This window comes from Halococcus agarilyticus (genome assembly GCF_000334895.1).
Lineage (GTDB): Archaea > Halobacteriota > Halobacteria > Halobacteriales > Halococcaceae > Halococcus > Halococcus agarilyticus.
Genome location: NZ_BAFM01000016.1, coordinates 1 through 55,910 on the forward strand (window position 1 = coordinate 1; position 55,910 = coordinate 55,910).

At 66.8% G+C, this 55,910-nt stretch carries 56 protein-coding genes, 2 tRNA genes and 1 pseudogene (1 of these 59 running past the window's edge); 33 read left to right on the forward strand and 26 right to left on the reverse strand.

Going from position 1 to position 55,910, the window contains the following annotated elements:
• Positions 1 to 598 precede the first annotated feature (598 nt).
• The 7 genes from hisC (at position 599) to TX76_RS12910 (ending at position 6,777) form a co-directional block, all read left to right on the forward strand.
• Entirely contained in the window at positions 599 to 1,690 is a 1,092-nt protein-coding gene (hisC, locus tag TX76_RS12880) for a histidinol-phosphate transaminase (RefSeq protein WP_049902912.1), read from the forward strand.
• Positions 1,687 to 2,241: an adenylate kinase family protein gene (locus TX76_RS12885; RefSeq protein ID WP_049902913.1), complete on the forward strand. Its 555-nt coding sequence runs from the start codon at positions 1,687 to 1,689 to the stop codon at positions 2,239 to 2,241. Before hisC ends, TX76_RS12885 begins: the two co-directional genes overlap by 4 nt.
• A 19-nt stretch (positions 2,242 to 2,260) precedes the next feature.
• Complete coding sequence (locus TX76_RS12890) at positions 2,261 to 2,878, forward strand: CDP-alcohol phosphatidyltransferase family protein (RefSeq protein ID WP_049902914.1); 618 nt, start codon at positions 2,261 to 2,263, stop codon at positions 2,876 to 2,878.
• A gap of 46 nt (positions 2,879 to 2,924) precedes the next feature.
• Positions 2,925 to 3,461, forward strand: coding sequence for a multiprotein bridging factor aMBF1 (locus tag TX76_RS12895; RefSeq protein ID WP_049902915.1), 537 nt, complete (start codon positions 2,925 to 2,927; stop codon positions 3,459 to 3,461).
• Positions 3,462 to 3,549: 88 nt separating this feature from the next.
• Positions 3,550 to 4,197 carry a triose-phosphate isomerase gene (gene tpiA / locus TX76_RS12900; RefSeq protein ID WP_049902916.1) on the forward strand — a complete coding sequence of 216 codons (648 nt, stop codon included), beginning with the start codon at positions 3,550 to 3,552 and terminating at the stop codon, positions 4,195 to 4,197.
• An 83-nt stretch (positions 4,198 to 4,280) separates the two neighbouring features.
• Entirely contained in the window at positions 4,281 to 5,996 is a 1,716-nt protein-coding gene (locus tag TX76_RS12905) for an acyl-CoA synthetase (protein ID WP_049902917.1), read from the forward strand.
• 55 nt (positions 5,997 to 6,051) lie between these two features.
• Positions 6,052 to 6,777: a ribosome assembly factor SBDS gene (locus TX76_RS12910; protein WP_049902918.1), complete on the forward strand. Its 726-nt coding sequence runs from the start codon at positions 6,052 to 6,054 to the stop codon at positions 6,775 to 6,777.
• Positions 6,778 to 6,859: 82 nt separating this feature from the next.
• Here the strand turns inward: TX76_RS12910 and TX76_RS12915 are convergent, their stop codons facing one another.
• Entirely contained in the window at positions 6,860 to 7,285 is a 426-nt protein-coding gene (locus TX76_RS12915; protein WP_049902919.1) for a hypothetical protein, read from the reverse strand.
• Positions 7,286 to 7,497: 212 nt separating this feature from the next.
• Here TX76_RS12915 and hflX point away from each other — a divergent pair, with 212 nt between their 5' ends.
• The 8 genes from hflX to TX76_RS12950 all read left to right on the forward strand — a co-directional run bounded on the left by hflX (position 7,498) and on the right by TX76_RS12950 (position 16,841).
• Entirely contained in the window at positions 7,498 to 8,787 is a 1,290-nt protein-coding gene (hflX, locus tag TX76_RS12920) for a GTPase HflX (protein ID WP_049902920.1), read from the forward strand.
• A 108-nt stretch (positions 8,788 to 8,895) separates the two neighbouring features.
• Positions 8,896 to 9,066, forward strand: a complete 171-nt coding sequence (locus TX76_RS17645; RefSeq protein WP_154019073.1) for a hypothetical protein — start codon at positions 8,896 to 8,898, stop codon at positions 9,064 to 9,066.
• A 123-nt stretch (positions 9,067 to 9,189) separates the two neighbouring features.
• Positions 9,190 to 11,253 carry a hydantoinase/oxoprolinase family protein gene (locus TX76_RS12925; protein WP_049902922.1) on the forward strand — a complete coding sequence of 688 codons (2,064 nt, stop codon included), beginning with the start codon at positions 9,190 to 9,192 and terminating at the stop codon, positions 11,251 to 11,253.
• Positions 11,250 to 13,106 (forward strand): hydantoinase B/oxoprolinase family protein, encoded by a 1,857-nt coding sequence (locus tag TX76_RS12930; RefSeq protein WP_049902923.1) that lies wholly within the window; start codon positions 11,250 to 11,252, stop codon positions 13,104 to 13,106. Before TX76_RS12925 ends, TX76_RS12930 begins: the two co-directional genes overlap by 4 nt.
• A 38-nt stretch (positions 13,107 to 13,144) precedes the next feature.
• Entirely contained in the window at positions 13,145 to 13,801 is a 657-nt protein-coding gene (locus TX76_RS12935; RefSeq protein ID WP_049902924.1) for an isochorismatase family protein, read from the forward strand.
• On the forward strand, positions 13,798 to 15,015 hold the full coding sequence (locus TX76_RS12940; protein ID WP_049902925.1) for a CaiB/BaiF CoA transferase family protein: 1,218 nt from the start codon (positions 13,798 to 13,800) through the stop codon (positions 15,013 to 15,015). Before TX76_RS12935 ends, TX76_RS12940 begins: the two co-directional genes overlap by 4 nt.
• A complete protein-coding gene (locus TX76_RS12945) occupies positions 15,016 to 16,107 on the forward strand; it encodes a LeuA family protein (RefSeq protein ID WP_049902926.1) in 1,092 nt (363 codons plus the stop codon).
• A 74-nt stretch (positions 16,108 to 16,181) separates the two neighbouring features.
• Positions 16,182 to 16,841 carry a helix-turn-helix domain-containing protein gene (locus TX76_RS12950; RefSeq protein WP_049902927.1) on the forward strand — a complete coding sequence of 220 codons (660 nt, stop codon included), beginning with the start codon at positions 16,182 to 16,184 and terminating at the stop codon, positions 16,839 to 16,841.
• A gap of 207 nt (positions 16,842 to 17,048) precedes the next feature.
• Here TX76_RS12950 and TX76_RS12955 read toward each other — a convergent pair.
• From TX76_RS12955 to TX76_RS12965, 3 genes are all read right to left on the reverse strand, one after another.
• Positions 17,049 to 17,122: transfer RNA gene (locus tag TX76_RS12955), tRNA-Thr, on the reverse strand.
• Between the two features lie 11 nt (positions 17,123 to 17,133).
• On the reverse strand, positions 17,134 to 17,679 hold the full coding sequence (locus TX76_RS12960; RefSeq protein WP_049902928.1) for a GNAT family N-acetyltransferase: 546 nt from the start codon (positions 17,677 to 17,679) through the stop codon (positions 17,134 to 17,136).
• Positions 17,679 to 18,866, reverse strand: coding sequence for a phosphoglycerate kinase (locus TX76_RS12965; protein WP_049902929.1), 1,188 nt, complete (start codon positions 18,864 to 18,866; stop codon positions 17,679 to 17,681). The genes TX76_RS12960 and TX76_RS12965 overlap by 1 nt, the downstream gene beginning before the upstream one ends.
• 188 nt (positions 18,867 to 19,054) lie before the next feature.
• Here TX76_RS12965 and TX76_RS12970 point away from each other — a divergent pair, with 188 nt between their 5' ends.
• The 4 genes from TX76_RS12970 (at position 19,055) to TX76_RS12985 (ending at position 23,499) form a co-directional block, all read left to right on the forward strand.
• Positions 19,055 to 20,158, forward strand: a complete 1,104-nt coding sequence (locus TX76_RS12970; protein ID WP_049902930.1) for a branched-chain amino acid ABC transporter permease — start codon at positions 19,055 to 19,057, stop codon at positions 20,156 to 20,158.
• 115 nt (positions 20,159 to 20,273) lie between these two features.
• Complete coding sequence (locus tag TX76_RS12975; RefSeq protein ID WP_049902931.1) at positions 20,274 to 21,677, forward strand: branched-chain amino acid ABC transporter permease; 1,404 nt, start codon at positions 20,274 to 20,276, stop codon at positions 21,675 to 21,677.
• A complete protein-coding gene (locus TX76_RS12980) occupies positions 21,674 to 22,576 on the forward strand; it encodes an ABC transporter ATP-binding protein (protein ID WP_049902932.1) in 903 nt (300 codons plus the stop codon). Before TX76_RS12975 ends, TX76_RS12980 begins: the two co-directional genes overlap by 4 nt.
• Positions 22,573 to 23,499 carry an ABC transporter ATP-binding protein gene (locus TX76_RS12985; RefSeq protein WP_049902933.1) on the forward strand — a complete coding sequence of 309 codons (927 nt, stop codon included), beginning with the start codon at positions 22,573 to 22,575 and terminating at the stop codon, positions 23,497 to 23,499. The genes TX76_RS12980 and TX76_RS12985 overlap by 4 nt, the downstream gene beginning before the upstream one ends.
• Positions 23,500 to 23,535: 36 nt before the next feature.
• Here TX76_RS12985 and TX76_RS12990 read toward each other — a convergent pair whose 3' ends face one another.
• From TX76_RS12990 to TX76_RS13030, 9 genes are all read right to left on the reverse strand, one after another.
• Positions 23,536 to 25,044, reverse strand: coding sequence for an ABC transporter substrate-binding protein (locus tag TX76_RS12990; protein WP_049902934.1), 1,509 nt, complete (start codon positions 25,042 to 25,044; stop codon positions 23,536 to 23,538).
• Between the two features lie 78 nt (positions 25,045 to 25,122).
• Positions 25,123 to 25,659, reverse strand: a complete 537-nt coding sequence (locus TX76_RS12995) for a CBS domain-containing protein (protein ID WP_049902935.1) — start codon at positions 25,657 to 25,659, stop codon at positions 25,123 to 25,125.
• 85 nt (positions 25,660 to 25,744) lie between these two features.
• Positions 25,745 to 26,506 (reverse strand): GTP cyclohydrolase III, encoded by a 762-nt coding sequence (locus TX76_RS13000; RefSeq protein ID WP_049902936.1) that lies wholly within the window; start codon positions 26,504 to 26,506, stop codon positions 25,745 to 25,747.
• A gap of 136 nt (positions 26,507 to 26,642) precedes the next feature.
• Positions 26,643 to 27,446, reverse strand: coding sequence for a hypothetical protein (locus TX76_RS13005; protein ID WP_049902937.1), 804 nt, complete (start codon positions 27,444 to 27,446; stop codon positions 26,643 to 26,645).
• A 27-nt stretch (positions 27,447 to 27,473) separates the two neighbouring features.
• Positions 27,474 to 28,382: a methyltransferase gene (locus TX76_RS13010; RefSeq protein WP_049902938.1), complete on the reverse strand. Its 909-nt coding sequence runs from the start codon at positions 28,380 to 28,382 to the stop codon at positions 27,474 to 27,476.
• On the reverse strand, positions 28,369 to 29,508 hold the full coding sequence (locus TX76_RS13015) for a glycosyltransferase family 4 protein (RefSeq protein ID WP_049902939.1): 1,140 nt from the start codon (positions 29,506 to 29,508) through the stop codon (positions 28,369 to 28,371). The genes TX76_RS13010 and TX76_RS13015 overlap by 14 nt, the downstream gene beginning before the upstream one ends.
• A gap of 19 nt (positions 29,509 to 29,527) precedes the next feature.
• Positions 29,528 to 29,905 (reverse strand): 6-pyruvoyl trahydropterin synthase family protein, encoded by a 378-nt coding sequence (locus TX76_RS13020; protein WP_049902940.1) that lies wholly within the window; start codon positions 29,903 to 29,905, stop codon positions 29,528 to 29,530.
• Between the two features lie 395 nt (positions 29,906 to 30,300).
• Positions 30,301 to 31,311 carry a zinc-dependent alcohol dehydrogenase gene (locus TX76_RS13025; RefSeq protein ID WP_049902941.1) on the reverse strand — a complete coding sequence of 337 codons (1,011 nt, stop codon included), beginning with the start codon at positions 31,309 to 31,311 and terminating at the stop codon, positions 30,301 to 30,303.
• Positions 31,312 to 31,538: 227 nt separating this feature from the next.
• A complete protein-coding gene (locus TX76_RS13030) occupies positions 31,539 to 32,639 on the reverse strand; it encodes an NAD-dependent epimerase/dehydratase family protein (protein WP_049902942.1) in 1,101 nt (366 codons plus the stop codon).
• Between the two features lie 161 nt (positions 32,640 to 32,800).
• Here TX76_RS13030 and TX76_RS13035 point away from each other — a divergent pair, with 161 nt between their 5' ends.
• Genes TX76_RS13035 through TX76_RS13050 form a run of 4 tightly spaced genes read left to right on the forward strand, consistent with a single transcriptional unit; the run spans position 32,801 to position 35,713 of the window.
• Positions 32,801 to 33,721, forward strand: a complete 921-nt coding sequence (locus TX76_RS13035) for a UbiA prenyltransferase family protein (protein WP_049902945.1) — start codon at positions 32,801 to 32,803, stop codon at positions 33,719 to 33,721.
• Positions 33,718 to 34,374: a PHP domain-containing protein gene (locus TX76_RS13040; RefSeq protein ID WP_049902947.1), complete on the forward strand. Its 657-nt coding sequence runs from the start codon at positions 33,718 to 33,720 to the stop codon at positions 34,372 to 34,374. The genes TX76_RS13035 and TX76_RS13040 overlap by 4 nt, the downstream gene beginning before the upstream one ends.
• Complete coding sequence (locus TX76_RS13045) at positions 34,374 to 35,408, forward strand: lysylphosphatidylglycerol synthase transmembrane domain-containing protein (RefSeq protein ID WP_049902948.1); 1,035 nt, start codon at positions 34,374 to 34,376, stop codon at positions 35,406 to 35,408. The genes TX76_RS13040 and TX76_RS13045 overlap by 1 nt, the downstream gene beginning before the upstream one ends.
• A 56-nt stretch (positions 35,409 to 35,464) precedes the next feature.
• Entirely contained in the window at positions 35,465 to 35,713 is a 249-nt protein-coding gene (locus TX76_RS13050) for a hypothetical protein (RefSeq protein WP_049902949.1), read from the forward strand.
• Here TX76_RS13050 and TX76_RS13055 read toward each other — a convergent pair.
• From TX76_RS13055 to TX76_RS13080, 7 genes are all read right to left on the reverse strand, one after another.
• Positions 35,701 to 37,092, reverse strand: a complete 1,392-nt coding sequence (locus TX76_RS13055) for a hypothetical protein (protein ID WP_049902950.1) — start codon at positions 37,090 to 37,092, stop codon at positions 35,701 to 35,703. The two genes, TX76_RS13050 and TX76_RS13055, sit on opposite strands and share 13 nt — an antisense overlap.
• 111 nt (positions 37,093 to 37,203) lie before the next feature.
• A complete protein-coding gene (locus tag TX76_RS13060; RefSeq protein WP_049902951.1) occupies positions 37,204 to 37,527 on the reverse strand; it encodes a DUF5785 family protein in 324 nt (107 codons plus the stop codon).
• A 91-nt stretch (positions 37,528 to 37,618) separates the two neighbouring features.
• The gene (locus TX76_RS13065; protein WP_049902953.1) at positions 37,619 to 38,893 is read right to left on the reverse strand and encodes a glycosyltransferase; all 1,275 of its coding nucleotides are present in this window, start codon (positions 38,891 to 38,893) and stop codon (positions 37,619 to 37,621) included.
• Between the two features lie 149 nt (positions 38,894 to 39,042).
• Complete coding sequence (locus TX76_RS13070; protein ID WP_049902954.1) at positions 39,043 to 39,348, reverse strand: hypothetical protein; 306 nt, start codon at positions 39,346 to 39,348, stop codon at positions 39,043 to 39,045.
• A gap of 224 nt (positions 39,349 to 39,572) precedes the next feature.
• A tRNA-Ser gene (locus tag TX76_RS13075) sits at positions 39,573 to 39,655 on the reverse strand.
• A 133-nt stretch (positions 39,656 to 39,788) separates the two neighbouring features.
• Positions 39,789 to 40,670, reverse strand: a complete 882-nt coding sequence (locus tag TX76_RS17650; RefSeq protein WP_154019074.1) for a DUF6414 family protein — start codon at positions 40,668 to 40,670, stop codon at positions 39,789 to 39,791.
• 40 nt (positions 40,671 to 40,710) lie between these two features.
• Positions 40,711 to 41,508 carry a hypothetical protein gene (locus TX76_RS13080; RefSeq protein ID WP_049902955.1) on the reverse strand — a complete coding sequence of 266 codons (798 nt, stop codon included), beginning with the start codon at positions 41,506 to 41,508 and terminating at the stop codon, positions 40,711 to 40,713.
• Positions 41,509 to 41,687: 179 nt separating this feature from the next.
• Between TX76_RS13080 and TX76_RS13085 the strand changes: the two genes are divergently transcribed.
• The 3 genes from TX76_RS13085 (at position 41,688) to TX76_RS13095 (ending at position 42,691) form a co-directional block, all read left to right on the forward strand.
• On the forward strand, positions 41,688 to 42,152 hold the full coding sequence (locus tag TX76_RS13085; protein ID WP_049903006.1) for a DUF7344 domain-containing protein: 465 nt from the start codon (positions 41,688 to 41,690) through the stop codon (positions 42,150 to 42,152).
• A gap of 21 nt (positions 42,153 to 42,173) precedes the next feature.
• A complete protein-coding gene (locus tag TX76_RS13090; RefSeq protein WP_049902956.1) occupies positions 42,174 to 42,371 on the forward strand; it encodes a hypothetical protein in 198 nt (65 codons plus the stop codon).
• Between the two features lie 125 nt (positions 42,372 to 42,496).
• A complete protein-coding gene (locus TX76_RS13095) occupies positions 42,497 to 42,691 on the forward strand; it encodes a DUF7127 family protein (RefSeq protein WP_394295440.1) in 195 nt (64 codons plus the stop codon).
• A 460-nt stretch (positions 42,692 to 43,151) separates the two neighbouring features.
• On the opposite strand, the gene aroC is transcribed toward TX76_RS13095, so the two are convergent.
• The 4 genes from aroC to TX76_RS17175 form a co-directional block, all read right to left on the reverse strand.
• The gene (gene aroC / locus TX76_RS13100; protein WP_049902958.1) at positions 43,152 to 44,342 is read right to left on the reverse strand and encodes a chorismate synthase; all 1,191 of its coding nucleotides are present in this window, start codon (positions 44,340 to 44,342) and stop codon (positions 43,152 to 43,154) included.
• Positions 44,343 to 44,791: 449 nt separating this feature from the next.
• Positions 44,792 to 46,057: an alkaline phosphatase family protein gene (locus tag TX76_RS13105; RefSeq protein ID WP_049902960.1), complete on the reverse strand. Its 1,266-nt coding sequence runs from the start codon at positions 46,055 to 46,057 to the stop codon at positions 44,792 to 44,794.
• A 71-nt stretch (positions 46,058 to 46,128) separates the two neighbouring features.
• The gene (gene aroA, locus TX76_RS13110; protein ID WP_049902961.1) at positions 46,129 to 47,421 is read right to left on the reverse strand and encodes a 3-phosphoshikimate 1-carboxyvinyltransferase; all 1,293 of its coding nucleotides are present in this window, start codon (positions 47,419 to 47,421) and stop codon (positions 46,129 to 46,131) included.
• Positions 47,422 to 47,593: 172 nt separating this feature from the next.
• Positions 47,594 to 48,307 (reverse strand): DUF2321 domain-containing protein, encoded by a 714-nt coding sequence (locus TX76_RS17175; RefSeq protein ID WP_079890835.1) that lies wholly within the window; start codon positions 48,305 to 48,307, stop codon positions 47,594 to 47,596.
• A gap of 281 nt (positions 48,308 to 48,588) precedes the next feature.
• On the opposite strand from TX76_RS17175, the gene TX76_RS13115 reads away from it, so the two are divergent.
• From TX76_RS13115 to TX76_RS13130, 4 genes are read left to right on the forward strand one after another with little or no spacing between them, the layout of a single operon-like run.
• Positions 48,589 to 49,752, forward strand: a complete 1,164-nt coding sequence (locus TX76_RS13115) for a M24 family metallopeptidase (RefSeq protein WP_049902963.1) — start codon at positions 48,589 to 48,591, stop codon at positions 49,750 to 49,752.
• A 57-nt stretch (positions 49,753 to 49,809) separates the two neighbouring features.
• The gene (locus tag TX76_RS13120; RefSeq protein ID WP_049902964.1) at positions 49,810 to 50,619 is read left to right on the forward strand and encodes a hypothetical protein; all 810 of its coding nucleotides are present in this window, start codon (positions 49,810 to 49,812) and stop codon (positions 50,617 to 50,619) included.
• Between the two features lie 42 nt (positions 50,620 to 50,661).
• A complete protein-coding gene (locus tag TX76_RS13125; protein ID WP_049902965.1) occupies positions 50,662 to 51,468 on the forward strand; it encodes a prephenate dehydrogenase/arogenate dehydrogenase family protein in 807 nt (268 codons plus the stop codon).
• Entirely contained in the window at positions 51,465 to 52,940 is a 1,476-nt protein-coding gene (locus tag TX76_RS13130; protein ID WP_049902966.1) for a small ribosomal subunit Rsm22 family protein, read from the forward strand. Before TX76_RS13125 ends, TX76_RS13130 begins: the two co-directional genes overlap by 4 nt.
• Before the next feature lie 42 nt (positions 52,941 to 52,982).
• Here TX76_RS13130 and TX76_RS17655 read toward each other — a convergent pair whose 3' ends face one another.
• A complete protein-coding gene (locus TX76_RS17655) occupies positions 52,983 to 53,150 on the reverse strand; it encodes a hypothetical protein (protein WP_154019075.1) in 168 nt (55 codons plus the stop codon).
• Between the two features lie 164 nt (positions 53,151 to 53,314).
• Here TX76_RS17655 and TX76_RS13135 point away from each other — a divergent pair, with 164 nt between their 5' ends.
• Together TX76_RS13135 and surE are read left to right on the forward strand one after the other, a co-directional pair.
• A complete protein-coding gene (locus tag TX76_RS13135) occupies positions 53,315 to 54,238 on the forward strand; it encodes a nucleoside hydrolase (protein WP_049902968.1) in 924 nt (307 codons plus the stop codon).
• Between the two features lie 74 nt (positions 54,239 to 54,312).
• A complete protein-coding gene (surE, locus tag TX76_RS13140) occupies positions 54,313 to 55,095 on the forward strand; it encodes a 5'/3'-nucleotidase SurE (protein WP_049902970.1) in 783 nt (260 codons plus the stop codon).
• 46 nt (positions 55,096 to 55,141) lie between these two features.
• Here the strand turns inward: surE and TX76_RS13145 are convergent, their stop codons facing one another.
• The gene (locus TX76_RS13145) at positions 55,142 to 55,624 is read right to left on the reverse strand and encodes a hypothetical protein (RefSeq protein WP_154019076.1); all 483 of its coding nucleotides are present in this window, start codon (positions 55,622 to 55,624) and stop codon (positions 55,142 to 55,144) included.
• Between the two features lie 191 nt (positions 55,625 to 55,815).
• Here TX76_RS13145 and TX76_RS18360 point away from each other — a divergent pair.
• A pseudogene (locus tag TX76_RS18360) lies at positions 55,816 to 55,910 on the forward strand (hypothetical protein); its annotated part runs 148 nt beyond the window's last position; the annotation flags it as partial.

Consider the following 55,910-nt stretch of genomic DNA (forward strand, 5'->3'; position numbering starts at 1 on the left):
CCGCAGTTCCAACCTGGCCAAGACCTGCCGACAACCCCAGACCACTGATGCTTGCCGCCCCCACCGTCCGGAGATAATTCCGTCTCGTTGCACTATTGAATCGTTCTGAATTGGAATTTGTGTTACTCGAATCTCCCATCAATAAATGACACCTGAATTACATATGAATGGTCCAACACGAAATGCAATAAGCTTTGTGTAATACCGTTCACAATGGTTTTGTAGGTGTCTGAAGTATCGTTGTGAGTGCAGGTTGATATTATATTGAGGAGTCGGTCATGGGAGCCTAAGAGGCAAGCGAACACACGCATGCGCCCCCTTGAAAACGATAAGGGGCAGTATCTCGTTAGGCAAGCAGTCCCCCACCTGCAGGCGTCAGCGAGAGTGATTCACCGAGAGTCGACGACCAGGCGAGTTTCGTCGGTACCAATGTGCAATCGGTCGTCATCGATCCACGATCCGGCGTGTTGGTGGAGCCACGAGAGTCGAGACCGTCAGTCGATCGGTGGCTGAACTCGTCACGACCGTCTTCCTCGACGGCGATCTCGCCTCGCGACCGTGTGAGCACGCTTAAGCCCCGGCGTCCGTTCGTTCCGGTATGCAGACACGGGATCTCTCCGCGCACGCCGTCTACCGGGCCGGCGAGGGGGCAGAGGAGGTCGCGCGCGAACTCGGACTCGATCCCGACGACCTCGTGAAGCTCTCCTCGAACGAGAACCCCCACGGCCCGAGCCCGAAGGCGATCGAGGCGATCCGTGAGGCCGCGAGCGAGGTCCACGTCTACCCCAAATCCGCCCACACCGACCTCGTCGCGGCGATCGCCGCGGAGTGGGAACTCGATCCGGCTCAGACCTGGCTCGCGAACGGCGGCGACGGCGCGCTCGATTACCTCTCGCGCGCGCTGCTCGATCCCGGGGACCGGGTGCTCGTTCCCGAACCGGGGTTCGCCTACTACGGGATGAGCGCACGCTATCACCACGGCAAGGTGGGCACCTACTCGCTCCGGGCCGAGGACGGCTTCGCGCAGGACGCCGATCGGGTGCTCGATGCCTACGACGGCGAGCGGATCGTCTACCTCACCAGCCCGCACAACCCGACCGGAACGGTCGTGGACCTCGCGGACGTCGAACGGATCGCCGACGGCACGGACGGGGACACGCTCGTGGTCGTCGACGAGGCCTACGGCGAGTTCGCCGAAACGCCGAGCGCCGTCCGGCTAATCGAGGGCCGCGACGGGTGGGACGCTCGCGAGGACGTCGCGGTACTCCGCACGTTCTCGAAGGCCCACGGCCTCGCGGGGCTCCGGCTGGGCTACGCGATCGTTCCCGAGCCGTGGGCCGACGCCTACGCACGGGTGAACACGCCGTTCGCGGCGAACACGGTCGCCTGTCGGGCCGGTCTCGCCGCGCTCGACGATCGCGACCACGTCGAGCGCACGGTCGAGTCGGCGGTGTGGGCGCGCGAGTACCTCGACAGCGAACTCGATGCAAGGACCCACGAGAGCTCGGGCAACTTCGTGCTCGCCGACGTCGGCGACGCGACCGCGGTCGCCGAGGCGACCCAGCGCCGTGGCGTGATCGTTCGGGACTGTACGAGCTTCGGGCTTCCCGACTGTATCCGGCTCTCGTGTGGCACCCGGGAGGAAACCGAGCGGGCAGTCGAGGTGTTGAACGAGGTGCTCGTGGGGTGAGGGTCGCCGTCACCGGAACGCCGGGCACCGGCAAGACGACCGCGACCGATCGACTCACCGAGAACCGCGAAAACGCCGACACGATCGACGCAGCCGATGGCCTCGACGTCGTCCACCTGAACGAGGTCATCCGCGAGGAGGGGCTGTCGACCGGGACCGATACGGAGCGCGACAGCCTCGTGGCGGATCTCGATGCGGTCGACGCGTGGCTCGACGAACGGACGACGAACGCACGGGTCACGCTCGTCGAATCCCACCTCGCCCACCGGCTCGATGCCGATCGCGTGATCGTCCTTCGATGTGATCCCGCCGAACTCGAAGACCGCCTCGCCACACGTGGGGAACCCGACGCGAGTATCGCGGAAAACGCGGAGAGCGAAGCGCTCGACGTGATCCTCGGCGAAGCGGTCGAGCGCCACGGCCGAGAGGCAGTGTACGAGATCGACGCGACCGACCGCGCGCCCGAAGACGTTGCGGGCGAGATCGCGGCCGTCGTCGCTGGCGAGCGCGAGCCGAGCGCCGGAACCGTCTCGTTCGTCGAGTATCTCTGACCATGCATCTCGATCAGCCATGACACTCGATGGGTATCGCTCGACCGCGGATCGGCTGCTGGAGCCGTTCGTCGGCCTCGCGGTCCGGGCGGGACTGACGCCGAACGCCGTGAGCGTCGTCGCGTTCGGCTTCGCGGTCGTGGCGGGCGTAGCGTACGTCCTCGCGGGCGGTGAGCCGCTGTGGTATCTCGTCGGCGCGGTCTGTGTGGGGTGCAACGGCACGCTGGACCTGCTCGACGGCGCGCTCGCGCGCCGGCTCGGGACCGCCTCGCCCGCGGGCGACCTCCTCGACCACGTCCTCGATCGGTACGCCGACCTCGTGTTGGTGGTGGGGCTCGCGCTCGGCGTCTCGCGTCCCACGCTGGGGCTCGCCGCCGTGACGGGCGTCCTGCTGACCTCCTATCTCGGCACCCAGGCGCAAGCCGTGGGTCTCGATCGGGTGTACGGGGGCTTGCTCGGACGGGCCGACCGGCTCGCACTGATCGGGATCGTGACCGGACTCGCGGCGTTCGTCCGGCCCGAAATCGTGGATTTGGGTCCCGTGGGCTGGCTGCTCGTCGTCTTCGCGGTCGTCGGCCACCTCACCGCGTTCCAGCGGCTCTACTACGCGCTCGAAGCGCTCGCTGCCGACGGGTGAACCGGGTGGCGGACGTTTTATACGCACCGACGGCCTCCGTCGAGGCATGGTCCAGTGTGAGATGTGCGGTGCGGAGACCGATTCTCCGACGACGGTGAAGATCGAGGGTGCGGAGATCGACGTCTGCGACGACTGCGCCGAGTTCGGGACCGAGGTGCGCCAGCCCGCGTCCGAGAGCACGTCCACCAAGTACTCGACGGGGTCCTCCGACGGCGAGTCGAGCGCGTCCTCCGGTGGGAGCGGGGCGAGCGGATCGAGCGGTGGTGGCTCGACCTCGCGCGGGCCGGACATGTTCGACGACATGGAGGAGGTCGCCCAGGACTACGACGAGCGCATCCGGAGTGCGCGCGAGGCGAGCGGGCTGAGCCAGGAGGAGCTCGCGAAGGAGCTGAACGAGAAGGCGAGCCTCATCCGGAAGCTCGAACGCGGGTCGATGCTGCCGAGCGACAGCGTCCAGAGCAAGCTCGAACGCCGGCTCGACATCGCACTCACGGAGGGCGGCGTCGAGGACACCGACTGGGAGGGTGGCTCCGCGAGCGGCGAGTACACCCTCGGCGACGTGGTGCAGCGAAAGGACTCCTGAGAGGACCTGAGCCGAACGCGAGCGCCGACAGCCCGTTCGGTCGCGGTGATCGCACAACCTATTTGATGGGGGCGCACCCCGACTCGGTATGTTCGTCCTCGTCAACCTGAAGGCGTACCCGTCCGATCCCCTCGAAGTCGCGACCGCAGCGCGCGACGTCGCCGAGGAGTCGGACGTTCGGATCGCTGTCGCGCCACAGGTCGCAGACATCGGACGCGTGGCCGAGACGGGCGTCGAGACGTGGGCCCAGCACGTCTCGCCCGTGGAACACGGCAGTCACACCGGCAGCACGCTCGCCGAGGCGGTCGCGGACGCGGGCGCGGTCGGCACGCTCGTGAACCACTCCGAACGCCGGCTCCGGCTCGCCGACATCGACGGTGCGCTCGACGCGGCCGATCGCGCCGGCCTCGAAACCATCGTCTGTGCGAACAACCCCGATCAGATCGGCGCGGCGGCGGCGCTCGGTCCCGACGGCGTGGCGGTCGAACCACCCGCACTCATCGGCGGCGACGTCTCGGTGAGTCAGGCCGATCCCGAAATCGTGGAGGGAGCGGTCGAGGCCGCTGCGGCAGTCGACGATGCCGTGGACGTGCTCTGTGGCGCAGGCATCTCCTCGGGCGAGGACCTCGCGGCCGCCGGCGACCTCGGCGCGACTGGCGTCTTGCTCGCGAGCGGCGTGGCGAAGGCCGACGAACCAGAGGAAGCGCTCGTCGATCTGGTCGAACCGCTCGCGTAGGGCCGGATGGCTGAAACGGGAACGCGAGCCGTGGCGCGAAATCAACACCATGATTGATTAGGGACGTGGACGGTGGTCGAGACATGGCAGCACACAACCTGTCCGATTACGAAACCACACGCGAGGAGTTCGCGTGGGACGATATCTACGCCGAGGCCGACTGGGACGCGCCCAGCGAGCTGAACGTCGGCCACGAGGTCTGTGATCGACACGCCGACGGTACTGGTCGAACTGCGCTCCAGTACGCCGGCACCGACGGCGAGCGCGAGACGATGTCCTTCGACGAACTCGCGGAGCGCTCGAACCGGTTCGCGAACGTGCTCGAAAATCAAGGCGTCGAGCGGGGCGATCGGGTGTTCACCTACATGCCCCGAATCCCCGCTCACTACGTCGCGCTGATCGGCACGCTGAAGCGCGGGGCGGTGTTCGGCGGCGTCAACGAGCGCTTCGGCCCCGACGGCATCGCCTACCGGCTCGACGACTGCGACGCGACCGCCGTGCTGACGACCGCGGCCAACCGCGAGACCGTCGAGCGCGCGCTGGAGGACGCGCCATCCGTGGCGACAGTCATCACGGTCGAACGGGACGACGGTGCTGGTGAGGGAGACGGCGACGATAGCGATGAGGACGCCATCGCCGACGGCGACGTGCAGTACGCCGACGCGATGGCCGACGCGAGCGCCGAGTACGAGGCCGCCAGGACGAACGGCGAGGACGACGCGCTGCTCTACTACACCAGCGGGACCACGGGCCCCGCGAAGGGCGTCCGCCACAAACACCGGTGGGTCGCGGGGGTCGCGGCCACCCAGCGGTTCGCGGTCGATCTCACCGACGACGATCTCTACTGGTCGACCGCCGATCTCGGCTGGCTGACCGGCCCGATCAACGTCCTCGGGGCGTGGTTCTGGGGCACGAGTCAGTTCACCTACGAGGACGAGTTCGATCCCGAGGCATGGGCTACCCTGCTCGACGAGTTCCCGATTTCCGTCCTTTTCAGCGTGCCGACGGCCTACCGGATGCTCCGGACGAACGAGGCCGTGCTCGACGGCGTGGATCTCGATCTGCGCCACGCGCTCTCGATCGGCGAACCCCTCTCGGCGGGTGTGGTCGAGTGGGGCGAGGCTTCGCTCGGCGTCACGATCCTCGACACCTACGGCCAGACCGAGACCGGCAACATGGTCATCAACAACTACCCGACGATGGAGCTCCGGCCGGGGAGCATGGGCAAACCTCTGCCGGGTATCGAGTCGGCCATCGTCGATCCCGAGACCGGCGAGGTGCTTTCACCCGGTGAAACCGGCGAGATCGCCCACCGTGGCGAATTCCCGTGCTTTTTCGCCGGCTACTGGGAGAACCAGAAGAAAACCGACGCGTGTTTCGTCGACGGGCCGAACGGCGAGTGGTATCTCTCGGGCGACCTCGCGCACAGGGACGAGGACGGCTACTTCTGGTTCGAGGGGCGTGCCGACGACGTGATCCTCTCCTCCGGCTACCGGATCGGCCCCTTCGAGGTCGAGTCCTCGCTGGGTGAACATCCTGCAGTAACCGAGGCCGCTGTCGTCCCGAAACCACACCAGGAGCGCGGCAACATCGTCAAGGCGTACGTCGTGCTCACCGACGGCCACGACGCCAGCGACGAACTCGCCGAGGAGCTCAAGACTCACGTCCGCGAGGAGCTCTCAGCCCACGAGTACCCGCGGGAAGTGGAGTTCGTCGACGACCTCCCGAAGACCGTCACCGGAAAGATCCGCCGGACCGAGCTCCGCGATCAAACTGTCGACCCGACCGCGGACGACTGATCGCCGCTCGCCGTCGGGGAGAAACGACTTGTAGCTTCGGCTCGCACGGCCGGGCATGATATCGCTCGACGAGGCCGTGACGGCGCGCCTCGAATCCCACGGCGCGCGTTTCGAGGTCCTGGTCGATCCCGACGCCGCACTCGCGATCAAACGCGGCGAGTTCGAGGGCGACCTCGAGGACGTGATCGCCGCCGAGGACGTCTTCGAGAACGCCTCGCGCGGGGATCGACCCGCCGAATCCGACGTCAAGGAGGTGTTCGGGACGACCGAACCCCTCGACATCATCCCCGAGGTGATCCAGGAAGGCGAGATCCAGATCACCGCCGAACAGCGCCGCGAGATGCAAGAACAGAAGCGACGCCAGCTCATCAACACCATCGCGCGCAACGCCGTCAACCCTCAAATGGATGGCGCACCTCACCCGCCGGACCGGATCGAATCCGCCCTCGAAGAGACCGACTTCCGGATCGATCCGATGGAGCCGGCCGACAGCCAGATCGACGAGGCGCTCGACGCGCTTCGTCCTGTCATCCCGATCCGATTCGAGGAGGTCACGATGGCCGCCCAGATCCCCGCCGACCACGCCGGCAGCGCACAGGCCCAGATCCGGCAGTTCGGCGATCTCGTTCGCGAGGAGTGGCAGAACGACGGCTCGTGGATCGGGGTGGTGGAGTTCCCGGCGGGCCTCCAGAACGACTTCTACGAACTCGTCAGCGAACAGTCCGGTGGCGAGGGCGAGACCAAGAAGATCAGGGACGAAGAGGACCTCCGAACGCGATAGTCGGCGGCGTTTCGCTCTCGATGCGGGCGTGTCAGGAAACGCTTCCCGCAGTCTCCGAAGCGGTAGATGCGAGCGCGGCCCCTCAGGACTGTCGGATCCGATGTACCGCATACCCAAGCAGACCAGCGGCCACCGCCAACCACCACTGCCACGGGATTCGATACTCGATGATGCCGGCGAGGACCGCCACGCTGTACACGAGGAAAACGAATGCGACCCCGAGTTGCGCTTCAAGTGGGATTCGGTAAAACGAACGGTCCTCCGAAACTGCTGCATCGGTCGAGCCGGTTCGGGATGGATCGTTCTCGGGAAACCTGAGATAATGCACCAGATAGCCGAACGCGCCAGCGGCCACCGCGATCGATACAACTGCTGGCATTCGGTATACGATGACGTCCGCGAGACCTGCTGCACTGTACACGGCAACAACGAGTCCGAACCCGAGGAACGCCTCGAACGGAATGTGGAGAAACGAACCGCTCCGAGAGTCCGTTGTATCGGTTGGCATGATTCTATGTCGATCGTTTCGGAGCCACGATTTCGTGGCGGAAAATAATACCGATTCGCGCGTGCGCCTGGTCCACGATCGAGTAGTTCGATAGCTCACTCTTCGCGAACGGTCTGGAGACATTGCGGTGACGTCCGCGAACGGAGGCCGGGATTGAAGACGCTCGGCGGCGTAGCGCCGGACGATCGACGCGACAGCGCGTCGGACACCACATGAAGGCCATCATCGCAAAGCGGGTCGACACTGGCACCGCCGACACCGGGGAGATCACCGACCTCGCGAGAGCAGCCGACTACGAGGTCGTCGGGGTGATCACCCAGACGAGGACCGAGGACGCCGGGCTCCACTTCGGCGAGGGGAAGGTCGACGACCTCGCGGCGCTCGTCACCGAGACCGGCGCTGGAACCGTGATCTTCGACAACCGGCTCGGACCTTATCAAACCTACAACCTCGGTGGACGACTCCCCGACGACACCGCGGTGATCGATCGCTTCCGACTCATCCTCGAGATCTTCGGCCAGCGCGCACGCACCCAGAAGGCTCAGTTGCAGGTCGAACTCGCGGAGCTCCGGTACGAACTCCCGCGCGCGGAGGCGAAGACCAGCCTCGCCAAACGTGACGAACGCCCCGGGTTCATGGGACTCGGCGAGTACGACGAGTCGCGCGAACAGGACATCAAAGCCCAGATCAGCGCGATCCGCGAGGAGCTCGACGGGATCGAGGAGACCGAACAACACCGGCGAGAGCAGCGTCGGGAGTCGGGGTTCGACCTCGTGGCGCTCGCGGGCTACACCAACGCCGGGAAGTCGACGCTCCTCCGACAGCTGGCGGCCGACGTGGCGGTCGACGAGAACGAGGATCTCCACCCGGATCTCGAACCCACCGCCGAGTCCGAGGACCGGCTGTTCACGACGCTCGGAACCACGACTCGCCGGGCGGCGATGGACAGACCAGTCCTGGTGACCGACACGGTCGGGTTTATCGCTGATCTCCCTCACTGGCTGGTCGAGTCGTTCAAGTCCACCCTCGACTCGGTGTATCGGGCGGATCTCGTCCTGCTGGTGGTGGACGCGAGCGAGTCGGTCGAGGAGATGCGCGAGAAGCTCGTCACCGCCCACGACACGCTCTACGAGCGCAACGAGGCCCCGATCGTCACGGTGTTGAACAAGACCGATCTCGTGCATCCCGACGAACTGGCCGAAAAGCGCGACGCGCTGTCGTCGCTCGCGCCGAACCCTATTACTGTGAGCGCTGCCGAGGCCGACGGGATCGACGGCCTCCTCGATCGGATCGAGCGCGATCTCCCCGACTACGAGCGAGAGCGCCTCGTGCTCCCGATGACCGACGAGACGATGAGCCTCGTCTCGTGGATCCACGACCACGCCCGGGTCGAGGACGTCTCCTACGGCGACCAGGTCACCGTCTCGTTCGCGGCGCGACCGGCCGTGATCGAGCGCTCGCGCGACAGGGCCGGCGACCTCCCAGTCCCGGAGTCCGCCTGACCCACCGCACCGGCGGATCGGTCCCACGACCTGTCTTCTCCGGGAACCGCACCATTCATCAGAAAAGTTTATGCCGTACTGCCGCAGCAACGTATGTGAGTTCGTCTCATGACCGAAGAGTCACGTTCCGCGGCGGGGATCGACCTGGCGGATCTCGGGCGGTGTCGGCTCCACGGACTGCTGTTCGACCGAGCCGTCACCGACGAGTGTCCGCTCTGTGAGTACGAGCGTGCGGAACGGGTGGCGCGATCGCGTCACGACGGACACGGATCCCGCTGAGCGTCGCCGACGGGGATCACGGTGGCCGAGCACGGTTCGTCGGCAGCCTAGGTACAAATACCCCCAACAGGGGTTGGGAGAACGCTTACGCGGCGACGACGACTTGGAGTGATACGATTTCACATGGCATCCAACCTCGGAGTGGACGTCGGCGGCACCTTCACCGACGTCATCGTGTTCGACAAGGACACGCACGAGCTCACGATCGACAAGGTGTTGTCGACGCCGGCGAACCCGTCGGAGGGCGTACTCGCCGGCGTGGAGGAGGCGACCGGGAAGGCCGGTGCGTCGGTGGCCGATCTGGAACTGCTCTTTCACGGAACGACGGTCGTGACGAACATGCTGCTCGAGGAGACCGGCTCGCGCGTCGGCCTCATCACCTCGGACGGCCACGAGGACATCCTCCACCTCGCACGGGCGTGGACGCCAGGTCCGCTGTACGGCTGGATGGACATGGAAAAGCCCGATCCGCTCGCCGACCTCGTGGACACGCGCGGGGTTTCGGGTACGATCAGTTCGCCCGAGGGAGAGGTGACCGAGCCGCTCGACGAGGCCGCGGTCCGCGAGACGGTGCGCGACCTCGCCGACTCGGGAATCGAATCGCTGACCGTCGCGCTGCTCAACTCGTATCTCAACCCGGCACACGAGGAACGCGTTCGGGAGATCGTGGCGGAGGAAGCCCCGGAGCTGCCGGTGTCGATCTCGGCGGAGATCGTTCCCGAGTACGGCGAGTACGAGCGGACGCTCACGACGGTCATCAACGACTACGCCCGCCCGCACGTCATCGACTACCTCGACGAGCTCGACGCCGCGCTCGAAAGTGCTGGCTCGACGGCGACGATGAACGTCGTCCGCTCGGACGGCGGACTGATGAGCTCCGGGGCGGCGAAGAACCATCCCGTCGAGCTCGCGCTCTCGGGCCCGAGCGGTGGCGTGGTCGGCGCGGCGACCATCGCGGAGAAGAAGGGCGTTCCCGACGTTCTGACGCTCGACATGGGCGGCACCTCGACGGACGTCTCGCTCGTCGAGGACTACACGGCCGAGACGACCCGCCAGACCAAGGTCGGCTATCGCGAGTTCAAGTCCCGGGCCGTCGACGTGAACACCGTCGGGGCCGGCGGCGGCTCGATCGCGCGCATCCAGCTCAGCGGCTCGCTCCAGGTCGGCCCGGAGAGTTCCGGTGCGAACCCCGGCCCGGCCTGCTACGGCCAGGGCGGCGATGAGCCGACGGTGACCGACGCCAACGTCGTTCTCGGGCGCATCCCGCCGATGGTCCAGCTCGGCGGCACGATGGAGCTCGACCGCGAGGCCGCCCACGAGGTCATTGAGGACATCGCCGACGAACGCGAGAGTTCGGTCGAGGAGGCCGCACAGGCCATCCTCGACATCGTGAACGAGAACATGCACAGCGCGCTCCGGGTCGTCTCGGTCGAACGTGGCTACGACCCGCGCGAGTTCGGTCTCGTCGCCTTCGGCGGTGCCGGCCCGATGCACGCCAACGCGCTCGCCGACGTGATGGGTGCCTATCCACTGGTCGTCCCGCCGGGACCGGGCGTGATGAGCGCCTTCGGCTTCCTCACGAGCGACGTCCAGAACGAGTTCTCCGAGACCTACCTCGAAACCGACCGCGACGTCGACGGCGACGACGTCCACGCCGAACTGCTGGCGCTCCGCGAGGAGGCGACCGACTGGCTCGACTCGGAGGGCGTCGACGAGACCGACCACGTCTTCGAGTACTACGCCGACTGCCGGTACTTCCGCCAGGACATCCAGATGTCGATCCCCATCGATCTCGACAACCTCCGGAGCGAGACGGGCCTCGCCGAGATCAAGGCCGACTTCGAGGCACGCCACGACAGGCGGTTCGGCTTCTCGCTCGACGCCCCCCTCGAAATCGCCAACCTCCGCGTCATCGGGAAGGGTACCGTCGAGGGCGTCACCATCGAAGAACACGACCTGACCGAGGAGGTCCCGAGCGCGGCGAAGGTCGACACCGACGAGGTCTACTTCGACGGCGAGTACCACGAGACCGGGATCTACGACCGGGCGGAGCTGCTGCCGGGCAACGAACTCGACGGTCCGGCGATCGTGGTCGCGGACGACGCGACCATCGTGGTGCAGCCCGATCACGTCGCGACCGTCGACCGCTACGCCAACGTCGAGATCAACCGAGGTGATGGTCAATGAGCACCGAAACCCCCGAGTTCGTCGGCGAGCACGACATCGACGCGACGACGCTCGACATCGTCGAGAGCACGCTCGAAAACACGCGCCACGAGATGGACCGCGTGCTGGAGACGACGGCGATCAGCCCCGTCATCCGCGAGCAGTCCGACCAGTTCCCGCTCATCGCCGACCCGGAGGGTCGGATGGTGATGGGGCAGTTCGGCTCCGCCATCGAGACCATCATCGACAACGCCAGCTTCGGCTGGGAGGACCTGGAGGACGGCGACGTCGTCGCCACCAACGACCCCTACATGTGCGCGGGCGCGATGTCACACACCCCCGACATGCTCCTCCTGCGCCCGATCTTCTACGAGGGCGAGCGCGTCGGCTTCGCCAGCCAGTGGGGCAATCTGATGGACGTCGGCGGCAAGACCCCCGGCAGCATGCCCGTCGAGGCGACCACCATCTTCGAGGAGGGGATGCGCCTCCCACCGGTCAAACTCTACAAGGAGGGTGAACTCGACGAGGGGCTCCTCGAAACCTTCGCCCACAACACCCGCCTCCCGGACCACGCTGAGGCCGACATCAAGGCGCTCGCGGCGGGGACCGCGGCCGCCGAGGAGCGCGTTCAGGAGCTCTGCGAGCGGTTCGGGCCGGAGACCTATCTGGAGGGATGTGACGCGGTGCTCGATCGGACCCGCGACGGGATGATCGACCTCATCCGGGAGTTCGTCCCCGAGGGCGAGCGCTACACCTTCGAGGACCGCGTCGACGACGACGGGATGGGCAACGGCCCGATCAAGCTCCACCTCGAGATCTACCGCGAGGGCGACACCGTCCACCTCGATTGGGAGGGGACCGACGACCAGGTGCCCGGGACCGTGAACTTCCTCCTGAACGAGAAGATGTTCAAGATGTTCACCGGGGTCTTCCTCATCATGGCGTTCGACCCGCTCCTGACGTTCAACGACGGCTACTACGACCTCTTCGAGGTGAACCTCCTCGAGGGGACCGTCGTCCAGCCGGAGTTCCCGGCGGCGCTCGGCAACCGGCTGCCGCTGATGGCGCGGCAGTTCGACGTGCTCCAGGCCACCTTCTCGAAGCTCATCGACGGGTTCTCGGTCGCCGGCAGCTACGGCACCTCGCCCAACTTCGTCTACGCCGGCGTCGACGCCGAGGGCAACCAGTTCCAGATGCTCGAGATCCTCTACGGCGGGATTCCCGCGAGGCCGGGTGGCGACGGGCTCGACGGCCACTCGTGGTGGCCGCTGTTCCGAACGGTGCCCGCCGAGTACCAGGAGGCGTACTACCCGCTGACCATCGACGAGTACAGCACCCGCGCGGACACCGGCGGGGCTGGTCGCCACCGCGGCGGCCACGGCATCTCGAAGGTGTACACCTTCGAGGAAGACGGCGCGATCACGTTCCAGGACGACCGTGCCCACACCTACCCGTGGGGCGTCGACGGCGGGACGCACGGCGGAACGAGCGAGAAGACACTCGTCCGCACCGATGGCACCGAGCTGGAACTCCCCTCGAAGGCCGAGAACGTCCCCGTCGAGCCTGGCGACAAGCTCGTCTTCAGCACCGCCGGTGGTGGCGGCCTCGGCGACCCCCTGGAGCGCGATCCCGAACTCGTGGCCCGAGAGGTCCGTCGCGGCCTCGTCACCGAGGCGGCCGCCCGCGAGGAGTACGGCGTGGTTCTCGACGAGGACGGCAGCGTCGATCGAACGGCCACCGAAGACCAGCGCGAGGACGTCCGCGAGAACCGCGACGAGCTCGCAGCGTTCGACTACGGGCCGCTGCCGGACGACGACGAGCTCGAAGCACGGATCGCCGAGGAACGCCGCGAGTTCGACCAGCGCGACGGTTGAGCCCTCGGCACCATTTCGCTACATCCCACACAGACACAATGACAGATACGGACTGGATCGAAGATACTGAACAGTTGTACGCCGATCGCGACTTCGGCGGCACGGTCGGCATCGGCGAGCGGCCCGCGCTGCTCGTCATCGACCTCATCAACGCCTTCACCGATCCCGAAAGCGATCTCGGCTCGGACGTCGAATCCGTGCTCGCCCGGACCGAAGGGTTGCTGGACGCGTTCCGCGAGCACGACCTGCCCCGGTACTTCACCACCGTCGCCTACGAGGAGTCCTACGGCGACGCCGGGCAGTTCATCGAGAAGGTGCCAGCGCTCCGCGAACTCGAACGTGGGACCGACGCGGTGGCGGTCGACGACCGGATCGCCCCGATCGGCGACGAACGGGTGATCCTCAAGAAGTACGCGAGCGCGTTCTTCGGGACCGATCTCGAAACCGAACTCACCACCCACCGCGTCGACACGCTGGTGCTCGCGGGCGTGACGACCAGCGGGTGCGTTCGCGCGACCGCCGTCGACAGCCTCCAGCACGGCTACCGCACCATCGTCCCCGCCGACGCCGTCGGGGACCGTGCCGAGGGCCCGCACGAAGCCAATCTCTTCGACATCGACGCGAAGTACGGCGATGTCGTCACGACCGAGACGGTACTGGAGTCGCTCGACGATGACCAGAGGAGCACACCATGACCGCACGCGAACGCCAGGGTCCGCTCGACGGCCTGCGGGTCATCGACATGTCGGGGATGATCAGCGGTGCCTTCGCGACGACGCTGCTGGGCGATTTCGGTGCCGACGTGGTGATGATCGAGCATCCCGAGGTCGGCGATCCGATCCGGGAGTGGCCACAGAAGACCGAGGACGGAGTCTCGCTGTCCTGGAAGTCCCTCGGCCGGAACAAGCGGTGTGTCACGCTCGATCTCGGCTCCGAGCGCGGCCGCGAGATCGCCCTCGATCTCGTCGCGGACGCCGACGCCGTCTACGAGAACTTCCGCCCCGGGACGATGGAACGGTGGGGACTCGGCCCCGACGATATCCACGAGATCAACGAGGAAGCCATCATGGTCCGGCTCTCGGGCTACGGACAGACCGGCCCGAAGTCCCAGAAGCCGGGTTTCGGCACCATCGCCGAGGGGGTCTCGGGCTGGGCGCACGCCAATGGGTTCCCCGATCGTGAACCCTTACTTCCGCCGGTCAGCCTCGCGGACATCCAGGCCGCCCAGTTCGCGCTCCAGGCGACGCTGATGGCGATCTTCGAGCGCGATATCGGTCGCGGCGGCAGCGGCGAGGGCCAGGTCATCGACGTCTCGCTGACCGAGCCGCTGTGGCGGATCTTCTTCGGCGAGGTCGAGGCCTACGACCGGATGGGGCACGTCCGCGAACGCACCGGGAACCAGCACCCGAACACCGCCCCGAGGAACATCTACGAGACCGCGGACGGCTACCTGACGATGTCGGCCTCGAACCAGAAGATCTTCGAGCGGGTCGCCGAGACGATCGACAAGGAGTGGCTGATCGACGACGAGCGCTTCGCGGACAACGCCACCCGCGTCGCGAACAGCGAGCCGCTCAACGCCGCAATCGAGGAGTGGACGAGAGAGCGAACCACCGACGAGGCCATCGAGATCCTCGAAGCCAACGACGCCATCGTCGGGCCGGTCTACGATATGCACGACATCTTCGAAGACGAGCAGTTCGAGGCACGCGACGACATCGTCGAGGTCGACGATCCCGACGTCGGCGCGATCAAGACGTTCGGCCTCGTCCCGAAGTTCTCGCGCACGCCCGGCGAGGTCGAGTTCCTCGGCCCACGCCACGGCGAGCACAACCGCGAGGTCTACCACGGCGATCTCGGGCTCTCGGAGGCAGAGCTGGCCGAACTCCGTGACGAGGGGATCATCTGAATGCAGTTGACCGACGTCACGCTCCGCGAGGGCGACCAGATGTCCGGACGAGAGTTCACCGCCGATGCCAAGATCGAGTGCGCTCGGGCGCTCGACGACCTGGGGGTGCCGTTCGTCCAGCCTGGCTTTCCCGCGACCGGCGAGAAGGATCGGGAAGTCATCAGTGAACTCGCCGGGACGACCGACGCCGATGTCGTCGCGCTCGCGCGCGCTCTCGAAAGCGACATCGACGCCGCCCTCGAAAACGACGCCGACGTGGTCGAGACGTTCGTCTCGGCCTCCAACCGTCACCTCGAACACCTGCTCGGCGTCTCCAGGAACGAGATGCTGTCGATGCTCGGCGAGGCCGTCGACTACGTCCACGACCACGGCGTTACCGTCCACGTCACGCTCGCCGATGCGTTCCGGACCGACCGCGATCACCTCGTCGAGATCGTCGAGACGGTGCCGGACGCGGCGTTCGTGTCGCTGGCCGACACCGTCGGCGCGCGCACCCCCGAAACCGTCGAGGAGTGCCTCGACGGGCTCGCCGGCCGCGTTGCGTTCGATCGACTCGGCGTCCACTTCCACGACGACATGGGGTGTGCGACGGCCAACGCGCTCGCGGCCTACCGCGCGGGCGTCGGGAAGGTGGACGTCAGCGTCGGGGGCCTCGGCGAGCGCGCGGGCAACACCCCGCTCGAAGAGCTTGCGGTCGCCTGCGCTATCGACCACGACGACGATCTCGGCCTCGCGACCGACGCGCTCGTCCCGACCTGTCGTGGCGTGTTGGACACGCTCGGAGAGCCCTACGGCGATCGCAAGGCGGTCCTCGGCACGGCGATCGCCGAACACGAGTCGGGCATCCACACCGCGGCGATGCTCTCGGACCCTGCGACGCTCGAACCGTTCGACCCCGGACGGTTCGGCGGGGAGCGACGCCTGGTGTTCGGGAAGTCGACCGGCGAGGGCGGCGCACGCCGGCTCCTCGAACGGGCGGGTGTCGATCCCGACGGCGAAACCGTGGCTGCGTACCTCGACACCCTGGCTGCGGCGGGCCCGCTCGATCTCGACGCGGCGCTCGCACTCGCCGAGCGGGAGTTCGGTTCGTAGCGTGGCCGGGATCGGATCGCGCACGAAACCTTATCCGTCGTTCCTGTAATGTGGAGCTACGGACCAGGGAGCACATGTTCGAAGCAGAACTCCATCTCCAGCAACACAAGCCGTGTGTCGTCTCCCAGCTCGCGAGGGAGTTCGACACGGCGATCGAGATCGCGATCGAGGAGCTCCACGACGAGCTGGTGACGTTCGTCATCGAACTCGACGAGCGGCTGACGGGCGTGCTGGACCGGCTGGCCGACTCCGAGCAGGTGCACCACGCCGAGGGGCTCGGCGACGGCAACTTCCTCGTCACCAAGACTTCCTGTGGTGCGTACTCGGCCATCGAGCGGAACCACGGCATTCTCCGCCGACCCAACGTCGTCGACGCCAACTCCCGAGTGTACACCGTCCTCTTCTTCCGCCGCGAGGACCTGCGCGCCATGATCGAGGCGTTCCGGGAGATCGGCACCGTGACCCTCGGGAAGGTCGCGCCGTTCGAGGACGGCGGCGTCCAGCTCACCGACCGACAGTACGAGGTCATCGAGCATGCGCTCGCCGCGGGCTACTTCGAGTGGCCACGCGACGTCACGAGCGACGAACTCGCTGCCGAACTCGACATTAGCCGCGCCACGCTCCTCGAACACCTCCGCAAGGCCGAGTCGAAGCTCCTCACCGACGCCCTCGATTCGATGACGACCGACACGGAGCAATCGAGCCGCTCGGAGCCCACGACGCCGCCGAAGTGACGCCGCTCGGAACTTCGGTTCCCGCGTGACTCGCGCCGTCCAGATGCCCGTTTGCTCGGAGAAGAGCCCTCGAAGCCTTCGAAGCAGAGGGAACAAGCCAGGGGTGGGATTCGAACCACCTGAACTTCGCTCGCTAGCGCTCGCTCGTTCCGTACTTCGAATCCCACGTCGGCTCTCACCGACCTCACCTTCGTTTGGACGGCAGAGAGCCAGGGGTGGGATTCGAACCCACGAATTCTCGATTACAAATCGAGTGCTTGCACCGCCCAAGCTCCCCTGGCGCGCTCGTCCCTTACCCACCCTCGGGTTTGTCGGTGTCGCTTTCGAGCGGCTTTTCGAGGTCGATCCGATGGGGGGTGTATCCGGCCCGGCGGTAGAACCGTCGGGCCGCCTCGTTGTCCGCAAGTACCGAGAGCCCGACGGCCTCGTAGCCCGCCTCCTGGAGCGCCGATTCGGCCGCCGCGAGCAGTTCGGTCCCGATCCCCTCGTTCCGGCGCTCGGGGGCCACGACGACGTTCCGGACGATCCCGCGCGAGACGTCTTGCTCGTAGCGCTCGCCTTCCGGGCCGAACATCACGAATCCCACGATCCCGTCCGTGTCCGTCGCGTCCGCACTCGCTCCACCCACGTTCGCTTCATCCGCAGTCGTCTCGTCCGGGTCGGCACGGGCGACCAGCAGTTCGCCGGCGACGATGTGGCGCACGATCGCCTCGCGGATCGTCGCCCGGTTTCGCTCGGCGAGGAGATGCGAGCCGAACGCGCGTTGCTCGCGTGCGAGTGCGATCCACTGATCGGCGACGTCGTCGGCGTCGTCGGTGGTGGGCGATTCGATCCGCACTACCGGAGCGCCTCGACCGCGGGGAGCGCGTCGCCGGTCAGGAGCGTGAGCGCCGCGCCGCCGCCGGTGCTGACGTGATCGAACCCCTCGATACCCAACTGACGGACCGCCGCCGCGGTGTCGCCGCCGCCGACGATGCTCTGTTCGGCCCGCGTCGCGGCCTCGTAGAGTCCCCGCGTCCCTTCGGCGAACGCCGCCTCCTCGAAGACGCCCGCCGGTCCGTTCAGGATCACCGTGCCTGCGCTCTCGATGATCCCGCCGTAGGTCGCGATCGTCCGACTTCCGACGTCCATCGCAGGGGCGTCAGTTTCGGCCGGGAGGTCCGCGACCGCGACCTCGTGGCGATCGCCGTCGCGCTCGATCGCGACGTCCTCCGGAACCTCGATCCGGTCGTACGAATCGAGCAGATCGCCCGCGCGGTCGATCTCGTCCCAGTAGCCCGCGTCGTAGACGAACTCCGCGGTCGCGTCGCCGAGTTCGGCCCCGCCGGCGAGCAGGCAGACGTTGCCGATCACGCCCGCCGTGAGGACGGTGTCGGCGAGATCGCGTTCGAGCACGCTCTCGGCCACGCCGATCGAGTCGCCGACTTTCGCGCCGCCGAGCACGTACACCCGGGGCGTGGGCGTCTCCTCGATCGCATCCAGCACGTCGAGTTCGCGCTCCATCACCCGGCCAGCGTAGCTCGGCAAGCGTGGGGGAAAGCCGACGAGCGAGGGTTGTGAGCGGTGGGCGGCCGCGAACGCGTCGTTGACGTAGGCGTCGAGCGCGGGCGCGAGCCCACGGACGAGGTGGGTGTCGGCGGCGCGTTCGGGGTCGAACTCCATGTACTCCTCGGCGTAGAACCGGGTGTTTTCGAGGACGACGGCCTCGCCCGAATCGAGCGCCGCGACACGATCGCGCGCCGCCACGGAGAAGGTGGCGTCGCAGTAGTCGACGGGGCGGTCGAGCAGTTCGTCGAGCCGATCGGCGTGGGCGGCGAGCGTGGCGAAATCGTCGCCGCCGGGTCGGCCCTGGTGGGCGAGGATCGCCACCCGCGCGCCGCGGTCGAGCAGCTCCGCGAGCGTGTCGACGTGCGCGCGGAGCCGGGCGTCGTCGGCGAGCTCGCCCCCCGAGACCGGGCTGTTGATGTCGATGCGGACCCCGACGGCGACGCCCTCACAATCGAGGTCGTCGAGGGTTCGTATCATCGTTCGTCCTATTCCTGCGCCCCGGCAAATCCCTTTCTGTCCCGGCGGTGCGCGCCGGACGGTCACACGGGACTCGCCCTCGTTCGCGCGCTCGTCGGTGCGTACGCCCGTCGTCACCGCCCGACAGTGGCTAGGTGTGGCAAAGTTTATTACCGTCTCACCACCCCCACCTCACGTGGAACACTATCATGGGCATCTCTGAGACGTACGATCGTGGCCGGAGCTTCGTCGTCGACCAGCCGCTTGGGGTCGTCGCCGGCGTGGTCGGCGTGCTGTTGATCGTCGATCTCGCCACCAAGCTGGCGAACGGCTCGCTGTCGGTTCTCAGCCTCGCACTCTTCCTGAAGGACGGGCTGATTCAGGGGCTCGTGATCGCACTCGCGGGTGTCGGCCTCTCGATGACGTACTCGCTGCTGGGCTTCGCGAACTTCGCCCACGGCGATTACATCACGGCGGGAGCCTTCGCGGGCTGGGCGACGACGTACATCATCGGCGGGCTCGGCGCGCTCCCGGTCGGCGATCTCTTCTTGCTGGGCGTCAGCGGCGAGGCCAACGCGGGTACCGTCGGAGTGAGCATCGTCTCGACGCCGATCGCCGTTCTCCTGGGACTCGTCGTCGCGATCGCCTTCACCGCCGGCCTCGCCCTTCTCATCGACCGACTCGTCTACAAACCGATGCGCAATCAGGAGGGGATCGCGCTGCTCATCGCGAGCATCGGAGTCGCACTCGCGCTCCGCTATCTGCTCGCCTTCGTCTTCGGCACCAGTCGGCCGGGTGTCACCGGCGGCGACATTCCGGGGTTCGAGGTGCCAGTCCTCGGCATCCGGCTGAACGCCCACGAGATCGCGCTCGCGGTCGGCGCGGTCGTGTTGATGGTCGGCGTCCACCTCCTGCTCCAGTACACCAAGCTCGGCACCGCGATGCGGGCGATGGCTGACAACCGCGACCTCGCGCGCGTCACCGGGATTCCCACGGAGCGGGTCGTGCGCGCGACGTGGGTCATCGGCGGCGGGCTGACCGGCGCGGCGGGCTACCTCGTCACGCTCGAAACGGGCACGATCGCGTTCGACTTCGGCTGGATCCTCCTGCTGCTCATCTTCGCTGCGGTCATCCTCGGCGGGATCGGATCGATCTACGGCGCGATGTTCGGCGGGCTCACGATCGGCGTGGCGAGCACCGTCTCGCTGGTCTGGCTCCCCTCGGAGTTCACCACCGCCGCCGCCTTCGCGGTGATGATCCTGATCCTCGTGCTGAAACCCTCCGGGCTGTTCGGCGGGGTGACGACCGCATGACTCGCCCCCACGATCAGACGGCGGCGGAACCTGATCGAACTCCGGGGGCGAGAGTCGCCACGAGAGCGAGGACGGTCGGACAGCGGGAAACGATCCGGGTTCGGGAGGCGGGCCGATGAGCACCGCCGACCGGCTGTCCGAACGGCTCGGCAACTCCGACGCCGGGTTGATTCTCGCCGTGATGGCCGGGCTCTACCTGCTGTTCATCGTCTTCGGTCTGCTGCTCGGTCTCGACGTCGGCGGGATCGCGAGCACCCTCCAGCGGCTCACCTTCCTCACGGCAGTGTACGCGCTGCTCGCGCTCGCGCTGAACCTCCAGTGGGGGTACGCGGGCCTCTTTAATATCGGCGTCGCCGGCTTCATGGCGGTCGGCGCGTACACGATGGCGATGTTGACCGCACCGGTCGATCCCCAGGTCGGCGGGATCCCAGGGCTCGGTCTCCCGCTGTGGGCCGGGGTCGTCGGTGGAATGCTCGCGGCCGCGCTGGTCGGCGGGATCACGGCGCTGCCCGCGCTCCGGCTCCGGGCGGACTACCTCGCGATCGTCACGCTCGCGCTCTCGGAGATCATCCGGCTGATCTACAACTCGACGACGTTCCAGTCGTTTTCGATTGGCCCCTTCGAACTCGGGCCGATCTCGATCGGCGGTGTCGAACTCGGCACCGGCGGCGCGAGCGGTATCCCCGGCCCGATCAACCCCGTGCGCGATCTCTACTACACCGACCCGGCGAGTTCGGCGTCGCCGCCGACCGCGTTCGGCCAGGCGATGTTCGACTTCTTCGGCGGGTTCGGGCTCGACGGCCCGACCGTGGTCGACTGGACGTACACGCTCGTGCTCGTGGTGTTCGTCGGCCTCTTCTACCTCCTCCTGACGCGGGTCGGCAACTCGCCGTTCGGCCGGGTGCTGAAGGCGATCCGCGAGGACGAGATCGTGGCGAGCTCGCTCGGGAAGAACACCCGGTGGTTCAAGATCAAGGTGTTCATGCTCGGGTGTGCGCTGATGGGGCTCGCCGGCATCCTCTGGCAGGGCAGCCAGGCGCTGATCACGCCCGCCCTGTTCCTCCCGATCGTCACCTTCTACGTGTTCATCGCGCTGATGGTCGGCGGATCGGGATCGAACACCGGGAGCGTCATCGGCGGCGCGCTGTTCGCCGGTCTGCTCTTTCTCGGCCCGACGTTCGTGGGACGGATCGTCGACAGCTCGTTCAGCCTCGGGAACGCCCCGAACACGTTCACCGCCGCGATCGGTGCGCTCGGCTCGCTCGACATCACGCCGCTGGTCGCGTACACGCTCGACAACATCAGCGTGCTCCGGTTCGTGCTCCTCGGGGTCGTGCTGGTCGTCCTGATGCAGCGTCGCCCGGAGGGGCTGCTCGGCCACCGGAAGGAGACGGCGGCCGCCGTCGATCTCTCCCGGCGGAGCGTGTCGGGAGGCGAAGCGACCGGAGCAACCCGGGCCGACGGTGGTGTGTCGGAGACGACCGAAGCGCCCGACGGCGAACGGGGTGACGACGAATGAGCGACACCGACTCGACGACCCGCACTGACACCCGGAACGCCATCGAGGGCGAGGACGGCCCCGAGAACATCGACGAGATCGACCCCGACGACGAGTCCGACGTCGAGCGCGCGGCGCGCGAGACGCCGCCCGGCCGCCCGCTCCGGGTCACGAACCTCCGGAAGGAGTTCGGCGGGCTGACCGCGGTCGACGACGCGAGCTTCGACGTCGAAGCGGGGTCGCTCACCGGACTGATCGGCCCCAACGGCGCGGGGAAGTCGACCACGTTCGACTGTATTACGGGTGTCCATCACCCCACCAGCGGCTCGGTCCACCTCCACGACGAGGAGATCACCGGCCTCCAGCCCTACCAGATCGCCGATCGTGGGCTGGTCAGGACCTTCCAGATCGCGCGCGAGCTGGAGGAGATGACCGTGCTCGAGAACATGATGCTCGCGCCACGGGCCCAGCGCGGCGAGTCGCTCTGGCGGTCGGTGCTGCCCGGCGCGCGGGGGGGCGTTCGCGACCAGGAACGCGAACTCCGCGAGCGGGCGTGGGAGACGCTCGATTTCTTCGAGATCGACCACCTCGCCGAGGAATATGCAGGAAACCTCTCGGGCGGCCAGCGAAAGCTCCTCGAGATGGCGCGGGCGCTACTCACCGATCCCGAGGTCGTCCTGCTCGACGAACCGCTCGCGGGGGTGAACCCTACCCTGGAGGCAAAGCTCCTCGATCGGATCCACGACCTCCGCGAGCAGGGGTACACCTTCCTGCTGGTCGAACACGACATGGACGTCATCATGGAGAACTGCGAGCGCGTCATCGTGATGCACCGCGGGCGGGTGCTCGCCGACGACGCGCCCGCGGCGATCAGGGAGAACGAACAGGTCATCGACGCCTACCTCGGAGCGAACGTATGAGCAACGACACCGACGAGACGGCGAGTGACGAACCCCGAACCGAGGAGACCGCAGCCGACGAAACCGCGACCGACGAGACGACGGCCGACGCGAGCGACGGGGCCACGGCGAACGGAACGGAAACCGACGGGAACGCGACCGGGACTGCGGCGACCGGCGGCACCGACGAAGCGACGGACGCGACCACTGCCGGGGCGAGTACGTCCACCGATCACCCGGACGGCCTGCTCGCGGTGTCGAACCTCGACGCGGGCTACGGCGAGCTCCAGATCCTCGACGACGTCGACCTCGACGTGGGCGACGGCGAGTACGTCACCATCGTCGGCCCGAACGGCGCGGGGAAGTCGACGGTGATGAAGGCGGTTTTCGGGCTGGCGACGTACATGGACGGCCAGATCGCCTTCGACGGCGAGGACATCAGCGGTAACGCCCCGGAAACGGTCATCCGACGTGGCCTGAGCTACGTCCCCCAGAACGACAACGTGTTCGCGGGGCTCTCGGTCCGCGAGAACCTCGAAATGGGGGCGTACATCCTCGACTCGGTGCCCGACGAGGCCTTAGAGGACGTCTTCGAGCGGTTCCCGATCCTCGAGGAGCGCCAGTCACAGCGCGCAGGAACTCTCTCGGGCGGCCAACAGCAGATGCTGGCGATGGGACGGGCGCTGATGCTCGATCCCGACCTCCTGCTGCTCGACGAGCCGTCGGCGGGGCTCGCGCCGGATCTCGTCGACGAGATGTTCGACCGGGTCGACGCGATCAACGACGCCGGGACCGCCGTGCTGGTCGTCGAGCAGAACGCGAAGGAGGCCCTCAGGCGGTGCGATCGGGGGTACGTCCTCGTCCAGGGGGCGAATCGCTACACCGACACCGGCGACGCGCTGCTCGGCGACGAGCAGGTCCGTCGGGAGTTCCTCGGTGGTTGAAAAACAAAACGCACTTTCCGTTCGGTGACGGTCCGACTATCCGCTGCTGTTGTTGCCGGCGCTGCTGTTGCCACCGCCGCCACCGCCACCGCTGCCGCCGAACTGAACGGTGTCTGACTGTTCGATGCTGCCGTCCTCGGTGTACGTGAACACCTCGTAGGTCGCGGCGGCGATGTCGCCGTTGTCGTCGAACGTGAGGTTGCTCGACGCCCCTTGGTAGTTGATCTCCTCGCCGCTCGCGGCCATCCCGATCGCCTCGGCGAGGTTCTCCGGGCCGACCTCCGTCCCGGGCGGGTTGGCGACCGCGTCCATGTTCTCCTGGACCGCCGGGCCGCTGTTCTCGCCGCCGGCGGCGTTCGCGAGGATCTGGACCGCGGTGGCGTCGTACGCCTGCGAGGTGAACACGCCGGGTTCGCTGCCGTACTCGTCCTGGAACGCCTGGGTGAAGAAGTCCCGTGCCGGACCGGCCGCGAGCGGGGCCGTGCCGAGGACGTTGGTCAGCGGCTGGCCGACGTTGCCCGGCAGCTCGGAGTCGCGCAGGCCGTCGGTCACGAGGATCGTGGTGTCGCGGCTGTAGTTCGAGTAGTAGTCCCGGAACAGCTGGTTGCCGCTCTCGGGGTAGCCGATCACCAGCAGTGCGCCCGGACCCGAGGACATCGCCTCCTGGAGCTTCGAGGTGTAGGAGGACTGGGCCTTCTCGAAGGACACCTGTGCCGGCACCTCGCCGCCGAACGCCGACGCGAACGCGTCGGCGAGCGCCTGGCCGTAGGAGTTGTTGACGTACATCACCGACACCGACGAAGCCTCGACGCGCTCGCTCGCGACCTGGGCGAGCACCTCGCTCTGGAGCGCGTCGCTCGGCGGCGTCCGGTAGACGTAGCCGTTGTCCTGCAGCTCCGTGATCGCGGGCGAGGTGCTCGCGGGCGAGGTCAGCACGACCTCGTTCGGGATGGTGACGTTCTGGGCCACCTGGATCGTGGTCTCCGAGGAGGCCGCCCCCGTGATGGCGGGATAGCCCGCGTCGACCAGCGCCTGAGCGGCACTGATGCCAGCCTGCGGGTCGGTCTGGGTGTCCTCCGCCTGCGTGTTGATCGTGAACGCCATGTCAGCGTCCTCGAGCTGGACCGCCGGGAGCAACGCGGCGTCGCGGATCGGCTCGCCGACCGACGCGAGATCGCCCGTCGTCGGCTGGAGGACGCCGACCATGATCTCCCGTCCTTCGGCGCTGCCGCCACCGCCGCCGGTCTCGTTGCCGCTCTCGGTGGTCTCGCCACCCTCGGTGGTTTCCATCCCCCCCTCGGTGGTTTCCCCGCCTTCGGTCGTTTCCATGCCACCTTCAGTGGTCTCGCCGCCCTCGGTGGTTTCGTCGCCACCGCTGGCCTCGGTGTCGGTGGCTTCGCCACCGCCGCCGGATTCGGTGGTATCGCCGCCACCAGTATCGTTGCCGCCGTCGCCGTTGCCACCGCCCGAACATCCGGCTACGCCGGCGATAGCAGCCGTGCCGACGGCAGCCAGGAACTCGCGTCGCTTGGGTTCGTGTCCCATATCAACGATGGTGTTGGTTGAAGAGGGGATAAGTCTTGCCCCTCCATGCCGGGGAACCCGTAGCCGCCACCGGGTTCGTTACGTCTCGCGACAGTTCGGACAGACGAGCTGTCCGTTCACGCTCACGAGATCGCGGGCGAGCGCGCCACAGGCCTCACAGATCCCCTGGGTGTCGTACTCCGCCTCGGGATCGGTCGCTGTCGACGCCGGCCCGGTTCCGGTGTCGGCCTCGGGCACCAGCGTCGAGGCGACCACGACGTCGTGGGCGGTCACCACGCCGACCGGGTCCTCCTCCTCGATCGCGAGGAGCCACCGGACACCCTCGCGCTCCATCGTTCCCGCCGCCGCCGCGAGCGACTCTCCGGAGGAGACCTGAACCACGCCGTCGGACATGACGTCCGCGACGGTCGTCGCCGCCGGGTCGGTGTCGCTCGCCACCAGCGAGAGCGCGTCGCGTTCGCTCAGCATGCCGAGCGCGTCGCGACCCCGGAGCACGATCGCACACTCCGCGCCCTCCTCGAGCAGGAGCTCGACCGTCTCGACCACCCCGTCGCTCTCGCTCACCCCCACGAACTCGCGGGTCATCACGTCGCGCACGGTGACAGCACTACTCATACCAGGGAGTTCCGACCGCGCGGAGTAAAAACTACCCCCGACACGGTTAAGCCCGACGGGAGCCTCAGTTCTCGGTCCGCAGCCGTCAGTCGTCGATCACGACCGCCCGACCGTCGTGGCGACACGCTTCAAGGGCGTGTTTCGCGTCCATCCCCGCCTCGTGGGCGGTGGCTCCTTCCCCGACGCCGACTTTGAGCTCGACGTCGACCGTCTCGCGGACGTGCGAGACCGCGTCGCGGTACTCCTCGGCAGTCATCCCCGCACAGACCGCGATGACGTTGTCGCCACCGACGAAGAAGGAAAGGGAGTCGTGGGCCCGCCGCATGTACCGCATCAGCTCGGCGTACCCCTGTTCGATGTTGATGAACGTGTCGAACTCGTTGAGCTCGTCGGTGTACTGGCCGGTGGCGTCGTTCACGTCGAAGTGGGCGATCCGGAGGTCGTCGTCCGTCCGGTCGGCGTCGGCGAGCGGATCGCCACGGAGCACGGATCGGCGATCCTTGTCCTGGGCGCTGCCAGCGTCTTGGAGCTGGTCCGTCGCGGTCCCGAGCGCCGCGATCGGCGCGGGATCGGCCGCGATGCTCAGGCTCACCGTCACCGGATACCGGTTGGCGACCGACTCCTGGATCAGGGCGTGGTCGTCGGTGTCGAGCCCGTTGGTGACCGCGATCATGTTGTCGAACCGCGAGAAGAAGACGTAGCCGTCGCGGTTGCCGAACAGCTGGGAGAGATCGGCGTACAGCCGGGACTGCATCGTCTGGAGGTCGACCTCGCGGCGCGGTTCGGGCGTGACCGTCCACGGCCCGTAGTTGTCGAGCTGGATGAGCGTCACCTGCGTGTTCGTCATCGAGTACCCGATCTCTCGGGTCGAACCCGTATTTTACTTTGGTTATGGGAAACGGTCCGCCGACCGCGACCAGTCGGGTACTGCCCAACACTCGTCGGCTCCTCTGACGAACGCTGACGGTCAGAGTCCCATCGGTTTACCACCGTGTGTCGTCCGATCGAAGTCCGGCGAACGCCCCACGGATTCGCTGCCACAGCGGTTCCAGGACCGGGTTCGCCCCGATACCGAGATACGCGCGCTGCGGGCGGTACTCGCCGGTTCGGAGCAGGTGCAGCGCGACCGCGGTCGCGCGGTGGTTGCCGTCGGCGATCGCCGGCGGTCCGCTGCCGCGGCGTTTCGTGAGCACGAGCGGCACCAGGCGGTCGGCGTCGGCGAGCGTCTCGGCCATCGAACATGCCCGCTCGACGTCCACCCCCGTCTCGGCTTCGAGCGCCGCCCGATCGCCCGCCGCGATCCGTCGTGCCCCGTCCATCACGTTGCCGCTCGGCGCGAGCGCGTGCCAGGCGAGGCCGTCGGGACCGTCGACGAACCGCAGCCGCTCGAACTCCCCCCGACGGAGTGCGATGCGCGACCACTCGACCGGTCGCGCCCGCCAGAGGAAGGCGGCGGCTCCGGGCTTCCGCCGGAGCAGCGCGTCGAGCGCCTCGTCGTCGTCGAGCGCGTCGACCGCGTCTTCGATCGTTTCGCTCCCGTCGGGCGCGGTGGCGCTCCATTTCGATAGGGGAGTTCGATCGCCGTCGAGTGCTCCGGTCGCCGGGTCGTCGGACGGCTGCTCCCGGCGGCCGTCGGGCGTGTCCGCCCGTCGATCGTCGCGCGTGCCGCCTGGTTCGTCCTCGGTCACGAAGTCGGCCCCCTTCCGGACTTCGGCGGCGAGCCAGTGAGTTATCACTATCCGCTCCGCGACTCGCTCGCCCGCCCACGCCGCGCCGTCGGACGCCACGACCCCGATTTTGGCCCTCGGCGGTCTTCAACGCTCCGCCGGGACGCGACCGAGCACGTCGAGCTGATGGGCGACGTAGGTCAGTTCGCCCCGATCGATCTGGCGGTGGCGTGCCGCGACCCAGCCGGCGAGCGTCCTCGGTTCGAACTTCCCTGTTTCATTGAGCGCGCCCGCGATCGTGTCCACGATGTATCTGAGGAAGAACGCCTCGTCGTCGGGGTACGCCCCCGATCGGGGATGGACAACCCAGTCGGAGCCGCCGGCGGCGAGCACCGTGTCCGTCTCGCTTGCACGGGCGAGGAGGTGGCGGCCGGCGTGGCTGTCGCCGCCGTCGTCGATGTGGGCGTGAAAGGCCCGCTCGATCCTCGTGTCGAGTTCGGGATCCACAGGTGGGGAGAGGATCGTTCCGCCGTCGAAGGTGATCGGGAAGTACCAGCAGCCGCCGGGACGGAGCCCATCGCGGAGGGCGTCGAACGCGTTCCGGGTATCGAACAGGTCGAGGAACGCCTGGCCGACCAGCAGGTCCCACGTGTCGCGCTCGACGTACTCGAAGGCGTCCGCAGTAACCGGTTCGATCTCGATTCGTCGGTCGTCGTTCTCGATGCGAAGCTCGTCGTCGATCGCGGTGACGTCGTGGCCCGCGTCGGCGGCCCAGCGCGACAGGCGTTCGCGTGCGGCGTCGACGTTCGCCGTCTGGTGGTCGACCAGCGTGTACTCGACGGCGTCCGGGAGCACGTCGCGCTCGACGAGGCGTTCGAGCGTCGCCCCCGTTCCCGCACCGACATCGAGCACGCGGAGCGCTCGCGCGCCCGCTTCGTCATCGAGTCTCGCCGCCGCGGTGGCCAGCCGATCGAGCACCTGACGGTCGAGCGCGCGGTCGTCGACCGTCCGCTTCGCGGCGAGATACCGCTGGAACCGCCCGTCAGGGCCCGACATGATTCGGCCTCCCGGAGGGATTTCGGTGCTGTGGTCGTTCCATCGGTTCGGCACTGTCCGCAACGACCCCGTCGAGAAACGCTCGAACCCGGTCGGTGGTCTCGGCCCACGTCGGCCACGCCGTGTAGCGTTCGCGGGCCGCCGTTCCCATCTCGGCCAGGCGTTCGCGATCGGCTTCGAGCGTTCGGACGGCGCGCGCCACCGTGCCGGGATCGCCGGGGCGGAGCAAGAATCCGGTCTCGCCGTGGGTGACGACCGCTCGCGCCCCGCCGGCGGTCGTGGCGAGCGCCGGCAGGCCGAAGCTCATCCCTTCGAGGTACGCGATCCCGAACCCCTCGTGGGTCGAGGGCATCGCGAGCACGTGACTCCTGCTGAGAGCGTCCCGGAGCGCGCCGTCAGGGAGTTCGCCCGCGAACGTCACGCGGTCGTCGACGCCGAGCCCGGCGACCAGCCGACGGATCGACGAGGCGTATCTCGGGTTCGCGTCCGGGCTCCCGACGACGTGGAGCCGCCAGCGTTCGTCGGGGAGCCGCGACAGCCCCTCGATCAGGGTGTGGAGTCCCTTTCGGGGAACGAGACTTCCGACGAAGACCACGCGGAGCGGGCCCGATTCCCGGACACGGGCCTCGATCGCGGCCGGGTCGATGACGGGGTCGAACCGATCGCCCGCCGGCGGCGCGACCGTCGTCTCGACCGTGGCGAGGTCTTCGACCGTTTCGCGTGTCGCCTCGCTGTTGCAGATCGCGCCATCGACGCCGGCGAGGTAGCGGCGCTCGACCGCGCGGTACAGCCCCTTTGCGGGGAGTGGGTGGGCCTCGCTGCTGCGGAGGTGGTGGACGATAGTGACGATCGGGATGTCGCGCCTGGCGCGCAGCCGCGCATTGAGCCCGACGAGTGAGGGATGTGCAAGTTCGTCCTGGAGCAGGACATCGACGGGAGCGTCGATCCGGTCGAGCAGCCGTGTCGAGAGGCCGTCGAGCAGCCCACGTGCGTAGTCGCGCCACGGGAGTTCGATCACCTCGACGCGATCGCCGCGTTCGCGCAGGCCCTCGACGAGCTTGCGGTCGTACCGGAACCCGCCGGTGTTGGTGTCGAGGTCGCCGTAGCACACGAGGCCGACGTTCATCGTTCCGGGTTCGTGGCGCTCACACCGACTCCTCGTAGGCGGCCCACGCGTCGTCGTCCTCCCAGATGGTGACCGTGAGCGTCGAGAGGTGGTCGGTGTCGAGTTCGTCGGCCGCGAGCCCCCAGACGACGCGCGCGAAGTGCTCGACGCTCGGGTTGTGGCCCTCAAATTTCGGGCGTTCGTTGAGCAGTTCGTCCTCGTAGCGCGCTCGGATCTCGGCGAGCACCCCTTCGACCGCTTCGATATCGACGAGGTAGTCGTACTCGTCGAGTTCGGGACCCGAAAGCGTGAGTTCGGCCTCGTAGTGATGGGAGTGGACCTCGCCTTCGGGCCCGGGATCGGGCACCGTGAGGTAGTGCTGGGCGACGAAATCCGCCATCACGCTGACCGTGTACATACCACTCGCACGACTGCCTGACATAAATATCGTCGCGCCGCGGAAGCGGCCGCGGTGGCGGTTGCGGAGCGGTGGCGGTTGCGGAGCGGTGGCGGTTGCGGAGCGGTGGCGGTTGCGGAGCGGTGGCGGTTGCGGAGCGGTGGCGGTTGCGGAGCGGTAGCGGTTGCGGGGCGGGCCTCGGCGGATGAAGGGCGAGGCGAACGAGCGAAGCGAGTGAGCCGAGGGCTTCGGTGGTGCTGTGTGTGGCGGGTGTGGAGAACGTCCGTGCGAGCGAAGCGAGCACGGTTCACCGTGAGCGAACGAAGTGAGCGAGCGGGTGTTTTTAGTCCAGGTTTTTGGAAGGGGTTCGAGTGCGAGCGGAGCGAGCACGAGGACCCCTTGTAAAAAAGTGGGGCTTAGTAGGTGAGGAGCACCCCGATCGCCTCTCTCGGGCGTTCGTCGAGGAGGCGATAGGCGTCGTCGGCCCGCTCGATCGGGACCCGATGGGTGATGAACCGTTCGGCGTCGATCCGTTCGAGGAGTCGGCAGGCCTCGCCTAACCGGCGTTCCTTCGACCACCGGCCGCGGTCGACGGGATCGACGGTGCTGACCTGGCTGCTCTGGAGGCGGATCCGACTCCGGTGGAAGGTCCCCCCGAGATCGAGATTCATGGGTTTCGTGCCGTACCACGACCCGATGACCACCTGACCGGCGGTGCCCACGACGCCGATGGCGTCGTCGAGCGCGTCGGGCTGGCCCGAGAGTTCGTAGGCGAGATCCGCGCCGCGAGGTGGCTCGTGACCGTCGAAGCGCGCGTCGAGGTCGTCGTCCGGATCGATCGCGGCGTCGGCTCCGAGCGACATCGACAGCGCCCGCCGGCGCTCGTAGCCGTCGACGGTGACCAGCGTTTCGAGCGGGAGGTCGGCGAGCAACGCGGTGGTGAGGAGGCCGACGACGCCCTGGCCGAACACCGCGACGCGCTCGCCGATCGCGGGCCGGCCATCCAAGAGGAAGTTGACGGCGGCCTCGGCGTTCGCCAGCAGCGCGGCCTCGGCGTCCGAGAGGGCCTCGGGAACCTCGCGGAGTGCCGCCGGCGTGGTGACGAAGTGGCTCTCGTGGGGGTTGAACCCGAACACCCGACGATCGAGCCACGCGTCGTCGACGTCGCTGCCGACGGCCGTCACCCGGCCGACGGCTGCGTAGCCGTACTGGAGCGGGTACTCGAAGTCGCCGTCGAGCGCGTCGATCGACTCGTCGGCCGCCATCGATTCCGGCACCTCGCCGCGGTACACCAGCAGCTCCGTGCCGGCGCTGATGGCCGACGCCGCCGTGCGGACTCGCACCTCCTCGTCGGCCGGTTCCGGGACCGCCGTCTCGCGGAGTTCGAGCGCGCTCGGATCGGTGAAGTACAGCGAGCGCGCCGTCATCAGTGTTCCCGATCACGGCCGAGCGCCTGGCCTCGCGACGAGCCAGCGAGTGTCAGGGGTGCAGCGCTTCGTCCTGCGCTGGCGTTGCCCATACACGTCATCACGTCACACGAGAGGAAGTATCTGTGCGTGGCGGAAACACACGGCTGACATGTTCGACGGTCGATGATCGCGGCAGCGAGCGGATCACCGCAGTTGCGGCCTCTTCCAGTCGATGTGGAGCTGTCTCAGATCCGCTTGAACACGCCCTTCACGAGCGCGAGCGCACCCTGATCCCACGCGACTCGGTGGTCCAGCCCCGTGGCGTCGTCCTCGCGTTCGGGCTCCTCGTAGTTGTCGAGATACCACTCGTAGGTCTCGACGAGCGCCTCCTTGTTCGAGTAGTTGGGCTCCCAGCCGAGCGATTTCAGCTTCTCGACCGACACGTAGGAGTCCTCATGGGCGGTCTCGTACACCCACGGGTACAGCGGCGAGAGGTTCAGCTTTTCGAGGACGCGGAGCGCGAACACGGTGAGCGGCGTGGGCGTCCCGATCGTGCGCTTGCCGGTGCCTGCATAGTCGATCGGGGCCTGAAAGTCCTCCTTCATCGTGCCGAACTCGTCGGCACCGACGTTGAAGACGGTGTTCACGTCCGCTTCGTCCTTCGCGAACATGAACTCCATCGCGCGGACGAGGTCGTAGACGTGCATGAGCTGGTACTTGTTCGTCCCCCACCCGACCATCGGGACGTTCGCGCCCGATTCGATCCAGTCGAAGAGGACCTGGAAGACCCCGAGGCGCTGGGGACCGATGAACGTCTTCGGGCGGAGCACGGAGACACACTCGCCCATCCGGCGGAAGTCCTCGCAGATCTTCTCGGCCTCGATCTTCGCCTCGCCGTACGCCCCGACGCCGTCGAGCGGCGACTCCTCGGTGATCGGATGGGAGTCGTGCGTGCCGTAGACCGCCGTCGAGGAGACATAGACAACGCGATCGACGCCCTCCTCCTTCGCGGCCCAGAGGGTGTTCCGGGTGCCGTCGATGGTGGTCTCGCGGATGCGCCGGTCGTCCCACAGCGGGAGCGCGGCGGCGGTGTGAACCACCGCGTCCGCGCCGGTCGTCTCGATCGCCTCGCGGATGCTCTCCTCGTCGCGGACGTCGCCCTCGATGTACTCGACGCCCTCGATCTCGTCCTCGTCCTTGAACGGCTTGAGATCGAGCGCGGTCACGTCCCAGCCACGTTCCTTGAAATACTGGCAGGTGTGGAGTCCGAGGAAGCCGGTGCCGCCGGTGACCAGCATCGACCCTGGCTCCACGAGTCGCTCGTCGCCTTCGGAGGGAGATGACATTATGTCGGGGTTGACGACCCGGTTTCAACTATCTACCGATACGGCTTCGAGCACTCGTTCGGTGGTTTCACCGTTCGACCGCCCGACGGGGGCACGAAACGATCCGGAACGGTGCGGATCGATCGGTCAGGTTTATGACTCGCAACCTCCCACGGGGGACAATGGCCGAGGCACAGACACATCAGGCGAGCCTCGCGCAGACGGCCGCCGGGCTCGCCCGCGAGATCCGCCCGTGGCAGTGGTACAAGCAGGCGGTGCTCCTGATCGCGATCGTGTTCTCAGGCCGGCTGTTCGATCCCCTCGCGTGGGGACAGGTCGCGATCGGCGTCGCGGCGTTCTGTGCGGTCGCCGGCGCGACCTACATCTTCAACGACATCAGCGACGTCGAGGCCGATCGCCGCCACCCCGAAAAGCGAAAACGCCCGATCGCCAGCGGCCAGGTGAGCGTGCCGACCGCGGCCGCGTTCGGCGTCGGCCTCCTCCTGTTCGGGTTCGCGCTGTCGTACGCCCTTGGGGGATTGTTCGTGCTGATCGTGGCGACGTATCTCGTCCAGAACGCCGCGTACTCGCTGTACCTGAAGGACGTGGTGCTCGTCGACGTGCTCCTGATCGCCATCGGGTTCGTGCTCCGGGCGGTCGCGGGCGTGGTCGCGATCGGGGTCAAGCTCAGCCCGTGGCTCGTGGTCTGTACCTTCCTCGCCGCACTCCTGCTCGCGCTCGGCAAGCGCCGCCACGAGTTCGCGGCGAGCGCGAACCCGGCCGAGACCCGCGCGACGCTCGACGAGTACACGCCCGAAACGCTCGACCAGCTGCTCGTGGTCGTCATCTCCACGCTCCTCATCTCCTATTCGATCTACACCTTCACGGGCGCGAAGCTCGCGATGATGCTCACGCTCCCCTTCGCCTTCTTCGGCGTCTTTCGATACCACCACCTCGTTCACACCACGAACGGGGTCGCCGCGTCGCCGGGATCACTACTCTTCGACCGCCAGTCGCTGCTCAACCTCGCGCTCTGGGGGATCGTCGCGGTCGTCGTGCTCTACGGACGCCCGCGGGCGTGGCTCGTCGGGCTGGTCGGATGAGTCGGTCGCGCTCGCGGTACGACCTCCAGGTCCACACCGACGCCTCGCCGTGCTCGGCGACGTCACCCGCAGCGGTCGCCCGCGCAGCCGAGAAGGCCGATCTCGACGGGATCGTCGTCACCGATCACGACACGCTCGCAAACGTCGATCGCGTTCGATCGTGCGCACCTGACGATCTCGATGTCGTCTCGGGCGTCGAAGTCACGACCACTCAGGGCCACCTCCTCGGGATCGACGTCGAGCGCGCACCTCCCCAAACCGATCCGCTCTCCGTGATCGACGACATCCACGACCAGGACGGACTGACGGTGCTCTCCCATCCGTTCGACGCGCTCCGCCAGATCTACGACACCGATCTCGCCGAACTCGCGGCGGCGGTCGACGGCGTCGAAGCGATCAACGCACGGTGTGTTCGCGAGTCGTTCAACCGCGAAGCCCAGGCGTTCGCCGCCCACCACGACCTCGCGACGACCGGCGGCAGCGATGCGCACTTCCCGATGGAGGTCGGGCGCGCGTACACCGAGTGTGAGGGATCGCTCCGCGAGGCCATCCGATCCGGCACGACCGTTCCGCAGGGTCGCGGCCGATATCTCTCGGGCCACGTCGCCACCAAGCTGCACCAAGCACGCCGCGCGGTCGCGGGGTGGCGGTGATGGCGGAGTACCGCGAGGCGAGCGGCGACCGACCCGGTGGCGCGGATCCCGGCGACGACGCCGACGATCAGTCCGGCCGGCTTCGGCGATGGGTGAGCGAGCACGGCGTCCAGGCCACCGCGGTGCTCACACTCGTGGTGTTCGGCGCGCTCTTCCTCTACGCCGACGCCGGTGCGGTCGTCGATGCCTTCTCCCGGTTCGAGTGGCCCGCCTTCGCCGCGGTGATCGGGCTCACTACTGTGGGCTATGCCTTCCGGTTCGGAAAGTGGGAGTTCTACCTTCGGGAGCTCGGGGTCGACATCCCTCTGAAGACCAGCCTCACGGTGTTTTTCAGCGGGCTGATGATGGTCGTCACCCCCGGAAAGGCCGGTGAGGTCTGGAAGGCGTGGCTGCTGCGCGACATGGAGGGGACCCCAGCGAGCCTCACGACCTCGGTGGTCGGAGCCGAGCGCGTGACCGACCTGATTTCCCTCTCGATGCTCGCCGGAGTCGGCGTCGTTGCGTACGGCCGCTCGCCCGCGGTCCTGATCGCACTCGCGGTCGCCTTCGCCGCCGGAATCGGGCTGCTCCAGTGGCGCGCGGGCTGCCTCCGACTGCTCGACGCCGCCGCATCGCTCCCGGTCGTCGGCCAGTACGCCACGTCGCTCGAACGGTTCTACGAGAGCACCTACGCCCTCTTCCGACTCCGCCCGCTCTCGGTGGCCACCCTGCTGGGGATCGTCGCGTGGGGGCTCGAAGGCGTCGCACTCTGGATCGTGCTCGCGGGGTTCGGTGTCGAGGCCGCGCTGCTCGTGGGAGTGTTCGTCTTCGCGCTCGGCTCCGTGATCGGTGCGGTCAGCATGCTCCCGGGGGGGCTCGGCGCGGCCGAGGCGAGCATGGCCGGTCTCCTGCTCACCTTCGGGATCGCCGAATCGGTGGCGGCGGGCGCGACGATGGTGATCCGGGTCGGCACGCTCTGGTACGCGGCGGTCCTCGGGTTCGTCGTATTCTCGGTGCACAAGTACCGCGCCGACGAGTCGGGTCCCGACGTGTGAGCGACTCGCCGACCGTCGGCCGAAGGCTGATACGTAATCCGATGAGAAACCGTCGCATGTTCGAGAACAGCCGACGCGTTTCCGTCCTGCTGTTCGTTCTCTATGCGTTCGTGATACTGCTGGACTTGGATGACGGCGAAACACTGCTGGCAGTCGGGTGGACGATCAGTGGGGGCCCTACTGCTCTCCGGTCGCTGGTGGCTGAGACGAGAGCAGACGGACGAGTGAGCTTTTCGCGCCGGTCACTTCCTGACGAACTCAGCATAGACCACACCCGGAGCTACTGTGCCGCTCACCAGAGGTAGTCGCCGACGAGCTGCATCGCGAGCGCCTGGCCGAACACCGCGGCCGCGAGCAGCGCCTCGCGTCGTCTCGTCGGATCGGCAGCTCGGAGCGCGGCGGCGACCGGCAGCATGAGGAACGGGTAGATGAACATCGCGCCGCGGGCGGTCTCACCGGTGTGGTAGACTCCCACTACAAAGAGTCCGAGCAGTGATCCGGTCGCGAGCCCGAAGACGACGAGCGGCTCGCGGTCGATCCTGCTGAGCCCGCGTGCAGACCGCCACAGCACACCCACCCCGCGAACCGCGAGCACGGCGAGCATCGGCGTGAAGAAGAGGGCGATCTCGGCGACGTTCTCCACCCGCGTGGTGAGGTAGCGCAGCGGCTCGGCGAGCGGAAAGAACCCGTTCGGGTTCTGCTGGTGGGAGGCGGTCAGGAACGAAGCGATGTAGTCGTAGCCGAGGACGACGTTCACGAGGGCGTAGATCCCGAGCGACGCAACGCCGATCACGAAGAGCGGCGCGATCCGGTCGCGGTCTAAGAGGGCGAGTCCGACGAGCACCGGTCCCAGAAACACGGTCATGAACGTCTGCGAGGCGGCGACGAACAGGCAGGCGAGCGTGCCGAACGTCGCGACGATCGGCGAGTCGCGGGTGAAGCAGTAGATCGCGCCGAGCGCCGCGACGGTGATCAGCGCGTCGAGGGTCGTGAGGTAGTAGATCTGGACCGCGGGCAGGAGCACGAACAGGTAGGTGGTGTACTGGGCGACGTCGCGCGGGTAGTACGTCGCGAGCAGTCGGTGAAGAAGGAGCGTCGAGAGCGCGAGCGAGCCGATACCGACGACGAGCGAGACGGCGCGCGTCGACGGCAGGAGCGTATCGAACACCCAAAACGAGAGGACGGCTCCCGGGGGATGGGTTCGAGCGTGGAGCGGTAGCTGGAGCTGGTTCGCCTCGAACGTCGTGACGAACGCGACCGGATCGGTGACGCCGACTGCCGCGCGGTAGTACGACCCGCCGTTGTCGATGGGCCTGATGAGCCCGGCTCCCTGGCCCTGTGTGAGCGTGGTGAGCACGAGCAGCACCGCCCCGGCGACGGCGACCGGCCACACGCTCGTGCGATCGATCCATAGAAGATAGGCAGTCGCGACCGCGAAGACGACGATCGCGAGGGCAGCCAGCACCGCGACGCGCGAGACGTCGAGGCGGCCGAGCCGGACCGCGAACTTGCTGATCGGCCAGTGGATCGGCACGCCGACGTCGTTGCCGAGGATCTCCCGATAGAACAGCCGGACGACGACGTTGAAGGTGATGAGCGATGCGATCGTCACCCAGACCGCCAGAAGGATCTCGCGGAGCGAGAACAGCCCCGCCTGCGACCGCGCGTCGGTGCCGCCAGCCATATCGATCCGTCCGGTCGATGGGGTTTAGGCGCTTCCGTCTCGCCGCCCACAGTGTCGCCCGAACGAGGGAGTTGGTTTTCGGTGGGCTCGGGGGCGTTCGGAGCGGCGCGTTCAGGCCCCGCCGCGGTTCGTCGCGTCGGAACCGGGCGTGTACTCCCAGAACCCGTTCGCACGCATCGCCTCGCCGACCCGCCGGTGCATCGTCTGGATGTCGTCGATCTCCTCGTCCTCGATCCCGTCGAAGATCTCGCGGAGGCTCACGACCCGTTCGTGGTTGAGCCGGATCGGGTCGTCGCCGTGCGCGTCGACGAACGCGGCGACGTCGAGCGGGAAGTCCTCCTCGTCGTCGACCTTCTTCGCGACGATCGCCTGCCCGTACTTGCGCATCCCCTCGCTTCCCTCCTCGTCGTCGGGATCGTGCGGCCAGTCAGCCATACCGACCGATTGATCGGTCGGCGCAAAAGCGTTGTTGCTCGCCGCCCAGGCGGCGAGACGGGTGGACAGTCAGGACATGTGAAGCCCCGGTTCAGTCGTCGGCCGTCGCCGTCTCGCTCTCCACGTCGTCCTCGAACGGGGTCCAACTGTACTCGTCCGCCGATTCCCGAACGAGGCGCTCGGTGCCGTCGTGATCCGCGATCGCACCGGGTTCGAGCTCCGGGTGCTCGGCTTCGATTTCCGCCGGGGAAACCTTCTCCGTGACCTCGAAGCGTTCGATCGGCCGAACGATTCCCCACAACGCCCCGATGGCGTGAAACAGCGCCGCAAGTGGGGTCAGCACCACGAACACCGGCCACAGCACGGGGTGTTTCCGGTAGCCGACGAGGCCCGCGAGCATGTAGACGAAGAGGATGCCGAACAGCCCGATCGAGAGCATCGCGTACAGCCATCGGTACGGGAACGTGCTCGGGAGCAGCGTTGTCACGACGACGAGCACGGGCACGAGCGGCGAGAATCCCCACGCAACCGCTCTGGTGAGGTAGAGCGGGCGGTAGCGCCTCGGGAGAAGGCCACCATCCCGAACCGTCCCGGACATCCACCGCCGCCGCTGCTTGATCATCGCCCGAAGCGAGGGCGGTGCCTGGTTCCGGAATCGGGCGTCGACCAGGCGATAGCTGATCGCGCCCCGATCGGCGGCCCGCCAGATGAAGTTCGTGTCCTCCGTGATGGTGGCGACGTCCCACGTGATCGCCCTCTCGATCGAGTGGCGAACCGCGACCCCGCCACCCCACGCGTACAGCGGGTACGAGAGCCGGTGGAAACCGTACTGCTCGAACTGATAGCCCACGCGGAACACCTCACAGCAATACGTCAGCCACGACCCCGTGTAGAGCGGTTTCTCGGTGAACTGGACGATGTCCGCGTCCGGAATCCCGGTGAACCCGGTCACGAGCGTGTCCTCGTCGAGGTAGAGCACGTACTCTCGCCCGCACTCGACGTTGCGCCGCGCCCATTCGAGCGCCCGTCCCTTGTTGGTGGCCGTACACTCGAACGACTCCGGGACGACGTGGACGGTCGCACCGTCGATGTCGATCTTTCGCTCGCTCACCACCCGAACGTCGTCGATCCCGTCGGGGATCGAATCCACCGTCCCCTGGACGACCGCCTCCGCGCCGATGGTGAGCACCCGGACCTGGACGTCCTCGACGCCCCACGTTCGGTCCCCACCATCGCCCCGCCAGCCCCACGAGAGGACGATGGTCTCGACGAGCCACCACAGCGCCGAGAGACCGTAGAGCCCGAGGACGAACCACAGCGAGGCCACTACCGCGAGGAACGGCACGTCTTCGGGGACGAACACCATACAGCAAAACGAACATCCGGTCGCCTAATATTAAACCGTGTCCATCGTGAGGGTTGCTCGGAACGGTCGGAGCCGTCTTCAGTACGAAAGCCTGGTAGTGCTGCTCGACCACACCGTCTGCCCGATGTAAACGGCGAGGAGTACACTACTCAGGAGCAGGATACGGCCGTGTCCGCCGTCACCACGTTCGGAACCTCTACTGCACTCGTCGTCGTAGCGACTGTGACCACGACGACGCCTAGAACCGTGCCGTACAGCCCGAGAATGCTGTACTCGGCAGGCCGGAGATTCCCGCGATGGACCGCGTGGAGGAGAACGGCGATTCCAGCTACGACAGGGAGAAAGCGAGCTTTGGCCGTCGGGTCGGCAATCAAAACGGTTGAACCGATAATCATTGTCACCGCGTAGACGGTGATCTTGAGGACGAGAAGTAGCGAGCCTGGCCCGCGATCCATACCAAATCGTGTCGAGGTTGACAATTGTAAAATTTTCCATCAGAGGTGAAGAGGCTCGCAAGCAAACTGGGGATGGGATTCGAACCACGGCCAGACGTTCCTGCTCGCTCACTTCGTTCGCTGTGCGGGCTGCGACTGGTCTACTTCGAATCCCAACGTGTCTCGATTGCTTGCTCACGCGGTTGCTCGCGCACAGGGCGCTCGCAGGTGTGTTCGCAAGCAATCGGTGGGGATGGGATTCGAACCCATGAGGCCATAGGCCACCTGTTTTCAAGACAGGCGCGATAGTCCACTCTGCCACCCCACCGCGTCTTGATCTACTGGTCTGCGCATCTAATTGCTGTCGGTTCATCTTCTACCAATTCAGCTACATAAACCCGGCCGATTTCCGAGTCGGGGCTATAAAATACTGCTAACTAAATAGTGTATTTTCCCTAATTTCACCAGAATAAGCCGATTGGATATATCACGTTTGCAGGCCCCATCAGAGTCAGATCCTCCTCTTGCAAAATCACATCCATCCCTTTTGCTGCTTCTTGCAGACCTTTGTTGAAATCGTCTATACCCTCTTCAGCATCATGTGCGAATTCGCCTGTTAATCTCATCATATCGACTGGGTGCCACTTCTTCCCGCGCTCGATTTTTTCTTCTACACGGCCGAAGAGTGTGTATTCGCGCGCTTGCGCGAACGCATGTTTTGTTGGCACCCGTAGATAGTTGCGTTTCAATACTGTTGCGTAGGAGTGGCCTCTGTCGGTATCCAATCTTACTGGCACTCTATTTCCAATCACATTCTCAGACATTTCTATGAATGCTTCCGAGGCATCAATCTCTTCCTCCGACACGTTTTCTTCTCCTGAATTATCATCAGTTATCACTTCTCCGGCTTTTTTCGATTCTTCAGTAAGTGTATTTATAGCACCCGCAGCCAGTTCCAACCTGAACAAGGACATTGGCTTAACAGTTCCGCTGATCTCTATGACGTCACCGCGTTCCACATCTTCTATGTCGGGATCTTTTATTTCGCTAATCCCGTCAATCTGTCTAAGCAATTCCTGAAAACGATAGGGAACAGTAATATCTATCTGCTGTTCAGTCCCTTCACGATCCGTACTTCGATGCCGGCCACCGCCTCCTATGTTCGTCCAAGGAGTCGGAATCGTGGCTGAGAAGTGACTTTCTGACTCATTCTCATCTTCGGCTGTTTTCGTTCTACTCGTCTGTAATCCAACTCCTAGTGACGAAAGATGTCCATTGATGCTTTCATCGTCGAGATAAATGAATTCGCGCAATTGATACGCTGAGTCATCATTCTTTGTCATCTCGGCCAATTATTCTCCTACGGTGGTGTAGCGTTTTCGCTTATCCGAGCGTCAAATTCAGGCCATCCCTGCTCTTGATGAGTTCCACCCCGAGATCGTCGAGACACGCGGCGGTTCGCGTCGGCACCTCGCGACCGGCGCGCCGGCGCGCCCGGATCAACGAGAGCGCGCCGATCAGGTCCTCACGCGTCTCCACGATCGGGTGCATCGGACCGAAATCGACGTCGTGACCCGCGTCGTGTGCGCGATCTGTCAGCGTCCCGATCGCGGGCGGTGCGTCGGCCTCTTCGAAGTCCACGGACGAGGCGAACCCGGCGTAGTGGACCCGGCCGCCCGAGGTCGGCCCGAGCACGACGTCGCTCCGGCGGAGCTTCATCGCCATCCCGTCGAGATCGCCGCGCGCGAGGAACGGGGCAGTGGGTTCGACCACCGCCACCGAAGTCTCGTCCTCGGTGTCGAGCAGGTGGGTCACGGTGTTTCCCATGCGGGCCGCGAACGTCGAACCGACCTGGACCTCGTAGCGGGCCGCCCCAGGATCGTCGAGCGCCGCGTCCGCGAGTGCCCGCACCGCGCTCTCGGCGTCCTGCTCGTTCCGACCGTCCCCGTCGGTCGGTTCGTCCGGTTTGTCTCGCTCGTCTGCCTCGTCTGGCAGGGCCTCGTCGGGCCGGTAGTTGACGAGCAGGTCGCTCGCGCTGGCCTCGACCGCCCGGAGCACGTCGGCGCACATCGCGGCGTAGAGATCGGCGACGTCGGCCGTCGAGAGCGGGGTCGTTGCCGCGAGGTCGGCCAGCACGACCCCTTCGCGCGGCGGATCACAGAGGACGGCAGCGGTGGGCATGCGTCGCTATCGGCGGCGTGGCCCCTTCAACGGCGCGGGTCGGTGGCGACGACGGCGCGCCGATCGTGCTCGACCCGTTGACCGGCGACGCGTTCCGGGCGTTGTCGGCACGAACGACGGCGGTTTTCGACGGACCGCGACGCTTATCAGCGATGGCCGTGTCGAATCGCGTGAACACAATGGTCTCCGACAACGCGGCCGGTTCGTCGTGGGGCGTCCCCCAGTGGCTCCTCTCGGGACTCGACGCCGCCGACGGGACCGACGGCCCCGCCGGGTCGATCCCGCTCTCGACCGAGACCGTCTGCGAGCTGATCAGCAACGCCCGCCGGCGGGCGGTCATCCGTCACGTCGCGGCGCTCGACGCCGATGAGAGCGTCCGAATGGGCGAGCTCGCGCGAACGATCGCGGGCGAGGAGAACGACATCGCGCCGACGGCAGTCTCGGCCGAACAGCGAAAGACCGTCTACGTCTCCCTGCTCCAGAACCACCTCCCGAAGCTCGATTCGGCCGGTGTGGTCGACTGGAACGACCGCTCGGGCGACATCGCCCACGGCACCTCGGTCGACGAACTCGCGGCCCTCGTCGAGTCGATCGAACACGCCTGCGAGCCGGAGCCGGAACGCGAACACGAACCGGTTGCCTGATCGCCCCCGACAGTATCCACAATGCGCGCTTCAGGACTCGTCGCCGCCCTCGTGCTCGCCGCGACGCTGCTCGTGGGGGTGGGTGCGCTCACGACGCTCGCCCTCTCCTCGCTCCGGCTCGCGACCGTGCTCGTCGTGGCGCTCGCCCTCCTGTACGTCGTGGCCGCGAGCGCGCTCGGGAGCCGCTCGCGGCGGTGGCTTTCGAACCCGTACTGGTAGAACCGCCCGACAGAACGGGCGCACTCGCCCCGGCATCTGCGGGCAGGCTGCTTACGAGTGGCGAGCACCAAGCGACGAGCGTGAGGACACCCCAGGCGCTGCGATCCGTCGACCGCCAGGCCGCCGTGGTCACCGAGTACGAACACGCCGATGGGAGCCGCATCGCCGTGGACTTCGGGGCCGCTCACGGCGATCTCGCCGTCGACGTTCTCGACGACACGGCGATCGTGATCGCCGGCGGCGAGCAGTTCGAGTTCGGCCTCCCGAGCGAGGCGAACGAGGTCACGGCCAACAACGGCGTGCTCACGATCGCGGAGTGAGGTGGCGACGAACGGGAAGTCGTCCGTACGCGGGAAGGCGTGGTCGGTAGCTGTTTTCGATGGCGTTTCGCTCGCAGCCACCGAGTTCGGCACGCTCGCGCGAGGTGCAGTATCCGCTGGTGTCGGTTGAGCGTCCACCGTCGGGGCGGTTGGCGCGCGGGAGCGCACGAAGTGCGCGACCCGCGCGAGGGATGAACGGAGCGAGCAGTGGGCGGCGCGAGCGTAGTGAGGGCCGCCAAGCGAACGGGGAGCGAAAGCGACCCGTGAGCAGCGCGAGCGGAGTGAATCGGTTGGGGAGGCGTGTGGCGATCGCGGTGCGGTGGCGGAAGGTGCGGTTTCTCGTTTGCACCGGCAGTCGCGGTCCATTTTCCGGCTCAGCCCCACGTCAGATAGACAAGCTAAGCGGGAAGAACATGAGATACCGTCCTCGTGATCCGCGATCTTCGTTTTCAGGGGACCGCTACTCGTCGGTCGACTCCGCGCTCGTCGGCGCGTCCGCGGGATCGTTCTCCGGACTGCTCGGGTGGTAGTCGGTGTCGTACTCCCCCACGTTTCCGTCGAGCCGATCGGGGTTGATCCGTCCCCCAAGGAGCATGAAGTCCACCATCGTGAGCGCGCACATCGCCTCGACCACGGGGACGCCCCGCGGCGGGAGGACGGGATCGTGCCGGCCGATGACCTGGGCGGTCTTCTCCTCGCCGGTCTCCCAGTCGACGGTGGTCTGCTCTTTCGGGATCGACGTCGGCGCGTGGAGGATCACCTCGCCACGGATGGCCTGGCCGGTCGTGATCCCGCCCTGGAGACCACCGTGGTCGTTGCCCACGGGGACGGGATCACCGTTCTCGTCGAATTTCCAGTCCTCGTTGCGCTCGCTGCCCCGATACCGACGGGCCTCCTTCCCCAAGCCGAATTCGAAGCTCGTGGCGGCTGGCACGCTCAGCATCGCCTGGCCGAGCCGCGCCGGCACGGAGTCGAACCGGGGTGCGCCCAAGCCTCGGGGCGCGCCGCGGATCTCGAAGGCGATCGAGCCGCCGATCGAGTCGCCCGCTTCCTGGTACTCGTCGATCTTCTCGCGCATCCGTTCGGCGGTCTCGGGGTGGGCACACCGGACCTCGTTCTCTTCGACGTGCTCGCCCATCTCCTCGAAACTCACGTCGGGAGCCTCGATCTCGCCGATCCCGTTGACGTGCGCTCTGATCTCGATTCCCTCGCTCGCGAGGATCTGTTTTGCGATCGCGCCGGCGGCGACCCAGTTCGCGGTCTCGCGGGCGGAGGAGCGCCCGCCGCCGCCCCAGTTTCTGGTGCCGAACTTCGCCGAGTAGGTGAAGTCGCCGTGAGAGGGGCGGGGGGCGGTGATGAACGGCTCGTACTTCCCCGAGCGCGCGTCCTTGTTCTGGATCACCATGCCGATGGGCGTCCCGGTGGTGTAGCCGTCCTGAAGACCGGATTTGATGGAGACGGCATCGGGCTCGCCCCGGCTGGTCGTGATCTGTGACTGGCCCGGTTTCCGTCGGTCGAGCTCGGCCTGCACCGTCTCCTCGTCGAGTTCCAATCCTGCCGGACAGCCCGACACCGTGACCCCCATCGCCTCACCGTGGCTTTCGCCGAAGGTGGTGACCCGAAAGAGCCGCCCGAACTCGTTGCCGTTCATGGGTCGGGGTTGGCGCGCAGGGATTTGAAGGTTGCAATCCCAACGGTGTTTTGCGACGAGGACAGAACCGGACGAACAACCGCGAACCTCTCGCTCTCGGTTTTGCGACGACGAACACTACCCCCGAAGCCCTCAACCGGACGACTCGCGCCGCTCGCTGCGCTCCTCGCCTCGCTCACTCTGTTCGCTCGGCTGCGGTGCTTGCTTCTCGGTGCTTCGTCCTCCGGTCTCGCCCTTCGAGTCCACCAAGGGCCGCACCTACCGCACCGCCCACACACCTCCCCAACCGATTCCTTCGCTCACTCCCGGTGGTCGCTCGCTCAGTCATCCCTCGCACGGGAGTTGCGCGCCGACAAGCGGCGTCTGCTCACGGGCGCAGAGCGCCCGTTCGCACGGCCAGCGGGACGGCGACGCCGTCCCGCTCGGCGCAGCCGCGCGCCACCGGGGGTTCAGTCCTGCAACGAATCGACCGTGGCGGCCGCGAACGGCACGAGCATCTCGTCGGGGTGCATCCCGCCGTGCATGCCGACGTAGGACAGCGCCTCGTCGGTCACGTCGGCGAACCCGTCGCGCGGGACTGCGAGCACGTCCGGACACCGCCGCTCGAACCGGTCGCTCGGCTCGCGGTCACCGAACAGGTCCGCCTCGAGAAGTTCCTCACGGGTCATCACCACCGGGTCCAGCGGGTCGAGACCCGATTCGATCGCCTCGACGAGCGCGTCGCGGTGGCCCTCGCGGGCGTGGAACTGGAGGTTGCGGGGCCCGCCGAGCGGTCGCAGCGGATCGCCGTTCGCGTCCCGGCGGAGGTGTTCGTCGAGGGCGACGTCTCGAAGATCGACGGTCGTCTCGGGCGTCGCGTCGACCTCGCCGTGGTCGGCGGTCACGACGAGCAGCGTCTGCTCGGCCACGGCCGGATCGAGCAGCTCGACCACCTCTCGTTCCAGTGCATCGAGAACGGAGCCGAGCTGGGCGTCGGTCTCGGGATGGCCGACGCCGGCGTGGTGGGCCAGCGAGTCGACGCTCGGCATGTAGAGATAGCAGTACGTCGGCTCGGTCGCCGCTTCGAGTTCCTCGCGGACACGGTAGGCACCCTGGGCGACGTTGCGGTAGTCGCGGTGGCGCGCGCCGCGGGTCGCCTGGCGGGAGTACGACGAGTCCACCTGGCCCGCCGGCGCGACGACCACCGAATCGCCGGACAGCCGGTCGTACACCGGTCGCTCGTCGACCAGCACCGACGCGTCGGTGTCGTGGCGTTGTGCGATCGGGTCGTCGTCCGCGTCGGCGAACGGAAGCGTCTGCATCGTCGTCCCGAGTTCATCGAGATACGCCCACCAGCCGAGCACACCGTGCTCGCAGGGCTGGGTCGCGGTGTTGTGCGCGGTGATCGCCGCCGCCGTCTCCGAGGGGTAGATGCTCGTCAGCGGCGTGACCGTCGCCCGCTCGGCGAGCGTGTCGAGGAACGGGTGATCGGACCGGACGCGCCGGAAGTGGTTCCAGCCGAACCCGTCGACCAGCGCGACGACGACGTGCTCCACCGCGTCGGTGTCGACGCCGTCGAACACGTCCTCGGGGAGCGGCCGCCTCGCGTCGTCGCCGAACAGCGACAGCACGGTGTCGCCGACGTTGCCGAAGCAGTAGTCCTCCCACGCGGGACGAACGAGGCCCGGCGCGAGTTCGTCCTCGCGGAGGGTGGCGGCGAGATCGGTTCGGAGCACAAGTCGGCATCACCTCGGTGGACAAAGAAGACACCGATCGGACAGGTGACGCTGCCGTCCGCCCTCACTGCTCACCCCGTGGTCTGCACGTCCGCTCCCAGGCCCGCCAGCACCTCGAAAAAGTCGGGGAAGGAGACGTCGACGTGCTCCGCGCCCGCGACGGTCGTCGTGCCGTCGGCGATCAGCCCGGCGACCGCGAGCGCCATCACGATCCGGTGGTCGCCGCGGCCGTCGACGTGCGCCCCTCGGAGATCGGTGTCGCCGCCGTGGACGGTGAGCGAGCCAGGCGTCTCTTCGACCCGCGCGCCCATCTCCTCCAACTCCTCGGCCATCGCGCTCACCCGATCGGTCTCCTTGTACCGGACGTGCTCGGCGTTCACGAGACGCGTCTCGCCGTCGGCCGCGGCCCCGAGCACCGCGAGCGTCGGGAGGAGGTCGGGCGTGTCGCCCACGTCGACCTCGACGCCCGAGAGTTCGGATCGCTCGACCGTGATGACGCCCGCCTCGCGATTCCACCCCACGGCAGCGCCCATCCGATCGAGGATCTCGACGATCGCGGCGTCGCCCTGAGCGCTCGGGTACGCGCCGTGAACTTCGAGTCCGTCGTCGGCCGCGAGCGCGCCCGCCGCGAGCAGGTACGACATCGAGGAGAAGTCGCCAGGCACGCGATACCGACCGTCCGCCGCCGCGTAGGACTGGCCGCCAGCGACCGCAAATCCTGCGTCCGACGACCGGGTGTCGACGCCGAAGTCGGCGAGTACCTCACGGGTGATTGCGACGTAGGGCGCGGACTTGAGTTCGGTTTCGAGGTCGATCTCGATCCCTCCTTCCGTGTGTGCGCCGGTCATCAGGAGCGCGGTCACGAACTGCGATGAGACGTCGCCAGGCATCGCGACCGTCCCGCCCTCGATCGGCCCGCCGACGACGAGCGGTGCCTGGCCGTTCGCGCGCGTGCTCTCGGCCCGACCCCCGAGATCCTCGATCGCCGAGAGGAGCGGGCCGTGCGGGCGCGAGCGCAACGATTCGTCGCCGGTGAGCACGGTGAGGCCGTCGCCGAGCGCCGCGGCCGCGGTCACGAGCCGGATCGTCGTGCCGCTGTTGGCGCAGTCGATCACGTCCGCAGGCGTTTCGGGGACGCCGCCGAACCCCTGGATCGAGAGTTCGTCGTCGGTTTCTTCGACCGCCCCGCCGTAGGCATCGACGGCGCGCATCGTGGCCCGAGTGTCGGCGCTCACGAGCGGGCGTTCGACCACGGTCTCCCCGTCGGCGTAGCCCGCGGCGAGGATCGCCCGGTGGGTGTAGCTCTTCGACGGCGGCGCGTCGACCCGTCCCCCGACCGTGGATTCGCGGATTTCGGCGTCCATGATCGCCCGCACGGACGGGGGTGGTATAGGGATTGGCAACAGAATTCATACTCTGCTCTGTGTGCTCTTCAGTGGTTGTCAGAAACGTTGTACAATATACAGGGCGCGTATCGGCAATAGAGGAATATAGAATTCGCAACCGCATATTATCCTCTGGAACTATTCGTACCGGCTAATTAGTGCGCTGTACTTCGTTTCTCGTTTGAAGCAGGACATTGGCGACATGAGTAGCTTCCGAGGACATTTCTTCTAATTCTTCATCCTGCATTTCGTGTTCTATTGAGTGTGCCATTGCGTCCCCATTACCTTTGAAATCCCATATGTCTTGAATGAGCGCATTGGTTAAACTTCCAGAATACTGGCCTAGATCTACTCTACTATCATCGAACTCCGAGATGAGGACTGAAAATCGATGGAATTGGCTGTGATCTTCATTGTAAAATTTCTCAATACTATCCGTTCCGTAGTGTCCTCTGAGTATCTCAATAATAACGTTTTCCAATAATTTCCGATATAAGACCAAAACTGCGCTATTGGCTCCAACCCGGTAACAGCGATTGATTTCTTCAATTGTCTGGCGATCAAACGGACCGTTGGTGTAATCATCATCGATAAAAACACCTTCTCGTATCATCATCCCGTCACTACCTACCCAAGGAAAAGCAGCACCACAACTGCGACAGAACAAATCTAGATCGTTGCGGGTGACTTCTTCGGTTGTTACATTTTGCTGTGACGCGATTATTTTCTGACTATCACACTCTGAACATTCGATAAGACCCTCCGCTCCGCAGTCTTGACAAAAATCGTCATCCCTGATGTATTCCGGGTTTGGACTCGTGTTGAGAATGTGTCCATTTTCACACACCTGAGCATAAGTTGTCATCCGATGCAATCGTCGAGATCCGTCAGTAAATAGATTTTGAAAACCAAGAAACAATTGTGTAGGTGCGGGGTACACGCTCTGTTTCTTACACGTCAATTTCAATGAGTCGCAATTCGGGATGCTGGAACAGCCGAAAACTGCCTAACCCCCACATTTCCATCTCCGACTGCCAACCACGACAACCATGGTGATTCCGACAACTGCGGCGATCCCGATAGACGTTCTCGCTGACCGTGTCGTGTTCCCGGCAGGGTTTTCACCGCCCGAAGTCACGTCCGGACATGGACCCAGACCTCTCCGCGCTCGACGAAGCGCTCGACGAGGCCGGCGTCGACGGCTACCTCCTCGACGCCGACTCCGACGTGCCGGACCAGCGCTACCTCTCGGGATTCGACGCGCCCGACCCCTTCGTGACCCTCTACGACGGCGACACGCACCTCCTGGTCTCGGCGCTCGAATACGGCCGCGCGACGACCGCGAGCCGGGCCGACACCGTCGCGCGCCACAGCGATTACACCGAGGGCGCGGGCAGTCGCGAGGCCGCCGGCGAGGTGCTCGCGGCGTTCCTCGACGATCACGACGTTTCGTCGGTGCTCGTCCCGCCGCGCTTCCCGGTCGGGGTCGCCGACGACCTCCGCGAGCGCGATGTCGCGGTGACCAGCGAGGACGACGGCGCGGGCGTCCTCACCGACATCCGGGCCGTCAAGACCGACGAGGAGATCGAGCACGTCCGGACGGCCCAGCGCGCCAACGAGCACGCGATGGCCGCCGCCGAGGACCTCCTGCGCGAGGCCACGATCGACGGCGACCGACTCGTCCACGACGGCGAGACGCTCACCGCCGAGCGCATCAAGACCGAGATCGAGACCACGCTCCTCCACGAGGGCTGTGCGCTCTCGGAGACCATCGTCGCGAGCGGCGCGGACGCCGCCGATCCCCACGACCGCGGCAGCGGCCCGATCGCGCCCGGCGAGGCGGTCATCGTCGACATCTTCCCGCGGGACAACGAGACGGGCTACCACGCCGACATGACCCGGACGTTCGTGAAGGGTGAACCGAGCGACGCGATCGAAGAGTGGTACGATCTGACCCACGAGGCCTTCGAGGCGGCGCTCGACGCCGTCGAACCGGGTGCGACCGGAGCCGAGGTTCACGATATGGTCTGTGACGTCTACGAGGATGCCGGCGAGCCAACCCTCCGAGACGACCCAGAGACCGAGACGGGGTTCATCCACGGCACGGGCCACGGCGTGGGGCTCGCGGTCCACGAGCTGCCGAGCCTGAGCTTCGAGGGCGGCGAACTCGAACCCGGCAACGTCGTCACGATCGAACCGGGGCTCTACGATCCCGACGTCGGCGGCGTGCGGATCGAGGACTTCGTGGTCGTCACGGAGGACGGCTACGAGAACCTGACCGACTACCCGAAGGCGCTCCGGATCGAGTAGTCCGAGGCAGTCCGCCGACCGGAATTCTTTTTCATATGTGCTGACGGGACAGAAACAATGCGACGTCCGTCGTTCGTCTGGTTCGATCTCGCGCTCGGTCTCTACGGGGGGACGATCGCACTCGTCGCTGCGGCGGCGCTCACCGGATCGACGCTCTTCGACTGGCTGATCGTCGGCACCGGCGTCGCCGTTTCGCTCGTCGTGACGGTTTTCGCAGCGAGCCGATCGAATCTCGTTTCGTGGTTCGTACAGCGCCGACTCCACACCCTGGTCGCGGTCGTTTCGGTGGCTCTGGTGGCGTTCAACCTCGTTGCGGACTCGGCCGATATCGTTTCAGTGACCGTCACTACCGATGGGCTCTGGAGTATCGTTCTCCTCATCGTTGCTGGGATGATCGTCCACATCACGGCGATCCGAGGGTACGCCGTACGGATGCACGAACACGGTCACGTTCTCGCCGAGTGGACGGCCCCGCCGGACAGGAGGTACGTGTGGATGGTTCGGGTTGCGTCGCTCGTCGGCGGTATCGTGTTCGTGGTCGGCGGGCTCGGATTCGCCATCGAGTTCCATCTGCCGACGCTTTTCACGACGATGGCCGGGAGCGTCGGCGGGATACTGCTCGCCCACGCGTTCGTCGTAGGGCGTGATCGACACTACACGTTGCTCGAAAGCGGCCTCGTCACCCAGCGAGCGAAGACGATCAACAAGCAGTTCGTGCCCGCCGCACAGCTCCGGACGGTCGCACGCTCCGATCGGGCGCTGACGATCCGCCGGGGACTGCCGTGGCCGATCCCGTTTCGCTGCTCGGTCACGCTCATCCAGGAGCCCGACACGATCGAGTCGGTGCTGCGCGAGCGGCTCGGATAGCGGTCGGACAGGCTTTTGCCGCCCGCCGGGGAATGGCGAGCAATGAAACTCCTCGTCGTCGGCGCGGGAACGATGGGTCGGTGGTTCGCCGAGACCGTCGCCACGGAGCGGACGGCGGACAGCGACGTCGCCTTCGCCGACGCCGATCACGACGCCGCGACGGCCGCCGCCGACGCGATCGGCGGCCGGGCAGTCCCGCTCGACACTGACGAGCACTTCGATGCGGTCTGTCTCGCGGTCCCGATCTCGGCGATCGAGGAAAGTATCGCCACGCACGCCCAGAAAGGCGATCGCGCGATGCTCGACGTCACGGGAGTGATGGCTGATCCCGTGACAGCAATGGCCGAGCACGCCCCCGATCGCGAGCGGGTGAGCCTACATCCCTTGTTCGCGCCCGAGAATTCGCCAGGCACCGTCGCCGTGGTTGCCGACGCGCCTGGTCCGACCACCGACGAGATCCGGGCGGCACTCGGGGCCGAAAACGATCTCTTCGAAACCACCCCGGACGAGCACGACGAGGCGATGGCCACAGTGCAAGCCCGCACCCACGCCGCGGTGCTCGCCTACGCGCTCGCCGCCGAGGACGTTCGCGAGGAGTTCCACACCCCGATCTCCGGCCCGCTCACGGACCTCGCGGAGCAGGTTCTTTCGGGGTCGCCACACGTCTACAGCGAGGTCCAGGCCGCGTTCGACGGTGCGGAGGCGGTCGCCGCTGCGGCCGAACGGATCGCCGATGCCGACGGCGAGGAGTTCAAGCGGCTCTATCGAGCGGCACGCGACGCCCGCGCTGGGAGGTCGGACGACGAACCGAACGACGACCCGGCCGGCGGCCGTGGGGTCGAGCGATGAACGACGAGCAGCGCGAGGCGATCCGCTCGAACGCGAAGTACCTCCGCGAGGTCCGCCCAATCGATCCCGAGGAGATCCACGAGTATGTCGACGGCCAGCCCCACCCCGCCGTCGTTCGGACCGTACTCCGCGAGTCGGCGGTCGATCTCGGACTCGTCGAGCGCTCGGATGGGACCTTCGTTCCGGTCTCCGAGGAGCCGATTGCTCTCGACTTCGACGGCGTCGAGCGCTTTCCCGAGTCCCACGCCAGGCGACTCGAAGACATGCTGGTCGAGCGGTACGGGCCGGGATGGCCCGATGGTGGATCTGGCGACGATCTCCGCGAGCGCATCCGGACGTTCAAGGAGTCGTACTTCGCGGGCGCACCGGTAGAGTACGACGCCGAGACGGCACTCGCGTACGCGATCTACCACCTTCCGGACTACTACGCCGCGATCCAGTACGTGCTCGCCGACCTCGCCGCCGACGGGCTGCTGTCCCGCCGGCTGCGCGTTCTCGACGTGGGCGCTGGCGTCGGTGGCCCCGCCCTCGGCCTCGCTGATCTCCTTCCCGACGACGCCCTCGTGGAGTATCATGCTGTCGAGCCGAGTCCCGCTGCCGACGTGCTCGACGCGCTGCTCAACGGGACGGGGAAGAACTTCCGTCCGACGATCCACCGCACCCCGATCGAGGGGTTCGCGTTCGACGACGAGTACGATCTCGTGCTGGCGGCGAACGTCCTGAGCGAGCTCGACGAACCGACCGAAATCGTCGAGCGCGCGCTCGATGCGCTCGCGGCCGACGGCTCGCTGGTCGCGCTCGCCCCCGCCGACCGCGAGACGTCGATCGGTCTGCGGGAGATCGAGCGAAGCGTGGCCGACGAGGGGCCAGCGTCGATCTACGCGCCGACGGTGCGGCTGTGGCCGGGCCACGCGCCCACCGACCGTGGCTGGTCGTTCGACGTGAAATCCGATCTCGCCGTGCCGCCGTTTCAGCAGCGGCTGGACAGCGGGGTGCGAAGCACCCCGGAACGGATGAGCGGGGAGCGGAGCGACCCGCGAGACGAGGCAACCAGCGGTCCCGACGCCGAACCAGGCGAGTTCGTGAACGTCGACGTCCAGTTCTCCCACACGATACTCCGGGCCGACGGCCGGCGACGGATCGAGTTCACGCCCGACGCCGGCCGCACGGCGAAGATGGCGGATGCCGAACGTCACGTTTCCGAGCGGGTCGACCTCGTGGCCGCGAAGCTCAGCCACTCGCTCGCGGCGGGCGACAACCCCCTGTTCAAGATCAGCGACGGCAGCGAGCGAATCGATCACTATGCAGTCTGCGTGCGCGAGTCGTCGCTCAACCGTGACCTGCTCGCGGCGGAGTACGGCGCACTCCTCCGGTTCGAGAACGGTCTCTTGCTCTGGAACGACGACGAGGACGCCTACAACCTCGTGGTCGACGGCGAGACGGTCGTCGATCGGATTCCCGTCCGTTCGTGAGCACCGTTCGGCGGCGTTTCGGGACGGGCGATCCGTGGCCGATCACTCCGGGCGCGTCCGGAACCCCTCCTTTTCGACGAGTTCCTCGGAGCCGCAGTTCGGACACTCCGCGCGAGCCTCGTCCGTCCGCTCGCCGCACGACGCGCATTCCAGCACGACACCCGGTTCCGGGCCGGCCACCATCTGTTTGAGTCGTTGGAGAAGCCCCATCGCGAGTTCATTGCGAGTGTCGGACACAAAAAATCCCGACACCGTTTCACACATCCGTGCACGATCCGTGGCGTCGTCGGTGGGTCGGGGTCGGCACTGGTCGCCCGCAAACGGTCCGGACGATTGCCCTACAGTATTTACCCGATGGTCCACGAGAGCGGGGCATGACCCGGAAGGTCCTCTTCGACACCGATCCCGGCTGCGACGACGCCGTCGCGCTCGCGATCGCGCTCGCGAGCGACGAGATCGAGGTCGTCGGCGTGAGCACCGTCGCCGGCAACACCGCCGTCGGGAACACCACCCACAACGCGCTCTCGATCCTCGAACTGTTCGACCGGACCGACGTGCCCGTGGCGCGGGGGTGTGCCGGCCCGCTGTGTCGCGACCTCGAAACCGCAGAAGAGATCCACGGGCCGGGCGGGATCAGGGGCGATCCACCCGAACCGACGAGCGAGCCCGTGAGCCAGCACGGCGTCGAGTTCATCCGCGATCAGGTAGGTGAGTACGGCGACGACCTCTCGATCGTCGCGATCGGCCCCCAGACCAACCTCGCGACCGCGCTCGCGATCGACGAGGACCTCCCCGCGACCGTCGACGATATCTACCTGATGGGCGGCGCGGCGCTGTGTCCCGGCAACGTGACCCCGGCGGCGGAGTTCAACTTCTACGTCGATCCCGAAGCCGTCTCTCGGGTGGTCCGCGGCGCGACGCCCAAGGTGGTCGGCCTCGACGTCACGGAGGCAGCCACGGTCCCGGCGACGACGATCGAGGAACTCGCGGTGGAAGACGAACCCCAGCGCACGCTCGCCGCGTGGCTCGGGTACAGTGAGATCGACGCGATCCGCGACGGTGCGCTCGCCGGCGACCAGGCGATCCACGACGCGACGGTGATCGTCGACCTGCTCGACGACGTGCTCGACTATCGGGAGGTTCCGGTCGCGGTCGGCACCGGCGACGGCGACTTTCGCGGGGCGATCGCCCCCGACGTCGAGGGAGCGTCCGACGACCTCCCGACCGCGCAGATCGCGCTCGATGTCGACGAGTCGAGCCACCGCGACCGGATCGTCGACGCGATTCGCGGGCTGTGAGCGGTCGTTCGTCGGTGTAGCTGCGGAGGACGATTCAGCGGTGCGCTTTTGCGACCCCCGCCCGGATGCGGCGCATGCACGTCCTCCTGACGAACGACGATGGGATCGAGAGCACGGGTTTCCGGGTGCTCTACGACGCCCTCGACGAAACCTGTGAGGTCACGGTCGTCGCGCCCGCCGACGATCAGAGCGCGGTCGGGCGCACGCTCTCGAACCGGGTCACCGTCGAGGAACACGAACTGGGTTACGCGGTCGACGGAACGCCCGCCGACTGCGTCGTAGTGGGGGTTGGCTCGCTCTGTCCCGATGTCGATCTCGTGGTCTCGGGCTGCAACCAGGGCGCGAATCTCGGCGAGTACGTTCTCGGCCGTTCCGGGACTGTCAGCGCCGCGGTCGAGGCCACCTTCTTCGACGTGCCCGCGATCGCCGTCTCGCTCTACATCCCCGGCGGCGACATCGACTTCCGGGAGTACGCCGCCCGCGAGGCCGAGTACGACGAGGCAGTCCGCGCGACGACCCACCTCGTCGACAACGCCGCCGGCGACGGCGTGTTCGAGCACGCCGACTACCTCAACGTGAACGCGCCGATCCCCGCACGCTCGACCGGCGACCGCGCCGCGATGGAGACCACCCATCCCTCGACGGTCTACGAGATGGACGCCGTCCGCGACGGGTCGACCATCACCCTCAGCGACCACATCTGGCAACGGATGGACGAAGGGGACGTGCCCGACCCGGAGGGCACCGATCGCCGCGCGGTGGTCGAGGGTCGGGTGAGTGTCTCGCCGCTGACCGCGCCCCACACCACCGAACACCACGACACGCTCGATAGGGTGTGCGAAGCGTACGGCGAGTGAGACACTACCGAAAGTGCGAACGGTTCGGCAGCACGCTCGACGCGAGTCAGTGCAGCCGCCGAGAGATCTCCGAGATGCTCGTGAACGAATCGGACGATTCCCCGCGAGTGTTCCTCCAGTGCGTGTACGCCACTATCGACCGGGAAAGGACGACGTAGCCGAGCCAGAAGGCGAGTCTCGCGGCGAGCAAGCCGATCACGAAAAACAGTAGCTGGTTTCGGAGGAACCGCGGGACGACCGTCACGAACCACGTGACCGAAACGCCGACGATCACGATACAGCACAGGCGCACCAGAACCGTCCGTGGATCCAATCCGCGGAGCGATCGTTCGGTCGCTCCGTGACGCAGTTCGCCGGTCAGGACGAACCCGGCCACCCACATGAGGAGAAGCCGTCCCAGATCTGTGACTCTCCGTAACATGGCAGTGTCGTTCGGGCACTCGCCGATCCTGTAAGTGTTTTTTGGCTCGGCAGGCCATGTTGCCTGAAGCAGATCGGCCTCCTGGGAACGGGGTGCGTCGGTCTCCACGCCAGGCGAGCATGGAGACGTCCCCGCACCTCTCGACGACCGACGCTCAGCCGGGACGTGTGTTTCCGGGCTACGGCGAAGCGTCGTGACCCTCATTGGAAACGACGGTTCGATGGAATGGTGGTCCACGGTAACGACTACTGTGATAGCTACCGTCGGTACGAACGCGTTCCCGACGAGGCCAGCGGGCGGTGGCGTCGAACGGAGCGCAACGGAGGCGTGACAATGTCAACGACAGAAACGAACACCGAGCTCATCCGACGTTATCTGAACGCGTTCAACGAAC

Coding starts and splice junctions, on each gene's coding strand:
- TX76_RS12930 (WP_049902923.1), top strand. CDS start 11,250: ATGAGCACCGAAACCCCCGAGTTCGTCGGCGAGCACGACATCGACGCG.
- TX76_RS13055 (WP_049902950.1), bottom strand. CDS start 37,092: ATGGCTGGCGGCACCGACGCGCGGTCGCAGGCGGGGCTGTTCTCGCTC.
- TX76_RS13030 (WP_049902942.1), bottom strand. CDS start 32,639: ATGTCATCTCCCTCCGAAGGCGACGAGCGACTCGTGGAGCCAGGGTCG.
- TX76_RS13070 (WP_049902954.1), bottom strand. CDS start 39,348: ATGGATCGCGGGCCAGGCTCGCTACTTCTCGTCCTCAAGATCACCGTC.
- TX76_RS12965 (WP_049902929.1), bottom strand. CDS start 18,866: ATGATACGAACCCTCGACGACCTCGATTGTGAGGGCGTCGCCGTCGGG.
- TX76_RS12985 (WP_049902933.1), top strand. CDS start 22,573: ATGAGCAACGACACCGACGAGACGGCGAGTGACGAACCCCGAACCGAG.
- TX76_RS13130 (WP_049902966.1), top strand. CDS start 51,465: ATGAACGACGAGCAGCGCGAGGCGATCCGCTCGAACGCGAAGTACCTC.
- TX76_RS13040 (WP_049902947.1), top strand. CDS start 33,718: ATGAGTCGGTCGCGCTCGCGGTACGACCTCCAGGTCCACACCGACGCC.
- TX76_RS13090 (WP_049902956.1), top strand. CDS start 42,174: ATGCGCGCTTCAGGACTCGTCGCCGCCCTCGTGCTCGCCGCGACGCTG.
- TX76_RS13035 (WP_049902945.1), top strand. CDS start 32,801: ATGGCCGAGGCACAGACACATCAGGCGAGCCTCGCGCAGACGGCCGCC.
- TX76_RS12895 (WP_049902915.1), top strand. CDS start 2,925: ATGGTCCAGTGTGAGATGTGCGGTGCGGAGACCGATTCTCCGACGACG.
- TX76_RS13000 (WP_049902936.1), bottom strand. CDS start 26,506: ATGACGAACACGCAGGTGACGCTCATCCAGCTCGACAACTACGGGCCG.
- TX76_RS17175 (WP_079890835.1), bottom strand. CDS start 48,307: ATGACAACTTATGCTCAGGTGTGTGAAAATGGACACATTCTCAACACG.
- hisC (WP_049902912.1), top strand. CDS start 599: ATGCAGACACGGGATCTCTCCGCGCACGCCGTCTACCGGGCCGGCGAG.
- TX76_RS13115 (WP_049902963.1), top strand. CDS start 48,589: ATGGACCCAGACCTCTCCGCGCTCGACGAAGCGCTCGACGAGGCCGGC.
- TX76_RS17645 (WP_154019073.1), top strand. CDS start 8,896: ATGACCGAAGAGTCACGTTCCGCGGCGGGGATCGACCTGGCGGATCTC.
- TX76_RS13085 (WP_049903006.1), top strand. CDS start 41,688: ATGGTCTCCGACAACGCGGCCGGTTCGTCGTGGGGCGTCCCCCAGTGG.
- hflX (WP_049902920.1), top strand. CDS start 7,498: ATGAAGGCCATCATCGCAAAGCGGGTCGACACTGGCACCGCCGACACC.
- TX76_RS13050 (WP_049902949.1), top strand. CDS start 35,465: ATGTTCGAGAACAGCCGACGCGTTTCCGTCCTGCTGTTCGTTCTCTAT.
- TX76_RS13125 (WP_049902965.1), top strand. CDS start 50,662: ATGAAACTCCTCGTCGTCGGCGCGGGAACGATGGGTCGGTGGTTCGCC.
- TX76_RS12905 (WP_049902917.1), top strand. CDS start 4,281: ATGGCAGCACACAACCTGTCCGATTACGAAACCACACGCGAGGAGTTC.
- TX76_RS17655 (WP_154019075.1), bottom strand. CDS start 53,150: ATGGGGCTTCTCCAACGACTCAAACAGATGGTGGCCGGCCCGGAACCG.
- TX76_RS12970 (WP_049902930.1), top strand. CDS start 19,055: ATGGGCATCTCTGAGACGTACGATCGTGGCCGGAGCTTCGTCGTCGAC.
- TX76_RS12995 (WP_049902935.1), bottom strand. CDS start 25,659: ATGAGTAGTGCTGTCACCGTGCGCGACGTGATGACCCGCGAGTTCGTG.
- TX76_RS12975 (WP_049902931.1), top strand. CDS start 20,274: ATGAGCACCGCCGACCGGCTGTCCGAACGGCTCGGCAACTCCGACGCC.
- TX76_RS12940 (WP_049902925.1), top strand. CDS start 13,798: ATGACCGCACGCGAACGCCAGGGTCCGCTCGACGGCCTGCGGGTCATC.
- TX76_RS12950 (WP_049902927.1), top strand. CDS start 16,182: ATGTTCGAAGCAGAACTCCATCTCCAGCAACACAAGCCGTGTGTCGTC.
- surE (WP_049902970.1), top strand. CDS start 54,313: ATGCACGTCCTCCTGACGAACGACGATGGGATCGAGAGCACGGGTTTC.
- TX76_RS13065 (WP_049902953.1), bottom strand. CDS start 38,893: ATGGTGTTCGTCCCCGAAGACGTGCCGTTCCTCGCGGTAGTGGCCTCG.
- TX76_RS13020 (WP_049902940.1), bottom strand. CDS start 29,905: ATGTACACGGTCAGCGTGATGGCGGATTTCGTCGCCCAGCACTACCTC.
- aroA (WP_049902961.1), bottom strand. CDS start 47,421: ATGGACGCCGAAATCCGCGAATCCACGGTCGGGGGACGGGTCGACGCG.
- TX76_RS12980 (WP_049902932.1), top strand. CDS start 21,674: ATGAGCGACACCGACTCGACGACCCGCACTGACACCCGGAACGCCATC.
- TX76_RS12890 (WP_049902914.1), top strand. CDS start 2,261: ATGACACTCGATGGGTATCGCTCGACCGCGGATCGGCTGCTGGAGCCG.
- TX76_RS12945 (WP_049902926.1), top strand. CDS start 15,016: ATGCAGTTGACCGACGTCACGCTCCGCGAGGGCGACCAGATGTCCGGA.
- TX76_RS13080 (WP_049902955.1), bottom strand. CDS start 41,508: ATGCCCACCGCTGCCGTCCTCTGTGATCCGCCGCGCGAAGGGGTCGTG.
- TX76_RS13015 (WP_049902939.1), bottom strand. CDS start 29,508: ATGAACGTCGGCCTCGTGTGCTACGGCGACCTCGACACCAACACCGGC.
- TX76_RS13135 (WP_049902968.1), top strand. CDS start 53,315: ATGACCCGGAAGGTCCTCTTCGACACCGATCCCGGCTGCGACGACGCC.
- TX76_RS13060 (WP_049902951.1), bottom strand. CDS start 37,527: ATGGCTGACTGGCCGCACGATCCCGACGACGAGGAGGGAAGCGAGGGG.
- TX76_RS13010 (WP_049902938.1), bottom strand. CDS start 28,382: ATGTCGGGCCCTGACGGGCGGTTCCAGCGGTATCTCGCCGCGAAGCGG.
- tpiA (WP_049902916.1), top strand. CDS start 3,550: ATGTTCGTCCTCGTCAACCTGAAGGCGTACCCGTCCGATCCCCTCGAA.
- TX76_RS12910 (WP_049902918.1), top strand. CDS start 6,052: ATGATATCGCTCGACGAGGCCGTGACGGCGCGCCTCGAATCCCACGGC.
- TX76_RS13025 (WP_049902941.1), bottom strand. CDS start 31,311: ATGACGGCGCGCTCGCTGTACTTCACCGATCCGAGCGCGCTCGAACTC.
- TX76_RS13045 (WP_049902948.1), top strand. CDS start 34,374: ATGGCGGAGTACCGCGAGGCGAGCGGCGACCGACCCGGTGGCGCGGAT.
- TX76_RS17650 (WP_154019074.1), bottom strand. CDS start 40,670: ATGACAAAGAATGATGACTCAGCGTATCAATTGCGCGAATTCATTTAT.
- TX76_RS13120 (WP_049902964.1), top strand. CDS start 49,810: ATGCGACGTCCGTCGTTCGTCTGGTTCGATCTCGCGCTCGGTCTCTAC.
- TX76_RS12915 (WP_049902919.1), bottom strand. CDS start 7,285: ATGCCAACCGATACAACGGACTCTCGGAGCGGTTCGTTTCTCCACATT.
- aroC (WP_049902958.1), bottom strand. CDS start 44,342: ATGAACGGCAACGAGTTCGGGCGGCTCTTTCGGGTCACCACCTTCGGC.
- TX76_RS12990 (WP_049902934.1), bottom strand. CDS start 25,044: ATGGGACACGAACCCAAGCGACGCGAGTTCCTGGCTGCCGTCGGCACG.
- TX76_RS12925 (WP_049902922.1), top strand. CDS start 9,190: ATGGCATCCAACCTCGGAGTGGACGTCGGCGGCACCTTCACCGACGTC.
- TX76_RS12935 (WP_049902924.1), top strand. CDS start 13,145: ATGACAGATACGGACTGGATCGAAGATACTGAACAGTTGTACGCCGAT.